The organism is Microbacterium sp. NPDC055903 (genome assembly GCF_053615555.1).
Window position 1 is genome coordinate 890,796 of sequence record NZ_JBSHCA010000001.1, and the last position, 56,915, is coordinate 947,710.

General features: G+C 69.5%; 49 protein-coding genes (2 of these 49 cut by a window edge). 19 read left to right on the forward strand and 30 right to left on the reverse strand.

Going from position 1 to position 56,915, the window contains the following annotated elements; translation table 11 throughout:
* Window positions 1–289, forward strand: the final stretch of a protein-coding gene (ald, locus tag ACWGJP_RS04055) for an alanine dehydrogenase (protein ID WP_452328467.1). Its footprint begins 800 nt before the window's first position; the window shows 289 of its 1,089 coding nt (coding positions 801–1,089); its start codon lies beyond the left edge, outside the window; the stop codon is at window positions 287–289.
* A 163-nt stretch (window positions 290–452) separates the two neighbouring features.
* On the opposite strand, the gene ACWGJP_RS04060 is transcribed toward ald, so the two are convergent.
* Entirely contained in the window at window positions 453–2,483 is a 2,031-nt protein-coding gene (locus ACWGJP_RS04060; RefSeq protein WP_452328468.1) for a DEAD/DEAH box helicase, read from the reverse strand.
* Window positions 2,484–2,718: 235 nt separating this feature from the next.
* Here ACWGJP_RS04060 and ACWGJP_RS04065 point away from each other — a divergent pair, with 235 nt between their 5' ends.
* Window positions 2,719–3,615: an aldose 1-epimerase family protein gene (locus ACWGJP_RS04065; protein WP_452328469.1), complete on the forward strand. Its 897-nt coding sequence runs from the start codon at window positions 2,719–2,721 to the stop codon at window positions 3,613–3,615.
* Window positions 3,616–3,710: 95 nt separating this feature from the next.
* On the opposite strand, the gene ACWGJP_RS04070 is transcribed toward ACWGJP_RS04065, so the two are convergent.
* The 3 genes from ACWGJP_RS04070 to ACWGJP_RS04080 form a co-directional block, all read right to left on the reverse strand.
* Window positions 3,711–7,247 carry an efflux RND transporter permease subunit gene (locus ACWGJP_RS04070; RefSeq protein ID WP_452328470.1) on the reverse strand — a complete coding sequence of 1,179 codons (3,537 nt, stop codon included), beginning with the start codon at window positions 7,245–7,247 and terminating at the stop codon, window positions 3,711–3,713.
* Window positions 7,248–7,334: 87 nt separating this feature from the next.
* Window positions 7,335–7,694 (reverse strand): fluoride efflux transporter FluC, encoded by a 360-nt coding sequence (locus ACWGJP_RS04075; RefSeq protein WP_452328471.1) that lies wholly within the window; start codon window positions 7,692–7,694, stop codon window positions 7,335–7,337.
* A complete protein-coding gene (locus ACWGJP_RS04080; RefSeq protein WP_452328472.1) occupies window positions 7,691–8,125 on the reverse strand; it encodes a fluoride efflux transporter FluC in 435 nt (144 codons plus the stop codon). Before ACWGJP_RS04080 ends, ACWGJP_RS04075 begins: the two co-directional genes overlap by 4 nt.
* A gap of 121 nt (window positions 8,126–8,246) precedes the next feature.
* Between ACWGJP_RS04080 and ACWGJP_RS04085 the strand changes: the two genes are divergently transcribed.
* Window positions 8,247–9,758 (forward strand): FAD-dependent oxidoreductase, encoded by a 1,512-nt coding sequence (locus ACWGJP_RS04085; protein ID WP_452328473.1) that lies wholly within the window; start codon window positions 8,247–8,249, stop codon window positions 9,756–9,758.
* 1 nt (window position 9,759) lies between these two features.
* Here ACWGJP_RS04085 and ACWGJP_RS04090 read toward each other — a convergent pair whose 3' ends face one another.
* The 3 genes from ACWGJP_RS04090 to ACWGJP_RS04100 all read right to left on the reverse strand — a co-directional run bounded on the left by ACWGJP_RS04090 (window position 9,760) and on the right by ACWGJP_RS04100 (window position 11,878).
* Window positions 9,760–10,575, reverse strand: a complete 816-nt coding sequence (locus ACWGJP_RS04090) for a nitroreductase family protein (protein ID WP_452328474.1) — start codon at window positions 10,573–10,575, stop codon at window positions 9,760–9,762.
* Window positions 10,576–10,579: 4 nt separating this feature from the next.
* Window positions 10,580–10,945, reverse strand: a complete 366-nt coding sequence (locus ACWGJP_RS04095) for a hypothetical protein (protein WP_452328475.1) — start codon at window positions 10,943–10,945, stop codon at window positions 10,580–10,582.
* 141 nt (window positions 10,946–11,086) lie between these two features.
* Window positions 11,087–11,878, reverse strand: a complete 792-nt coding sequence (locus ACWGJP_RS04100) for a MerR family transcriptional regulator (protein WP_452328476.1) — start codon at window positions 11,876–11,878, stop codon at window positions 11,087–11,089.
* Between the two features lie 158 nt (window positions 11,879–12,036).
* Here ACWGJP_RS04100 and ACWGJP_RS04105 point away from each other — a divergent pair, with 158 nt between their 5' ends.
* Both ACWGJP_RS04105 and ACWGJP_RS04110 read left to right on the forward strand, forming a co-directional pair.
* Window positions 12,037–12,876, forward strand: a complete 840-nt coding sequence (locus tag ACWGJP_RS04105; protein ID WP_452328477.1) for a DUF4097 family beta strand repeat-containing protein — start codon at window positions 12,037–12,039, stop codon at window positions 12,874–12,876.
* A complete protein-coding gene (locus tag ACWGJP_RS04110) occupies window positions 12,873–13,490 on the forward strand; it encodes a PadR family transcriptional regulator (protein WP_452328478.1) in 618 nt (205 codons plus the stop codon). Before ACWGJP_RS04105 ends, ACWGJP_RS04110 begins: the two co-directional genes overlap by 4 nt.
* A 185-nt stretch (window positions 13,491–13,675) precedes the next feature.
* Here ACWGJP_RS04110 and ACWGJP_RS04115 read toward each other — a convergent pair whose 3' ends face one another.
* A complete protein-coding gene (locus ACWGJP_RS04115) occupies window positions 13,676–14,218 on the reverse strand; it encodes a universal stress protein (protein WP_452328479.1) in 543 nt (180 codons plus the stop codon).
* 145 nt (window positions 14,219–14,363) lie between these two features.
* Here ACWGJP_RS04115 and ACWGJP_RS04120 point away from each other — a divergent pair, with 145 nt between their 5' ends.
* A complete protein-coding gene (locus ACWGJP_RS04120) occupies window positions 14,364–14,552 on the forward strand; it encodes a DUF3073 domain-containing protein (protein WP_452329490.1) in 189 nt (62 codons plus the stop codon).
* Between the two features lie 158 nt (window positions 14,553–14,710).
* Here ACWGJP_RS04120 and yicI read toward each other — a convergent pair whose 3' ends face one another.
* The 11 genes from yicI to purM form a co-directional block, all read right to left on the reverse strand.
* Window positions 14,711–16,945, reverse strand: a complete 2,235-nt coding sequence (yicI, locus tag ACWGJP_RS04125) for an alpha-xylosidase (RefSeq protein ID WP_452328480.1) — start codon at window positions 16,943–16,945, stop codon at window positions 14,711–14,713.
* 125 nt (window positions 16,946–17,070) lie between these two features.
* Complete coding sequence (locus ACWGJP_RS04130; RefSeq protein ID WP_452328481.1) at window positions 17,071–18,213, reverse strand: ROK family transcriptional regulator; 1,143 nt, start codon at window positions 18,211–18,213, stop codon at window positions 17,071–17,073.
* Between the two features lie 22 nt (window positions 18,214–18,235).
* Entirely contained in the window at window positions 18,236–19,678 is a 1,443-nt protein-coding gene (locus tag ACWGJP_RS04135) for a sulfatase family protein (protein ID WP_452328482.1), read from the reverse strand.
* Window positions 19,678–21,714, reverse strand: a complete 2,037-nt coding sequence (locus ACWGJP_RS04140) for a beta-galactosidase (protein ID WP_452328483.1) — start codon at window positions 21,712–21,714, stop codon at window positions 19,678–19,680. The genes ACWGJP_RS04135 and ACWGJP_RS04140 overlap by 1 nt, the downstream gene beginning before the upstream one ends.
* Window positions 21,711–22,643, reverse strand: coding sequence for a carbohydrate ABC transporter permease (locus tag ACWGJP_RS04145; RefSeq protein WP_452328484.1), 933 nt, complete (start codon window positions 22,641–22,643; stop codon window positions 21,711–21,713). Before ACWGJP_RS04145 ends, ACWGJP_RS04140 begins: the two co-directional genes overlap by 4 nt.
* Window positions 22,643–23,581, reverse strand: a complete 939-nt coding sequence (locus tag ACWGJP_RS04150; RefSeq protein ID WP_452328485.1) for a carbohydrate ABC transporter permease — start codon at window positions 23,579–23,581, stop codon at window positions 22,643–22,645. The genes ACWGJP_RS04145 and ACWGJP_RS04150 overlap by 1 nt, the downstream gene beginning before the upstream one ends.
* 57 nt (window positions 23,582–23,638) lie before the next feature.
* Window positions 23,639–24,934: an ABC transporter substrate-binding protein gene (locus tag ACWGJP_RS04155; protein WP_452328486.1), complete on the reverse strand. Its 1,296-nt coding sequence runs from the start codon at window positions 24,932–24,934 to the stop codon at window positions 23,639–23,641.
* 144 nt (window positions 24,935–25,078) lie between these two features.
* Window positions 25,079–25,996 carry an aldo/keto reductase gene (locus ACWGJP_RS04160; RefSeq protein WP_452328487.1) on the reverse strand — a complete coding sequence of 306 codons (918 nt, stop codon included), beginning with the start codon at window positions 25,994–25,996 and terminating at the stop codon, window positions 25,079–25,081.
* 65 nt (window positions 25,997–26,061) lie between these two features.
* Window positions 26,062–27,342 carry an MFS transporter gene (locus ACWGJP_RS04165; protein WP_452328488.1) on the reverse strand — a complete coding sequence of 427 codons (1,281 nt, stop codon included), beginning with the start codon at window positions 27,340–27,342 and terminating at the stop codon, window positions 26,062–26,064.
* A gap of 2 nt (window positions 27,343–27,344) precedes the next feature.
* Window positions 27,345–28,817 (reverse strand): amidophosphoribosyltransferase, encoded by a 1,473-nt coding sequence (purF, locus tag ACWGJP_RS04170; protein ID WP_452328489.1) that lies wholly within the window; start codon window positions 28,815–28,817, stop codon window positions 27,345–27,347.
* Between the two features lie 6 nt (window positions 28,818–28,823).
* The gene (gene purM, locus ACWGJP_RS04175; RefSeq protein ID WP_452328490.1) at window positions 28,824–29,942 is read right to left on the reverse strand and encodes a phosphoribosylformylglycinamidine cyclo-ligase; all 1,119 of its coding nucleotides are present in this window, start codon (window positions 29,940–29,942) and stop codon (window positions 28,824–28,826) included.
* A gap of 84 nt (window positions 29,943–30,026) precedes the next feature.
* Here purM and ACWGJP_RS04180 point away from each other — a divergent pair, with 84 nt between their 5' ends.
* Complete coding sequence (locus ACWGJP_RS04180; protein ID WP_452328491.1) at window positions 30,027–30,632, forward strand: zinc-binding alcohol dehydrogenase; 606 nt, start codon at window positions 30,027–30,029, stop codon at window positions 30,630–30,632.
* Here ACWGJP_RS04180 and ACWGJP_RS04185 read toward each other — a convergent pair.
* Window positions 30,629–30,973: a potassium transporter Trk gene (locus ACWGJP_RS04185; protein WP_452328492.1), complete on the reverse strand. Its 345-nt coding sequence runs from the start codon at window positions 30,971–30,973 to the stop codon at window positions 30,629–30,631. The genes ACWGJP_RS04180 and ACWGJP_RS04185 overlap by 4 nt on opposite strands.
* Window positions 30,974–31,075: 102 nt before the next feature.
* Window positions 31,076–35,002 (reverse strand): HtaA domain-containing protein, encoded by a 3,927-nt coding sequence (locus ACWGJP_RS04190; protein ID WP_452328493.1) that lies wholly within the window; start codon window positions 35,000–35,002, stop codon window positions 31,076–31,078.
* 162 nt (window positions 35,003–35,164) lie between these two features.
* Between ACWGJP_RS04190 and ACWGJP_RS04195 the strand changes: the two genes are divergently transcribed.
* From ACWGJP_RS04195 to ACWGJP_RS04205, 3 genes are read left to right on the forward strand one after another with little or no spacing between them, the layout of a single operon-like run.
* Window positions 35,165–36,292: a heme/hemin ABC transporter substrate-binding protein gene (locus tag ACWGJP_RS04195; protein ID WP_452328494.1), complete on the forward strand. Its 1,128-nt coding sequence runs from the start codon at window positions 35,165–35,167 to the stop codon at window positions 36,290–36,292.
* A complete protein-coding gene (locus ACWGJP_RS04200; protein WP_452328495.1) occupies window positions 36,289–37,368 on the forward strand; it encodes a FecCD family ABC transporter permease in 1,080 nt (359 codons plus the stop codon). The genes ACWGJP_RS04195 and ACWGJP_RS04200 overlap by 4 nt, the downstream gene beginning before the upstream one ends.
* Window positions 37,365–38,141: a heme ABC transporter ATP-binding protein gene (locus tag ACWGJP_RS04205; RefSeq protein WP_452328496.1), complete on the forward strand. Its 777-nt coding sequence runs from the start codon at window positions 37,365–37,367 to the stop codon at window positions 38,139–38,141. Before ACWGJP_RS04200 ends, ACWGJP_RS04205 begins: the two co-directional genes overlap by 4 nt.
* Before the next feature lie 6 nt (window positions 38,142–38,147).
* Here the strand turns inward: ACWGJP_RS04205 and ACWGJP_RS04210 are convergent, their stop codons facing one another.
* Window positions 38,148–38,516: a sterol carrier family protein gene (locus ACWGJP_RS04210; protein ID WP_452328497.1), complete on the reverse strand. Its 369-nt coding sequence runs from the start codon at window positions 38,514–38,516 to the stop codon at window positions 38,148–38,150.
* 34 nt (window positions 38,517–38,550) lie between these two features.
* Window positions 38,551–40,257, reverse strand: a complete 1,707-nt coding sequence (locus ACWGJP_RS04215) for a hypothetical protein (protein ID WP_452328498.1) — start codon at window positions 40,255–40,257, stop codon at window positions 38,551–38,553.
* A gap of 82 nt (window positions 40,258–40,339) precedes the next feature.
* Here ACWGJP_RS04215 and ACWGJP_RS04220 point away from each other — a divergent pair, with 82 nt between their 5' ends.
* A complete protein-coding gene (locus ACWGJP_RS04220; protein ID WP_452328499.1) occupies window positions 40,340–41,014 on the forward strand; it encodes an NUDIX hydrolase in 675 nt (224 codons plus the stop codon).
* Window positions 41,015–41,047: 33 nt separating this feature from the next.
* On the forward strand, window positions 41,048–42,325 hold the full coding sequence (purD, locus tag ACWGJP_RS04225) for a phosphoribosylamine--glycine ligase (RefSeq protein ID WP_452328500.1): 1,278 nt from the start codon (window positions 41,048–41,050) through the stop codon (window positions 42,323–42,325).
* A 178-nt stretch (window positions 42,326–42,503) separates the two neighbouring features.
* Here the strand turns inward: purD and ACWGJP_RS04230 are convergent, their stop codons facing one another.
* The 3 genes from ACWGJP_RS04230 to ACWGJP_RS04240 form a co-directional block, all read right to left on the reverse strand.
* Window positions 42,504–43,682, reverse strand: coding sequence for an ROK family transcriptional regulator (locus ACWGJP_RS04230; protein ID WP_452328501.1), 1,179 nt, complete (start codon window positions 43,680–43,682; stop codon window positions 42,504–42,506).
* 97 nt (window positions 43,683–43,779) lie between these two features.
* The gene (locus ACWGJP_RS04235) at window positions 43,780–44,838 is read right to left on the reverse strand and encodes an ABC transporter permease (protein WP_452328502.1); all 1,059 of its coding nucleotides are present in this window, start codon (window positions 44,836–44,838) and stop codon (window positions 43,780–43,782) included.
* Window positions 44,835–46,319, reverse strand: a complete 1,485-nt coding sequence (locus ACWGJP_RS04240; protein ID WP_452329491.1) for a sugar ABC transporter ATP-binding protein — start codon at window positions 46,317–46,319, stop codon at window positions 44,835–44,837. Before ACWGJP_RS04240 ends, ACWGJP_RS04235 begins: the two co-directional genes overlap by 4 nt.
* Window positions 46,320–46,633: 314 nt before the next feature.
* On the opposite strand from ACWGJP_RS04240, the gene ACWGJP_RS04245 reads away from it, so the two are divergent.
* From ACWGJP_RS04245 to ACWGJP_RS04255, 3 genes are all read left to right on the forward strand, one after another.
* Entirely contained in the window at window positions 46,634–47,677 is a 1,044-nt protein-coding gene (locus ACWGJP_RS04245) for a substrate-binding domain-containing protein (protein ID WP_452329492.1), read from the forward strand.
* 55 nt (window positions 47,678–47,732) lie between these two features.
* Window positions 47,733–48,896, forward strand: coding sequence for a Gfo/Idh/MocA family protein (locus tag ACWGJP_RS04250; protein ID WP_452328503.1), 1,164 nt, complete (start codon window positions 47,733–47,735; stop codon window positions 48,894–48,896).
* Between the two features lie 61 nt (window positions 48,897–48,957).
* Window positions 48,958–49,962 carry a sugar phosphate isomerase/epimerase family protein gene (locus ACWGJP_RS04255; RefSeq protein WP_452329493.1) on the forward strand — a complete coding sequence of 335 codons (1,005 nt, stop codon included), beginning with the start codon at window positions 48,958–48,960 and terminating at the stop codon, window positions 49,960–49,962.
* A gap of 135 nt (window positions 49,963–50,097) precedes the next feature.
* Here the strand turns inward: ACWGJP_RS04255 and ACWGJP_RS04260 are convergent, their stop codons facing one another.
* The 3 genes from ACWGJP_RS04260 to ACWGJP_RS04270 are packed head-to-tail and all read right to left on the reverse strand — an operon-like array spanning window position 50,098 to window position 52,754.
* On the reverse strand, window positions 50,098–50,628 hold the full coding sequence (locus ACWGJP_RS04260) for a GNAT family N-acetyltransferase (protein WP_452328504.1): 531 nt from the start codon (window positions 50,626–50,628) through the stop codon (window positions 50,098–50,100).
* A gap of 12 nt (window positions 50,629–50,640) precedes the next feature.
* Window positions 50,641–52,146 (reverse strand): DHA2 family efflux MFS transporter permease subunit, encoded by a 1,506-nt coding sequence (locus tag ACWGJP_RS04265; protein WP_452328505.1) that lies wholly within the window; start codon window positions 52,144–52,146, stop codon window positions 50,641–50,643.
* Window positions 52,143–52,754: a PadR family transcriptional regulator gene (locus ACWGJP_RS04270; RefSeq protein WP_452328506.1), complete on the reverse strand. Its 612-nt coding sequence runs from the start codon at window positions 52,752–52,754 to the stop codon at window positions 52,143–52,145. The genes ACWGJP_RS04265 and ACWGJP_RS04270 overlap by 4 nt, the downstream gene beginning before the upstream one ends.
* A 37-nt stretch (window positions 52,755–52,791) precedes the next feature.
* Here ACWGJP_RS04270 and ACWGJP_RS04275 point away from each other — a divergent pair, with 37 nt between their 5' ends.
* The 4 genes from ACWGJP_RS04275 to ACWGJP_RS04290 all read left to right on the forward strand — a co-directional run bounded on the left by ACWGJP_RS04275 (window position 52,792) and on the right by ACWGJP_RS04290 (window position 56,384).
* A complete protein-coding gene (locus ACWGJP_RS04275) occupies window positions 52,792–53,706 on the forward strand; it encodes a phosphoribosylaminoimidazolesuccinocarboxamide synthase (RefSeq protein ID WP_452328507.1) in 915 nt (304 codons plus the stop codon).
* A gap of 89 nt (window positions 53,707–53,795) precedes the next feature.
* Window positions 53,796–55,136, forward strand: a complete 1,341-nt coding sequence (locus tag ACWGJP_RS04280) for a uracil-xanthine permease family protein (RefSeq protein WP_452328508.1) — start codon at window positions 53,796–53,798, stop codon at window positions 55,134–55,136.
* 43 nt (window positions 55,137–55,179) lie between these two features.
* A complete protein-coding gene (locus ACWGJP_RS04285; protein ID WP_452328509.1) occupies window positions 55,180–55,386 on the forward strand; it encodes a hypothetical protein in 207 nt (68 codons plus the stop codon).
* A gap of 149 nt (window positions 55,387–55,535) precedes the next feature.
* Entirely contained in the window at window positions 55,536–56,384 is an 849-nt protein-coding gene (locus ACWGJP_RS04290) for a VOC family protein (RefSeq protein WP_452328510.1), read from the forward strand.
* On the opposite strand, the gene ACWGJP_RS04295 is transcribed toward ACWGJP_RS04290, so the two are convergent.
* A protein-coding gene (locus ACWGJP_RS04295) for a TetR/AcrR family transcriptional regulator (RefSeq protein ID WP_452328511.1) crosses the window boundary here: on the reverse strand, window positions 56,385–56,915 show its 3' portion. 57 nt of this gene lie beyond the right edge of the window; 531 of the gene's 588 nt are visible here — the last part of the coding sequence; its start codon lies off the right edge, out of view; its stop codon occupies window positions 56,385–56,387. It lies immediately after the preceding gene.

Here is a 56,915-nt window from a genome sequence, read left to right on the forward strand (position 1 = left end):
CGACCAGGGCGGATGCTTCGAGGGCTCCCGCCCGACGACGCACGACGAGCCGACCTTCCCCGTCGAAGGCTCGCTGTACTACTGCGTGGCCAACATGCCGGGGGCCGTCCCGCGCACGTCGACCCAGGCGCTCACCAATGCGACGATCCCGTACGCGACGGCGCTCGCCGACCTCGGCACGGACGCGGCGTTCACCAGGCATCCCGAGCTCGCGGCCGGCCTGTCGACGCGTGGCGGCGAGTTGCGCTCCCGCGCGGTCGGGGATGCCCTGGGCATCCCCGCTTCCTGACCTCTGATCGGGCAGGCGGTCGGGCGGCTGCCCCGTACGGTCGCGTGCACGCCACTCCGGTACCCCCTCTCGCCGCCTCCCTATGCCACCGGTGCCCCATGTGGTCGCCTCCCCGGAGAGGAAGCGACCACATGGGGCACCGGATAAGAGCGGATGCTGCGGGTTACGCGGTGATCTCGTCCGCCGTCGGGACGCGACCGGCGATCTCCTCGATCAGCTCGTCGCCGGGGCGGACCTGCTCGAACGGCGCCTCGATCTCGGCACGATCCAGCAGCTCCGACATGCGGCGCTGGCGCTGACGGGTGATCAGCGTCACGACACGACCCGAACGGCCGGCGCGCCCCGTGCGACCGGAACGGTGCATGTACGTCTTGTACTCGTCGGGCGCGTCCGCCTGCACGACCAGGTCGATGTCGTCGACGTGGATGCCGCGGGCAGCGACGTCCGTGGCGACGAGTACCTGCGCCTTGCCGCTCGTGAGGCGGGCGAGGTTGCGGGTGCGCTTGGCCTGGTTGAGGTCGCCGTGCAGCGAGACCGCCGAGATGCCGGCATCCTCGAACTGCTCCGCGAGCATCTCGGCGTATGCACGGGTGCGCGCGAAGACGAGGGTCTGACCGTCGCGGTCGACGAGCGAGGTGAGCACATCGGCCTTGTCGCGGTGCTCGATCACGAGCACACGGTGCTCGATGGTCCCCGAGCTCTGGTCCTCGCCCGCGACCTCGAACACGGCCGGGTCCACGAGGAACTCGTCGACGAGCGCAGCGACCTCGCGGTCGAGCGTGGCAGAGAAGAGCAGCTTCTGGCTGCCCTCCTTCGTGTGACGGAGGATCCGCTGCACGGGCTCGACGAAGCCGAGCTCGCACATGTGGTCCGCCTCATCGAGGACGGCGATGCGGCAGTCCGAGAGGTCGAGCTTGCCCTGGTTGATGAGGTCCTCGATACGACCAGGCGTGCCGATGACGATGTCGACGCCCTTCTTGAGCGCGCCCACCTGGCGGGCCTGCGGCACACCGCCGTAGATCTGCGTGGTGAACAGGCCGACGCTGCGCGCGATCGGCTGGATCGTGCGGTCGATCTGCAGCGCCAGCTCGCGCGTCGGAGCGAGGATGATAGCGCGCGGCGAGCGGCCGAACTCCCGCTTCTTGCCTGCCTGCGACGTCAGGATGCTCTCCACGAGCGGCGCACCGAAGGCGATCGTCTTGCCGGAGCCGGTGCGTCCGCGGCCGAGGACGTCTCGTCCCTCGAGCACTGCGGGGATGCTCGCGGCCTGGATCGGGAACGGGGTCGCCGCGCCCATGTTGGCCAGCGTCTCCGTGATGTTGGAGCCGAGACCGAGGTCGGCGAAGGTCACATCGGCGACCTCGGTCGCCTGAACGGCCTTGGCCTCGAGCCGCTCGTGGACGACGTCCTCGGTGGGTTCGAAGGACGACGGCGCCTTCGCATTCCAGTTGTCACGGCCGGGACGGTGCTCGGTGCGACGGTCATCGCGACGGGGACGATCGTTGCCGAAGTCCCGACGCGGACGGTCGTTGCCGCGGTCGCTGTTGAAGTCCCGACGGGGACGGTCATCGTTGTACCGCGGACGGTCGCCGCCGAAGTCCCGACGCGGACGGTCGTTGCCGCGGTCACTGTTGAAGTCCCGACGGGGACGGTCATCGTTGTACCGCGGATGGTCGCCACCGAAGTCCCGACGCGGACGGTCGTCGTTGTAGCGGGGACGGTCGCCACCGCGGTCGTTGCCGAAGTCCCGACGCGGACGGTCATCGTTGTACCGCGGACGGTCGCCGCCGAAGTCCCGACGCGGACGATCGGACGTGAACCGGCGCTCACCGCCGTTGTAGCGGGCGCGCTCCGTCGATCCGCTGCGCTCATCGCGGTGGTGCGGGGCCTCACGACGGCCGGACTCGGCGCGGCCGCGGATGGCCCTGGCCTCGTCGCGTCCTGCGCGCTCCTGCGCGGTCCAGCGGCGCTTGGGCGCGCCGCCGTCAGCACCCTCGGCGGGGCGGTAGCCGCGATGGTTCGGGCTCTTGCTGCCCGGCCCGGACGGCCGGTACGAGGAGCGCTCGCCCTCGGCATCCGACCGTGAGGGACGACCGCCGTTGTTGTGGCGGTCGTGGAAGCTCGTCTTCTTCGCGTATCGCGGCTCGAAGTTCGCCGAGGGGCGACCGCCCTTGGGCTTGTGGTTCTTGGGCATGGGTGTGTCCTTCTGGTTCTCTGCACGAGAACAGCCGTCTGCGCGCGCAGACCGATCCGGACATCCGTCGGCCGGGGCCATTCATGTGATGGTTCATGCGCGTCGATCGACGCTCACCATCGGCCCCTGGACTCACACTTCACAACAAAAACGCCCGCGCCTGTGCGCGGCTGTCCGAAGCCGACCCCTCCAGGATACCCGCACACCCTGAGAGAGACCCCCGTACGATGTCGAGGTGACTTCTCTCTCCCCCACCGGCCATCAGATCCACCTGCAGCGCGGCGCCGTCTCGGCACAGATCGCGCAGGTCGGAGCATCGCTGCGCTCCCTCACCGTCGGCGGCGTCGGCCTCGTCCCCCCGTACCCGCTCTCCGAGCCGACGCCGTCGTGCTCCGGCGTGGTCCTCGCGCCCTGGCCGAACCGCGTCCGCGACGGGGAGTGGGACGACGACGGCACCTCTCGCACGCTCTCGATCACGGAGCCCAAGCTCAACAACGCCAGCCACGGTCTGCTGCGGTTCAGCGCCTACGAGGTCACCCAGACGGAGGCATCCGCGACGCTGCGCGCGACGATCGTCCCCCAGACCGGCTGGCCGTACGAGATCGCGACCTCGGTCACCTATACGCTCACCGACGGCGGCGTCGCCGTCGAGCACACCCTGGAGAACCGCACGGATGCTGCCGCTCCCGTCGCCCTCGGCACCCATCCCTTCGTCACGATCGACGATGTCGACCCGCGCGAGCTCGTCCTGACGATCCCGGCCGAGACGCAGTTCGAGACCGACGAGCGGATGCTTCCGACCGGCACGTCCGCGGCGCCCGCCGCGCTGCGTGCGGGCGTGCGGCTCGGCGACATCGTGCTGGACACGGGCTTCACCGACCTCGTCCGCGATGATGACGGCCGTATCCGGCACACGCTGTCCGCTCCGGATGGACGCACCGTGACGCTCTGGCAGGGCGAGGGCTTCGACTTCGTCCAGGTGTACACCACCCAGGGGTACCCCGGTCAGGAGCTCGCCGTCGCCATCGAGCCGATGACGGCACCGGCGGATGCTCTGAACAGCGGCCTCGGCATCCGCCGGCTGCTGCCCGGCGAGACGTGGACCCTGCACTGGGGCATCGAACTCGGCTGAGCATGCCGACGCAGGATCGGTTCTGCCCCTGAGCACGCTCGTTCCGGGGCAGAGCCGATCCCGAAAGCCCACACGCGCCAGCGGCGAGCCGGGCGTCAGTCGACGGGGTTCGCCGGCGGGAGACCCGCCTGGCGCTCACGAAGCTCCCTGCGGGTAAGGGCGTGCTCGTTCTGCTCCGCCACCATGGCGGTCGCGGCCGCCGCGGCGGCTGCAGCTGCCGCAGCAGCAGATGCAGCGGATGCCGCAACGGCGGCCAACGTCGCAGATGAAGTGCTCGGAGCCGGGATGTAGACGCCATCGGCCCGCACCGCTGTCGGCTCCGGCTCGCGCGGCGACTCTGCCGCTTGCGAGGCAGCGGCGTCCGCCGGAGCATCCGCGGCCTCCGAAGCGACGTCGGCCTGCGTCGCGGTTGCGGGCCCTGCTACCGCGGTCGGCGCGGATGCCACGGGCTCACCACCCGTCGCGGCAGCGCCGGCGCCCGCACCCACGGCGGCGAACGCGGCGGCACCGGTACCGGCCGGGGCATCGCCCTGCGGCGCGCCTCCGGTCGATCCGCCGTCAGAGCCGTCGCCCTCGTCGCGTGCGGCACGCCGTGCCGCGCGCCGCTCCTTCGCACCCTCGACGAGGTTGTACAGCGTCGGGAGCACGATGAGGGTGAGCACCGTCGAGGAGACGAGACCGCCGATGACCACGATCGCGAGCGGCTGCGAGATGAACCCGCCGTGACCGGTGATGCCCAGGGCCATCGGCGTGAGCGCGAGGATCGTCGCGAGCGCCGTCATGAGGATCGGGCGCAGACGCTTCTCACCACCGGTCATCACGGCCGCGGCGGTCGACAGCCCCTTCTCGCGGTACTGGTTCACCAGGTCGATGAGCACGATGGCGTTCGTCACGACGATGCCGATGAGCATCAGCACACCGATGAGGGAGGCCACACCGAGCGGCACGCCGGTCGCGACCTGCAGCAGGATCGCTCCCGTCGCGGCGAACGGCACCGAGACGAGCAGCAGCAGCGGCTGACGCAGCGACTTGAAGGTGGCCACCATCACGACATAGACGATGAGGATCGCGGCGAGCATCGCGAGACCCAGCTGCGAGAACGAGTCGGCCTGCTGCGAGGCGACACCGCCGACCTCAGCCGAGGCGCCGTCCGGCAGGTCGACGGCGTCCAGCGCCTCGGTCACCGATGCGGTCGCCGCGGTCAGATCGTCGGATGCCGGCGGCACCGTCACGGTGGCGGTGCGGCGTCCCTGCTCCGTGGTGATCGAGGTGGGGCCGTCGCGCTGCTCGACCTCGGCGATGTCCTGCAGCTCGATGATGCCGAGCGCGGTCGGGATCGCGAGCTCCTTGAGCTCCTGCACGGTCGCGGGAGAGCTCTCATCGGCGATGTACACGGTCAGCGCGGTGTCGTCGAGCTCGAGGCTGCCGGCCTGCTGAGGCTGCATCGCCGAGGAGACCATCGAGCCGACGGCGACCTCGCTGAGCCCGCGCTCTGCAGCGGCGGCCCTGTCCACCACGACGGCGATGTACGGCTGCGCCGCGGCGAGGTTGTCGCTCACCTCGGAGATGCCGTCTCGTCCGTCGAGCTCGGCGACGACGGCATCCGTCGCCTCCTGCAGAGCATCCGAGGACGGAGCCGAGACGGTGATCTCGATGTCGGTCGAGCCGAAGCCGGCCGCTCCGGACACGCTGATCTCGCCGACGTCCTCGAGCTCGTCGACGGCATCCTGCACGTCCGTGCGCAGAGTCTCCTGGTCGACGTCGTCCGAGGTCATGATCGAGTACGTGACGCCGGCGCCGCCGGAGAAGGCGTCACGCAGCGATGATCCGCTGGAGCCGATCGAGACCTGCACGTGCTCGATGCCGTCGATATCGGCGAGCACCTCCTCGACCTTCTGCGCGGCGGCGTCCTTGGTCTCCAGGCTCGCGGAGGAGCCGAGGTCCTGGGTGACGGTCATGGTGTTCTGCCCTGAGTCGCCGAGGAAGTTGATCTTCATCAGCGGTGCGGCGAGGCCCGTCAGGCCGAGCACGAGCACGGAGAGGAGCACCGTCACGACGGAGTGCTTGAGCGTCCAGCTGAGGATCGGGCGGTACGCGCGCTGGAGCCAGGTGGGAGGAGCATCCGGGTGCTCGGGGTCGATGACCGCGCCGTTCGCGTCGGTCAGCTCCTTGCCAGGACGCAGGAACCAGTACGCGAGCACCGGGACGATCGTCAGCGAGACGAGCAGCGATGCGGCCATGGCGATCGTCACGGTCATCGCGAACGGGCGGAACAGCTCACCGACCATGTCGCCGACGAAGACGATCGGCAGGAAGACGGCGACGGTGGTGATGGTGGATGCCGTGACGGCACCCGCCACCTCGCGCACCGCGAGCCGGATCGCTTCGCCCTTGTCGGCCCCGCCGACGTAGTGCCGCTTGATGTTCTCGATGACGACGATGGAGTCGTCGACGACGCGTCCGATGGCGATCGTGAGCGCGCCGAGGGTGAGGATGTTCAGCGAGTAGCCGAACGCCTGAAGACCGATGAAGGTCACCAGCACGCTGGTGGGGATCGAGATCGCCGTCACGAGGGTCGACCGAACGGACAGCAGGAACAGCAGGATGACGAGGACGGCGAAGGCGAGGCCGAGCAGCCCCTCCGTCGCGAGCGTCTCGATCGACTGCACGATGAACGGCGCCTGGTCGAAGACGACGGTGAAGGTGGCGTCCGGGAGCGCGTCCCTGATCTCGTCGAGCGCGGCGGTGACGCCGTCCGAGACCTCGACCGTGTTCGCGGACGGCAGCTTCGTGATGGACAGCGTGATGGCGTCCTCGCCGTCCACGCGCGAGATCGACGAGATCGGGTCGGCGGTCTGCGCGACGGTCGCGACGTCGCCGATGGTGAGGTCGGTGCCCACGAGTGGGAGCGCGGCGAGGTCGTCGACCGAGGAGAGCTTCACACCGGTCTGCACCGTGAGCGTGTCGCCGTTCTCGGTGATGTCGCCGCCGGGGAACAGCGTGCCGTTCTGCTCCAGGGCATCCGAGATGGCCTGCGTGCCGAGGCCTGCTGCCGCCAGCTCCTCGACATCGGGCGTGATCGTCACGCGCTGTCCGACGCCGCCGACGATCTCGGCGGCGTTGACGCCGTCGATGTCCTCCAGCTCCGGCACCGCGATGTTCTCCAGGTCGACCTGCGCCGCCTGGGCGTCGTCGAATCCGGTGACGGCCACCTGGATCACCGGCAGATCATCGAGCGACACCGAGAGCACCTGAGGCTCGACGGCGTCGGGGAGCTGGGAGGAGATCCGGTTGATCGCCTGCTGCATCTTCTGCTCTGCGGTCGCGAGGTTCTCGCCGTAGGCGAAGGTGGCCTGCACGATGGAGGCGTTGGTCGTGCTCGTCGCCGTCGTGCTCTCGAGGCCGGGAACGCCCTGGATGGCCGTCTCGATGGGCGTCGAGATGTCGTTCTCCACGACATCCGGCGAGGCGCCGGGGTAGCTCGACATGACGATGAGCGCCGGCAGTTCGAGCGTCGGGATGAGCTCCTGCTTGAGGTTCGTGAGCGCGAGCCCTCCGAACACGGCGGCCACGATCGTGACGAGGGCGATGAGCGCGCGATTGCGCAGACTGAGGATGGCGAGCTTCGACAAGAGCAAGACCTTCGGTGGGAAGTGCGCAAACAGGGATGCGAGGTCAGTATTCCACAGGGGGCATACAGGAACCTGTGAGCGTCCTCATCAGAAGACGGAGCCCACCGCGAGGCCCGCGAGCGCCGCCAAGGCCGAGGCGGCGAAGGTCCCGGCGAGATGCAGCAGCGCGGACGTGCGCCGCTCGGTCTGCCAGAGCCCGAGGCTGTCGAGCATCGCCGTGCTGAAGGTGGTGTACCCGCCGAGAAGCCCGGCCCCTAGCACGAACAGGGCATCCGGCAATGAGGCGGTGAGAACCCCGAGCGCGAAGGACCCTGTGACGTTCACCACCAGGATCCCCCAGGGGAATCTCTTGCCGAGCGCGTGCGTGACCCCGACGTCGACGAGATACCTCAGGGCGGCACCCGCCCCGCCGGCTACGGAGGCGAGCAGGAGGATCAGCGGGCTCATGCGCGCCTCCGCGGCACGGCCAGGCGCATGCCCGCGAAAGCGGCGAGGATGCCGAGGACGAGGCTCGCCGCCGCGAAGAGGACGGCGAGCAGCGGCATCCCGCTCCACAGCTGCACCGAGCCGACGGCGAAGGCGCTGTAGGTCGTGAACCCGCCGAGGACGCCGGTGCCGAGGAAGACGCGCAGGTCCTTCCCCCGCTCCCCGAGCAGGTCCTCCCCCCGCTCCCCGAGCCCGTCCTCCCCCCGCTCCCCGAGCCCGTCGAGGGGCAGCCTCCCCGCGAGCACACCGATGAGGAACGCCCCCACGACGTTCACGAGGAGGACCGAGGCAGGGATGCCCCCGACGTCAGGTATGAGGAGGGCCACCCCGAGTCTGGCCGCCGTGCCCAGCATCCCGCCGAGTGCGACGAGGAGCAGGCGGCGGAGGGTCACGCTCTCACCCTAGACCGGAGTTCGATAGCCGATCCCGGTGATGCGGTCGCCACGGCTCCTCGACCCCGGCACGGATGTCAAGGCCGTGGGCGGCCCAGGGCTCGTGTCGTTGACTGCGGTCATGACATCGCTATGGAGACTCCATGCCGCCTCGCCCCTCGGAACGCCGTTCGAGCCGGGTGCACGACACGAGGCGGTGGTCGTCGGGGCCGGGCTGACCGGGCTCTCCACGGCGCTGACGCTCGCCAGGGCCGGCATGGACGTCGCTGTCATCGACGCCGGCGAGCTGGGAGCGCTCGCCTCGGGCGGCAACACGGGCAAGCTCTCCCTGCTGCAGGGCGATCGGCTCGCAGCCATCCGCCGGCACCACCCCGCCGCCCTCGTGCGCGCCTACGTCGACGCGAACCGCGACGGCGCCGAATGGCTGACGGGGTTCGCCGACAGCGCCGGCATCCCGTACACGAGACGCACCGATCACGCCTACGCGCAGGGCGCCGGGGGCATCGACGCCGTGCACCGGCAGCACGCGGCCGCCAGAGAGGCCGGTCTTGCGACGAGGATGCCGGCGCCAGGAGCCCTGGACGTGCCCTTCCCTGTCGCCGCCGCCGTCGCCCTCGATCAGCAGGTCGCCATCGATCCGATGCAGGTCGTCTGTGCGCTGGCGGCCGCCGCGGTGGACGCGGGCGCGACGCTGCACACGGGCGTGCGCGCGCACGGCATCCGCTCCGCGCGCGATCCGCGTGTGGAGACCGCGCTCGGCCCGATCCACGGACGCCGGATCGTGCTGGCCACCGGAACGGCGATCGTGGATCGCGGTCTGACGTTCGCGAAGACGCGGGGGCTGCGCTCCTCGTGCATCGCCTTCCGCATCCCCGCCGATCCACCGAGGGGCATGTTCCTCTCCGTGGACGACCCGACCCGGTCGATCCGCCCCGTCTCGTACGGCGACGGCCCGGCTCAGGAGGCGGATCTCGTCGTCGGCGGCGCCGGTCATCCGGTCGGCCGCTCCTCCGGCGAGCGCGCCGGCCTCGACGAACTCGTCGCGTGGACCCGTCGGCACTTCCCGGATGCCGTCGAGGTGAGCCGCTGGTCGGCGCAGGACTACGAGTCGCACAACCTCATCCCCTTCGTCGGGGCGCTCCCCCGCGGGCTGGGGCGCATCCGCTTCGCCACCGGCTATGCGAAGTGGGGACTCTCGAACGCCCCCGCGGCAGCGCTCCGCCTGACGGCCGAGATCCTCGGCACGCCGCGCCGGAGCCGTCCGGGATGGATGGGCGCCATCGGAACCAGGATGACCCGCCCTGCCGATCTCGTCAGGGGCGCGGCCGAAGGGCTCCGCACGGCGCGGTGGATGGCCGTCGGCTGGGCCGGTGCCGAGGTGCGGCCGGTCCCCGTGCCGAGGCCCGCCGAAGGCCGTGGCGTGATCGCGAACCGGGCGGGCAGGGCGGTCGCGGTCTCGACCGTCGACGGCGTCACCACGGCGATCGATGGCCGGTGCAGCCACCTGGGCGGGGTGGTCTCCTGGAACGACGCCGAATGCACGTGGGACTGCCCTCTGCACGCATCCCGCTTCGCGCCGGACGGAACTCGCATCGAAGGCCCCGCGGTGCGGGATCTGGAGCGCCTCGCCTGATTCAGCGAGCCGTCGACCCGCCCAGCGGCTCGTCCCAGCCCGTCTGCGGGCTCTCGCAGGTCTCGCGGAACACGTACTGCGAGGTCAGCCGGCGCTGACTGCTCGTCCAGTCGATCGCCGGGCGGCGCTGCTCCGGCGGGAGGTATCCGAGCCGGTACACGGCCATGAGCTCGAGTTCGTCCGGAACGCGCAGGAGCCGGACGATCTCCTCCCATCGGCCGGGGACCTCCATCGGGAACGAGATGAACTGGATGCCCATCCCGAGCTCTCCCGTCGTCAGCCAGACGTTCTCCATGGCCGCCCCCATGCTGAACAGGGAGTAGAAGGACGAGAGCTGACCGGGCCGGTACTCGCTGCGATCGAGCATCACGCCGAGCAGGAGCGGCGAGCCGGCGACGAGCCGGCGGTTCTCCGCGCCGAGCGTCTTCGGCACCCCGAACGCGTTCATGAGGGCCTGGCCGCGCCGGGTGAACACCTGCCCGGTGAAGGGACGCAGCGGCGCGGGGAGCTTGTCGAAGAGCATCCCGCTGCGCTTCTCGTCCATCTCGGCCTGGCTGAATCGGAAGTAGGGCTTGTACCGCTCGAAGAAGGTGCCGTTGGACATCGCCTCGGTCATGCTCTCGCCGGAGATGCGAGCGATCTCCTCGATGGTGTCGCGGCTCTCGATCACGACGAAGCGCCATGGCTGGCTGTTCAGCTGCGACGGCGCTCTGCCCGCGGCCTCCAGCAGGATGCGCTGGTGCTCCTCGGAGACGGGGTCGGGCAGGAACGGCCCGTTGGTGGTCTTGCGGCGACGGATGGCGTCCAGCAGTTCCATGCGATCACTTCCGGTCGGTCGAGCGGTGGGAGAGGATCAGGGCGGCGACGACGAACGGCGCCGCGGCGAGGGCGATGAGCGGATGCCTGCGTCCCCGCGTCCCCGCGAACGGGATCACCGCGAGCGGCACAACGGCCGGGGCCAGCGCCAGCGCGGCGCGACGGTCGGTCGGATGCGATCGCCGGGCCCACCCGGCGACGAGGGCTGCGCCGACGAGCGTGCACGTGAGGATGTACAGCGCGTGATGCACCCAGCGGAAGCGTCGGGTGTCGATGAGGCGCAGAGCGACGGCGCCGCCGAGCGCGCAGTTCGCACCGTAGCCGGCCGCGGCGGCGGCGAACAGCGCAGAGGGGGAATCGCTCCGTCCCATGGGTCGACACTACGCCCCGGCATCCGGCATCCGGCATCCGCTGCGGAGGAGAACGCACGAACGGGAGGAGCCCGCACGGCCGGAGCCTCCTCCGTATCGTGCGTTCTCCTCCCGTTCGCGCTCTCGCTCACCCGTTCCGGGTCAGAGCTGCGCCTCTGCGTAGACGCGCAGCGCGTCGCGGACGAACTCCGCGCCGGCCGTTCCGCCGGCCGATGTCGCATAGTTCGCGCCGAAGCGCGGATCAGCGACGTACATCTCGCCGAGTCCGATCACGTAGCCCTTGGTGTCCCCGCCGGGCTGCGCGGCCGGCGTCCCCGGGATGCCGGTGAGCCACCGCACGTGACGCGCGGCGAGCTCCTGCGCCTTCTCGGACGCCGGATCGATGCCGCTCTCCGCGGCCGCGATCCAGTCGCGCCCGAGATCGGCGACGATCCGCTGCCAGTCGGATCGCTCCGCATCCGTCATCGACCGCCACCAGCGGTCTCCGTCGGCGTAGGCCTTGCGACCCCAGCGCTGCTCGACCTCCTCCCTGTGCTGGGTGTGGTCGAAGCCGTCGAACATCTTCTCTGCCATGATCTCCTCACCTCCTCTCAATGCTCTGATGGTGGATTCCACTGCCGCGACCTGCCGCGCGAGCCTCGTCTGCTCCTCGTGCAGCAGGGCGAGGTGCGTCTCGAGGGCGGATGCCTCTGCCGGCGGCCCTGCGTCCGCATCGCGCAGGAGTTCTGCGATCTGCGGAAGACCGAGACCGAGGCCGCGCAGCAGCAGGATGCGCTGCAGCCGCACGAGGGCGCGCTCGTCATAGTGGCGATAGCCGTTGCCCGCGATGCGGCTCGGCGCGAGCAGACCGATGTCGTCGTAATGACGAAGGGTCCGGCTCGTGGTTCCCGCCAGCCGCGCGATCTCCTGGATCGACCAGTCCGTCGCCGTCATGATGCGACCTCCTTCCTTGTGCTGTTCTCCACGGTAGAAGTTGACGCAACGTCAATGTCAAGCTGATTCTGCGAGAAAGTTCGTGACGATTCGAGATATATCGTGTTACTCTCGTCTCATCGCGATATATCTCGATATCGCCGAACCAGGAGAAGAACATGACGGAGAAGTGGCTCATCGCCCCCGGCGAGGAACGTGTCATCGACGTCGCCCAGGCGTCCAGGATCAAGATCGGCCTCGTCGGCGGACAGGTGGACGTCATCGCCCATGACGAGCCGGGCATCCGCGTCGAAGTGCACGGCGTGACCGTGAAGGATCTGCGCATCGAGTCCGATGGAACGCAGATCGAGATCGACCACCCGCAGCTGAGCTGGGACAACTTCCTCGAGGTGTTCCGCAACTTTGGCTCCGGCGGCCCCAAGGCCGAGATCAGCGTCGCCGTCCCGCGCGACATCGCCCTCACCCTCGGCGTCGTCAGCGCCGGCGCTCTCGTCTCCGGGCTCACGACCGATGCCAGGCTCAACACCGTGTCCGGCGACATCATCGTCGACACCCACACGGGCGATCTGTCCGTGAACGCCGTCTCCGGCGACGTGCAGATCCGCCAGCTCACCGGCTCCCTGACCGCCAACAGCGTCTCCGGAGACGTCGCCGCGACCGGCTCGCTGCGCAAGACGACCATCGACACGGTCTCCGGCGCCGTGTGGGTGGACGTCAGCGGCAACGCCAACACCATCAACCTCAACACGGTGTCGGGCAAGAGCACGATCCGCCTCGACGAGACCCTTCCCGCCAACTACGTCATGCGCTCGATGAGCGGCCGCGTGCAGATCGACGGCGTCGAGCGCGGATCCTCGGGGCCGACCTCGTACACCGGCTCCGCCGGCGAGCTCGCCGGCAGCTTCGTCGACGTCAGGGTCAACTCCGTCTCCGGAGGCATCACCGTGCTGCGCCAGCCGGTGCGGACGGTCGCCGACGACGAGGAGTGGGAAGCATGACCCCGGCCGTCTTCTCCCACGGCGACCTGCGCCTCTACCTTCTCTCGCTGCTCGCCGAGTCGCCCCAGCACGGCTACGGGATCATCCAGGCCCTGACCGATCGAACGGGCGGCACCTATACGCCGAGCGCCGGCACGATCTACCCGCGCCTCGCCAAGCTCGAGGAGGAGGGTCTGGTCACCAAGACCGCGGACGGCCGGACCACGATCTACGCGATCACAGATGCCGGCCGCGCCGAGCTCGCGAGCAGGGAGAACGACCTCGCCGGCATCGAGTCCGGTCTCACCGACTCGGTGCGGCTCATCGCCAACGAGGTGCGCCAGAGCGTGCAGGAGGCCATGAAGAGTCTCAGGGCCGATCTCGCCGCCGCGGCCAAGGAGGAGCGGTCCTCCGCATCCTCACGGCCTCGCACCGCGGAAGCGGACGACCGCGCGACGAGCCGCGAGGAGGTGCACAGGGCGGATGCCGTCATCAATGCGTTCCGCGCGAAGGTGCGCACCGACCTGCGCACGCATGTGGCCCTCGGGCGCACCCTGCCCGCCGGCGTCGTGAGCGAGCTCGAGGATGCCTTGAACGCGGCGGCCAAGGCCGTCACGCGGGCGCTGTCCGACTGAGGAGGGCGCGCTTCGACGGGCTCAGCGAGCTCGGTTCCCTGAGCCCGTCGTCTCAGTTCCCTGAGCCTGTCTGCTCAGTTCCCTGAGCCTGTCGTCTCAGTTCCCTGAGCCTGTCGAAGGGAATGCCTTGACGAAGCGCTTCGACAGGCTCAGCGAGCGAGGCCCTTCGAAGGGAGCGGCTGCGCTCACTCCACCCAGATCTCGGGCTGATCGTCCGGCACCGGCTCCTCCAGCGGGACGACGAGGATCGAGCGGTGCTGCCGGTGCGCGAGACGCGCGGCCACCGAGCCGGTGAAGAACTCCCTGATGGACTCGCCGATGCCCCGCTTGCGGGTTCCGATGACGATGAGCTGGGCGTCGAGCTTGCCGGCGAGCTGCTTGATCGCCAGTGCAGGGTCACCCACGAGCTGCCGGGCGGTCCAGGTGAGCCCGGTCGCCTCGAGCGCTGCGGAGGCATCCGCCTGCACCTTCTCGAACTCCGCGGCCCCCGCGTCGACGTTCATGTCGATCGGCGAGGAGTGCACGTAGCCGTCGGGGTCCTCGTACGTCACGAAACGCGTGACATCGACGTGCACGACGACGAGCGGAGCCCCGAGCAGCGTGGCGTAGCGGATCGCCTCCTGCAGGACCCGCGGGGACTGGTCGGGCTGCATCCCGACGATGACGGCGGAGAGCAGTTCGCTGTTCTGAACCGCTTCCTCGGATCGGCCTGCTGGTGCATCTGACATGTCGATCGCTCCCTTCATGGGGCCGGCGACGGCCTGTCGCTCTGGCCTCCGTGCTATCCTGAATGCTACTCTTACCGGCCGTCAGCCGGTGTCGTGAATGCGCGGGCTCGGCGCCCGCAGCTTAGATCGTGAGGGGGTCTCGCGCATGGGCCGTGGCCGTCAGAAGGCGAAGCACACAAAGATCGCCCGCGAACTCAAGTCCTACAGTCCGGACGTGAACTTCTCGTCGCTGCAGCGCGAGCTCGGGCACCCGGAGGAGTCTGAGGACGCCTACGTCGACAAGTGGGCCGACCAGTACGCGGATGAAGACGAGGACGAACTCGAAAAGGCCTGAGGCCCGAGTTCGCGCTTCTATGACCCCGCTGCTTCGGCAGCGGGGTCATCGTCGTACCGCCTGACCGCCCGCCGCGCGCACGGGAGACCACACCGGACGCGGATGCGCGGGCCCCGACGTGACCGTCGGACCCGCGCATCCCTGCTGAGCTCAGCGCCTCACTCGGTGACCGCGGCGCGGTCGACGGTATACGAGTGCGCCGTTCCGTCCGGCGTGGTGACCGTCAGCTCGGCGGTCCCCTCACCACCGGGGAAGACCCGCAGCGCGAGACCGTCGACGTAGTCGTAGTCCGGGCGGTCGGTGCGCGCCCCCCACGGCAGGACGGCGCCGGGGCGCACGTACAGCGGCAGGCTCGTGAATCCATGGGTCTCGCGCACCCAGCGCCCGCCCGTCACGTGCTCGCCGGTGATCAGGCTGGTCCAGGTGCCCTCCGGCAGGTAGAACTCGACCGTGCCGTCCGCCGAGAGCACGGGGGCGACGAGCAGGTCGGGGCCGAGCATGTACTGCCGATCCAGGTGCGCCGCCGCCGGGTCCTCCGGGAACTCCAGGAGCATCGGGCGCATGAGCGGAACGCCCGTGCGCGCGGCGTCCACACCGACCTGGAAGAGGTAGGGCATCAGACGCATCTTCAGGTGGGTGAAGACACGGGTGACCTCGACCGCCTCCTCATCGAACGCCCACGGCACGCGATACGACTGCGAGCCGTGGAACCGCGAGTGGCTGCCGAGCAGACCGAACGCCGTCCATCGCTTGTACACCGCGGGATCGGGCGTGCCCTCGAAGCCGCCGATGTCATGACTCCAGAACGCGAAACCGGACATCGCGAGCGAGAGGCCGCCGCGGAGCGTCTCCGCCATCGACGGGAACGTCGAGGTCGAGTCGCCGCCCCAGTGCACGGGCATCGACTGCCCTCCCGCAGTCGCCGACCGCGCGAAGAGCACGGCGTCGCCCTCGCCGCGCTTCTCGACGAGGACGTCGTGGACTGCACGGTTGAACAGGTGGGTGTACAGGTTGTGCATGCGCGACGGGTCGGATCCGTCGAAGTACTCCACCTCGAGGGGGATCCGCTCGCCGAAGTCGGTCTTGAAGCAGTCCACGCCCTGATCGATCAGGCGTCGCAGGTGGCCCTGGTACCACTCCACGGCGGCGGGGTTGGTGAAGTCGACGAGACCCATGCCCGCCTGCCACATGTCCCACTGCCAGACCGAGCCGTCCGGGCGCTTGACGAGGTAGCCGTTCTCAGCGGCCTCGGCGAACAGACGCGAGCGCTGGCCAATGTACGGGTTGATCCACACGCAGATGCGCAGGTCCTTGGCGTGCAGGCGCTCCAGCATCCCGTCCGGGTCGGGGAACGTGCGCGGATCCCACTCGAAGTCGCACCAGTTGAACTCGCGCATCCAGAAGCAGTCGAAGTGGAAGACCGAGACGGGGAGCTCACGGGCAGCCATCTCATCGACGAAGGAGTTGACCGTCTCCTCGTCGTAGTCGGTGGTGAAGCTCGTGGACAGCCAGAGGCCGTACGACCAGGCCGGCACGATCGGCGGTCGACCGGTCAGCGCCGTGTACCGGGAGACGACGTCCTTGGGCGTCGGCCCGGCGATCACGAAGTACTCCAGCACCTCACCGGTCACCGAGAACTGCACGCGCTCGACCGACTCCGAGCCGACCTCGAACGAGACATGACCCGAGTCGTTCACGAGCACGCCGTAGCCGCGGTTGGAGAGGTAGAACGGCACGTTCTTGTACGCCTGCTCGCTGGAGGTGCCTCCATCGGCGTTCCAGACGTCGATGGTCTGGCCGTTCTTGGTCAGCGGGCCGAAGCGCTCACCGAGCCCGTAGATGAGCTCGCCGACACCGAGATCCAGCTGCTCGTGGACGAAGGTGTCAGCGCGCGGCGCGCGGACGCCGGCCGGTGCCGGGTTGACGATGCCGGGGTCGACCTGCGCGTCCCCGTCGAGCCGCACGTATCCCTGGGCCTTCCGTCCGCTGCCGGTGACCCGCCGCCCGTCGACCTCGAAGGAGAGGTCCCACGGCGCACCCGGCGCGATGCGCGCCGTCAGCCCGCCGGTGACGAGACTGCCGCCCTCTGCGGTCACGGTGGCCGCACCGGCGCCCCCCTCGGTGCCCTCCACGGCGAAGCCGCCGTGCCAGGGGCCGCCTTCGTGATGGGCGACGCGCACGCGCACGACGCCCTCCAGCGGCGAGGACAGCGTCACCGTGAAGACCGCACGGTTCAAGGTGTCCCCTCGGCGGCCGATCACCGCCGTCGGCGCGGTGACGACCAGCGCCTCCCCGTCGATCGAGTCGTCGACCCTTTCGATGTCGTACGCCTCCTGCGCATACAGCGTCGATACGCCTGGCCGCAGCTGCCAGAACCCGTCGGTGAACTTCATCACACTCCTGTCCGCCGGCGCGGACCGCTGAGCGGCACCGTCACCATTTTGTCAACTCATGAAACAATATACAGACGAGGATGCTCCGACGCGAGCCGAACCCGCGATCCGGGCGCGGAAACGCGTCAGGCGAGCAGCCTCCGCATGGCGGCCACCGCCGCACCGCGGGCGTAGAGCCCGAACTCGAACGGCGGACGCTGGAGCTCGATGTTCTCCGGATCGCCCTCTTCGAGGTACTCCGCCAACGACCCGCGCAGCGACTCGGGCGCGATGTCGAACATGTCGGCGCCTTCGCCCATCACCGCGACGACCTCAGGGTCGAACGCGTTCACGGCATCCGCCACGGCTGCGCCCAGCGCGCGTGCCGCGTCGGAGAAGGCTGCAACCGCCGTCGGCTCTCCGGACTGCGCCCGCTCGAGGAGGTCGGGATAGGCGTCGAGGGCCACCCCGGCGTTGTGAGTGATGGCGGGCATCGTGACGAAGCTGTGCACGCAGTCGACGTGCCCGTTGCCGCACCGGAGACCCTGGCCCCCCACGCGCGTGTGTCCTACCCGGCCGGCGCGCCCCTGCGCTCCGAGATACAGCTCGCCGCCGACGACCACTCCTGAGCCGATGCCGGCTCCGACGCCGAAGACCACGAGGGAGCGATGTCTGGCACCCGTACCGAACCAGTGATGGGCACCGGCCAGCGCGTGCATGTCGTTCACGATCGCTGCGGGCAGTCCCGTCGCCGCCGTGACCAGGTCGGCGAGCCGCACGCTCGCCCACCCGAGGAAGGGCGATTCGCGGACGAGGACGCCCTCCGGCTCATCGGTCACGTCACCGGCGAGCGCGACGCCGATGCCGACGATGCCCTTCACCTCGCCGGTCGGGATGGAATCGGCGATGAGGGAGACGACATCGCCCACGTCACGGCTCGGCAGAGGGCGCTCGGCGCGTGCGACCACGCGCGCGCCGAGATCGGTGACGACGAGGTACATCATGTCCGCCGTCAGCTTCACGCCGACGAAGTGCGCGGCGTCCGGACGCAGATGCAGCATCTCCGCAGGGCGCCCGCGCGCACCGGAGATGCGCAGGGCGCCCTCGATGATGAGGCCCGCGTCGATGAGCCCGCGGGTGATGCGCGTCAGACTCGTCCTGGAAAGACCCAGTCGCTCGGCGATGTCCACCCTCGACTGCTCGCCGCGGAGAAGAAGCTCACGCAGCACCCTGCGCTCGGTGTCCGGCACACCAGGCCAGGGACCTGACACCGGCGACGAGACGGACACCCCCACAGCCTATGGCCTTTCCTCAGGACGCCCTGGCAGGCGCGACCGCATCGGCCACCCGCTCGGCGTGCCTGGCGATGAGGTCGTCGCGCCCCACCTCGCGCAGCCATCCCGCATGCAGATCCCAGAGTCGGCGCGCGTCATCGATGCGATCTGCCAGGAGATCGTGCTCCTCCCCCGGGTCTGCGCGCACGTCGAAGAGCTGCACCCCGTCACCGGGGTCGGTGTGCTCGACGACGCGGATGCCCTCGGCGGACGGATCCTCGCCGTGCGTCACCCTGAGCTTGAGGTCTCCGCTGCGCACGGCCGCCTGGAAGCCGCATTCCCAATGCAGCTCATCGCGCGCAGGGACGGCCGAGCGCAGCTGCGCACCCTGATCCACACCGTCGATCCCCAGCGCCGACACGTCGTACCCTGCGGCGGCGAGCAGCGTCGGGTAGAGGTCCATCGAGCTGACGATCCCCTCGCGCACCCCGCCGCCGGCCCACTGCCCGCTCGGCCAGCGCACGAGGAAGGGCACTCTGACCCCGCCCTCGGCGAGGGTGTACTTCGTCCCGCTGAGCGGGGCGTTGCTGCCGTAGTTGCACGTGGATCCGCCGTTGTCGGTGAGATACACGACGATGGTGTCATCGGCGATGCCGAGGGTCTCGAGCCGGTCGAGCAGGGCACCGATCTCGCGGTCCATGAGCTCGAGCTGCGCGAGGTAGTACTCGCGCCCGTGGTCGAGGTTCGGGGCGATCGCGCCGTCGTACCACTGGGCGTAGGGGGCGTCGCCGGACTCGTCCCAGTCCGCGTGCACGGGAAGACCCCGGCGCTCCAGCTCGTCGGCGGGAAGCTGCCAGCAGAAGTTGTGCACGGCGTTGAAGGCGAGCATGGCGAAGAACGGCTGCTCGTCGTCCGCCTGGATGAAGGAGCGGGTGCGTCGACCGAGCTCCTCGGTGAGAAAGCCCTCCAGCTCGACCTCCTCCCGCCCGTCGAACATCGGCTGCACCGCCATGCGCCAGTTGCCCTCCGGCCCGTACTCGCGCACGGCGTCCTCGGTGTGGCTGAGGTAGTGCAGTCGACCCTGCTGGCGCCCCGCGAGGCCGTAGTACGAGACGTCGAAGCCGTGCTCCGGCGGGCAGGCGCGGTCGCCCGGCTCATCCTGCCCGTAGTGCACCTTCCCGAAGTAGCCGGTGCGGTAGCCGTGCTCGCGGAAGCGCTCGGCGAGCGTGATCCGCTCGTCCGGGAACCGGGTGTCCAGGAACCACGTCGATCCCCACCGCGCCGGATGGTCGCCGCTGATGAGCGCCGCCCTCGACGGGTTGCAGATCGGGGCGGCGACGTAGGCATCCGTGCAGGTCAGACCCTCGCGTGCGAGACGGTCGAGGGCCGGGGTTCGCACGGCAGGGTCGTGAGCGAGGATGCCGCGGTCGGCGTACCCGTGGTCGTCGGAGACGATCAGCAGGACGTTCGGCCTCGTCATCAGCGCTCCGCAGGAGCGATCGAGATCGTCCGATCCGCCCGCTGACGGACGACGGCCCAGCCGCCCGGCTCGATCACCAGGCCGTCCGCGACGTCGGTCCCCGAGATCGCATCCGTCCCGGCGCCGACGACCCGCACCGGATCCGGGCCGTGGTGGAGCAGGAAGAGGTGGTCGCCGTCCGCGCCGCGCCGCCGCACAGCTTCGACGCCGAGGGCGGATGCTCCGGCCAGGGTCGGCTCGATGCCGGCCAGTGCCGCCTGATCCGCCAAGAAGGCGTCGCGAGAGGTCTGCTGCAGTCGGGCGGAGACGTAGACGGCTCGCCCTTCGCCCACGATGTTCTCCGTGATCGCGGCGAGGCCGGCGAGCGCGCCCTCCTCGTGCCGGTGGAGCACCGTCGCGCCCTCCGTCTCGAGGCGCTCCGTCCACTCCTCGGCGGAGAGACCGCCACTGAGCGCGACCGAGGCGTCCGGAGCGAGCGGGAGGATCTCCTGCGCGCGGACCCCGAGCAGATCGGCGATGGCACCGGGGTACCCGCCCCCGATGATGCGCTGGTTCTCGTCGGCGACGCCGGTGAGGTAGGTGACGACGAGCCGGCCGCCGGCGTCCACGTACTCACGCAGCCACGCGGCGATCTCCGGGCGCATCGCATAGAGAGTGGGGACGACGAGAAGCCGGTAGGACGAGACGTCGGCACCGGGCCGGACGAAGTCCGTCGCGATGCCCGCCCGCCAGAACGAGCGGTGGGTGGCGCGCACCTCGTCGGAGTAACTCATCGCATCGTTCGGCAGGTGCGGGGTCTCCAGCGCCCACCATCCGTCGGCGTGCCAGACGATTCCGACGGATGCCTCCACGATGACGCCGTCCGCCGGAGGGGCCGTCACCTCGGAGATCGTCTCCAGGATGCCGCCGAGCTCAACCACCGCATCGAACGCGGCGTTCGCCCCACCGTGCGGCACGAGCGCGCCGTGCCACTGCTCCGAACCGCCTGCCGCCGCACGCCACTGGAAGAACAGCGAACTCTGCGAACCGCGGGCGATGTAGCCCAGCGAGTTGCGGATCATCCGATCCGCCGGCTTGGCGTAGGTGCGGTCGCCGACACGGATGCCGGTGGCGTTCTGCTCCATGAGCACCCACGGCCCGCCTGCCCACGACCGGGTGAGATCCGATCCGTAGGCGACGTGCGCCTCGGCATCCGGCCCTGTCGTGTCGAGGTAGTGATCGATCGAGACGATGTCCTGGGCATCGCTCCACGACCACTGCTCGAGGTGGTTCCAGGTCGGCAGCATGAAGTTCGTCGTGACGGGGACGGTGGATCCGGTCGCCCTGATCTCCTGCTTCTGCTCCTCGAACGCGGCGAGCATCTCGTCGGAGGAGAAGCGGCGGAAGTCCACCACCTGCGTGGGGTTGTGCAGATACTGCGCCTCGGCCGGCGTCTCGATCTCGTCCCAGGATCCGTAGCGCTGGGACCAGAACGCGGTGTACCAGGCGGCGTTCAGCGCATCGAGCGAACCGTAGCGCTCCTGCAGCCAGCGCCGGAACGCCGCTGCCGCATGCGGACCGTGGTCGAGCGTGCCGTATTCGTTGTGCACGTGCCAGCCGCGCAGCCGCGGGTGCGCGCCGTAGCGCTCGGCGAGCATCCTGGCGATGCGCCGGGACGCCTCGCGATATGCCGGCGCGCTCACCGCGTAGGTGTCGCGCGAACCGTGGCGCAGGCGGACGCCGTCCGCGCGGACGGGCAGCGCATCGGGGTGCGCGAGGCTGAACCACGGCGGCGGAGACGCAGTGGGCGTCGCGAGGAAGAAGCCGATCCCCGCCTCGTCGAGCAGAGCGATGACCTCGTCGAGCCACCCGGTCTCGTACTCGCCCTCTCTGGGTTCGAGCATCGCCCAGGAGAACACCCCGATCGTGACGGTGTTGACCCTGGCCTCGCGCATCAGCCTGATGTCCTCGACCCAGACCTCCCGCGACCACTGCTCGGGGTTGTAGTCGCCGCCGAAGAGCAGGGCGGGGGGCGCGTACACGTCGTTCACGGTCATCCCTTCAGACCTCCGCTGACCAGGTCCAGCCGCCAGTAGCGCTGGAGCACGAGCATCATGATGATCAGCGGGATGATCGACACCGCGGCGCCGATGATCGCCAGGCTGTACAGCGAAGGCGTCCCGGACCCCTTCGAGAGCAGCGTGTAAAGGCCGACCGTCAGGGGGTACATCCGCTCGTCGGAGAGCATGATGAACGGGAGCAGGAAGTTGTTCCAGATCCCGACGAACTGCAGCAGGAACACCGTCACCATGCCGGGGATCATCATCGGCATCGCGATGGAGGCGAAGATCCGGAAGTCGCCGGCTCCGTCGATCCGCGCGGCCTCGATGGTGTCGGATGGCACGGCGGATGCCGCGTACACCCGCGCGAGGAAGATACCGAACGGCGAGATCAGCGAGGGCAGCAGCACCGACCAGTAGGTCCCTGCCAGGTTCACCTGCGACATCAGCAGGTACTGCGGGATAGCGAGGGTGATGCCGGGCAGGAGCACCCCGGCGAGGATGGCGTAGAACCAGACCTGCCGGCCCGGGAACTCGTACTTCGCCAGCGCGTAGCCCGCCATGGTCGAGACGAGCGTGGAGAGCACCGCGCCACCCAGCGCGTAGATCACGCTGTTCATCGCCCACATCCCGAACTGACCGCCGCCGTAGCTGAACAGGTCGCCGAGGTTGTCGAACAGGCTCGTGCCGGGGAGGAACGTGAAGGTCGTGAACAGCTCGGTGTTCGACTTCGTCGAGGCGATGACGACCCAGAGCACGGGCACCAGGCAGTACAGCGCACCGAGGATGAGCACGGCGCTCGCGACGACGGGGCGCTGCTTCGCGCCGCGTCGGCTGAGGCGGGAGTCTGGTGCGATCGGCGCGCGCCCTGCCGCGCCGGTCTTCGCGCCGGAAGCGCGCTTCGGAGAGGTCGTGGTGGTGTTCATCAGTTCTCTCCGAGTGCTCGGCGCTGCGTCACCCGCAGCAGGATCACCGACACCACGAGGGTGCCGAGGGCGAGGACGACCGAGGACGCCGCGGCCAGCGACAGGTCGTCGCGCATGAAGGCGTCCCGGTAGATCTTCATGAGAGGCACCCAGGTCTGCGAGATCTCGTTCGTCATCGGGCGCAGGGTGGTCGGCTCACCGTAGACCTGCAGGGTTCCGATCAGCGAGAACAGACCGGTCAGCACGAGGGCCGGCGCGACGAGCGGGATCTTGATCCGCCAGGCGATGTTCCATTCGGTCGCCCCGTCGATCCTGGCGGCCTCGTAGATCTCCGAGGGGATGCCGCGCAGCGAGGTGTAGATGATGATCATGTTGAATCCCACGCCGCCCCAGATCGCGATGTTCGCGACGGAGGGATACAGTGCGCCTCCGGAGAGGACGATGACATCCGGCAGACCGAACTGGTTGAGGATCCAGTTCAGCGGGCTGGTGGAGGGCAGGTAGAGGAAGCCCCAGAGCAGGGAGGCGATGACGCCGGGCACGGCGTACGGCAGGAAGATCGCCGTACGGGAGAACTTCGCGGCCCGCACGCGCGGCAGATCCAGCAGCAGCGCGAAGAGCAGGGCGAGTCCGAGCGTCAGCGGCACGGCGATGAGGCCGTAGATCGCCAGACGGCCGAAGCCGGCGAGGAACTCGGCATCCGTGAATGTGCGGATGTAGTTCTCGAAGCCGACCCAGGTCTCCTCACGAACGCCGAAGGGGCCGCTGCCTGTCACGCGCATGCCGCGGAAGCTGAGGAAGATCGCGTAGCCGATCGGGATCGCCAGGAAGGCGAGGAACAGCAGTCCTGCGGGAAGCAGGAAGGTGTACGGGACGAGCCATCTCGACCGGTGCGCCTTGCGGCGCGCGGGCGAGGGGGCCTCAGCGGTTGCACTCATTTTCGGGCTCCTTCGGGACGGGAGCGCCGGCGACGGGGCCGCCGGCGCTCCCGGTGATCACTCTGCGACGACGGTGAAGCCCGACGTCTCCATGTCCTCGACGACGACCTTCTCGGTCTCCGTGAGGGCGCCGGACAGCGGCGTGCCGTTCGTCACGGCGGCCGACATCGCGTCCTGGAACGCGCTCGAGGCGACGTTCACGTTCGGGCCCCAGCTGATCTCGGGGATCGTGTTCGCGGCGATCTCCGCGGCGATCTCCCAGTAGTCGTCCTGCTGCGGCATGAGCGCCGGCGCGTCCGCGTCGAGCGTGAGCTCCTGGCCCGTGAACGAGGCGGGGTACTGGCCCTCCTCGATCTGGATCTGGGCGGCCTCCTCCGAGGTGCCGATCCACGCGGCGAACTCCGCCGCCGCCTCCGCGTGCTTGGAGGAGGTGGTGACGATCGCGGCCGAACCGCCCTGGAACGCCACGGCGCTGTCGCCCTCGGTCCACTGTGGAAGCGGGGCCATGGCCCACTGCCCTGCCATCTCGGAGGCCACGCCGTTGATGACGCCGGCGGCCCAGAGGCCGGCCGGCCAGGAGAGCACGTTGCCCTCGTTCAGGCGGGCGTTCCACTCGGGGGTGAGCAGCGGCTCGGCGAGCACGAGGTCGCGGTCGATGAGGTCCTGCCAGTAGTCGGCGACGGCCACGGAGGCCTCGTCGTCGAAGTCGACGGTCCACTCGTCGCCGTCGACGGTCCACCACTCGGCGCCCGCCTGCTGCGCGAGGCCGGCGAAGCCGCCGAACTCGGCGGGGGCGAAGGTCGTGATGTACGCATCCGGGTCGGCGGCGCGCACCTGCTCGGCCGCCACGGCGAACTCCGCCCACGTGGTCGGCACCTCGATGCCGAGCTCCTCGAAGCGGGCCTGGTTGTAGGTCAGCGCCTGGGGGCCGGCATCCTGGGGCACGCCGTAGCTGACGCCGTCGAAGGTGGCCTGGCTCCAGACGCCGGGTGCGTACTCCTCTTCGAGGTCGCCGGTGTACTCGCTGATGTCGGAGGCGACACCGGCGACGATCATGGCGGGGAGGGTGTTGTACTCCACAAGGGCGACGTCGGGGGCGTTGTCCGCGCGCTGGGCGGTGACGAGCTTCGCGGAGGAGTCCGTACCGCCGCCGGCATCGGTGTGCTTCACCTGGATGTCGGGGTGGCTGGCGTTCCATGCGTCCACGAGCGGCTTCTGGGTGGTGCCCCAGGCCCAGTACTCGAGCGTGATCGGTCCGTCCGTCGCCTCGTCCGACCCGGCTGCACAGCCGGAGAGGGCCAGCGCGGCAACGGCGATGACAGCCGAAGCACCGATGAATTTGCTGCGTTGCATCTTCTGAATCTCCCTTGATGTGTTCGCCGGTCGCGCGTCTTCCGCGTCGAGCAGCGAGCCGCTCCAGCGACTTCGGCCATTATGTACCGCTGTGGAACAAATAGTCAATCCGGAGCGGCCCGCCACCGGGAGATGCAGGGAGATTCAGGCGTAGCGGCTGTCGTCCACCGGCGATGGCGCGGGGCCGAGCGCTGCGAGATCGTCCCAGAGCTCGTCCGGCACCGGCGTCGCGAGCAGCGCATCCGACTGCGCCCTTCGTCCTGCGCGTGCGACGCCCACCACGGTCGAGTCCACCAGGGGCGAGCGCACCGAGAACTGCAGGGCGGCCGCGGCCAGCGGAACGCCGTGGGACGCGCAGACCGCCTCGAACCGTGTCACCCAGTCCGCCAGCTCAGCCGATACCGGGCGATAGTCGTAGCGGGCCCCCTCGGTCGCACCCGTGACGAGCACACCCGAGCCGAAGGGCGCGGCGTTGAACACGCTCATCCCGCGAGTGCGGGCATCCTCGAAGACGCGGGCCGCCGACTGGTCGACGGCGGTGAAGCGGTTGTGGATCAGCACGGCGTCGAAGACACCGGTGCCGACATAGCGCGCCATGAGCGGCACGGGGGCGGCCGCGACGCCGATGGCGCCGACCCTGCCCGACTCGCGCAGCTCGATCAGACCCTCGACCGCACCGCCCGCGCCCATCGCCTCCTCGAACGAGACCGTATACGGGTCATGCAGATGCAGCAGCGGGAGCCGGTCCACGCCGAGTCTGGCCGTGGTCTCCTCGAAGGAGCGCAGCACCCGATCCCTGTCGAAGGCTCCGGTGACCGGGTCGCAGTCGACCTTGGAGATGACCTTCTCTCCGGCCTTGGCGCCCAGACGCGCGATGGCGAGGCCGAGCACCGCCTCCGAACGCCCTTCGGCGTAGTTGTTCGACGTGTCGACGTAGTGATGGTCGCTGGTGAGCAGATCCACCACGACGAGCACGGCTGCTTCCTCCTCAGGCGAACCGGGCGCCGTGTCGCGTCCGAGGCCGGAGGTGCCGAGGGTGAGCGGGCTGAGTGCGAGCGTCATGATGTCCAATCCGGGTGGGGGGGTCCGAATCGGCACACTACCAACCCGCGAGCGGCACGGTGTCGTCACCAGGCTCCGTGCCGACGCTCCCATTCGTCCTCGACCGTCCGAGGCCGGCCGGCGATGAGCCCGAAGGGCAGCGAGATCAGCACCACGGCGCCGAGCACCAGGATCGGCACCGTCCACGACCCGGTCGCGTCGTGCACGACGCCGATGAGGTACGGGAATGCGGCGGCGGCGAGGTAGCCGACGCTCTGCACGAAGCTGCTGAGGCCCACCGCGCTCTCCGGCGTGCGTGCACGGATGCTGATGAGCACCAGCGCCAGCGGGAACATCACCGGGACGATGCCGAAGAGCGTGATCCAGATCCACACGGTGACGGGGTTCGCGAACAGCAGCAGCCCGCCGAGGCCGATCACTCCTCCCGCGACGGCGACGAGGAACACCGCCTTGGTGGCCTGCAGGCGCACGACGAGCACGGGGACGAGCAGCGATGCGGGAAGACCCATGAAGGCGAACAGCGACAGCAGCCGGCCGCCGGTCACGGCATCCACTCCCGCCACGTCCATGACGATCGACGGCAGCCAGGCGAAGGATGCGTAGGCCATGATCGACGAGGTTCCGAACACCACGGCGATCGACCACGCCAGCGGGAGCCGGGCGAGTCTGGCGAACACCCTCGCACCGGTCGGCGCGATCTGGATCGGACCGGTCGCAAGGGCCACGGGCTCGGTGATCGGGGCGCCCCCGTCGGCGCGCGGCTCGGGGGCACGCGGGACGCGGTCCGCCGCCAGCAGGAGGATCCACGGGATCAGCCCGGCGAGCGCGAACACGGCCCAGACGGCCAGAGAGAAGCGCCAGCCGGCCGCATCGGCCACCGGCACCGCGACGAGCGGCGGGATGAACGTCGACAGCGACATGGCCGTCGTGTACAGCGTCATCATGAGCCCGAGCCGGTCGGGGAAGTACTTCTTCACGAGCGGCGGGACGAGGATGTTGCCCATGCCGACGCCGGCGAAGATGAGGGACGTGGCGAGCATCAGGGTGATCGCGTCGACGGCGAATCCGCGCAGCACGAGGCCGGCGGAGATCGCGATCAGGGCGATGATCACCACCCGCTCGAGCCCCAGACGACGCTCCATCAGCGGCGTCGTCAGCCCGAAGATCGCGAAGCACACCGGAGGCGCGGTGCCGATGAGACCCACCACGGTCGACGACAACGGGAAGTCCGCTGCGATGTGGTCGATGAGCGGAGACAGCGAAGCGACCGCGGAGCGCAACGAGAACGCGCAGAGCAGGATTCCGAGGACGGCCAGAGCCCTCCCCCGCCACAGGGGCTGCGTCATGCTCAAGACGACTGGGTGCTCTCCACCCACGCCAGGTACTCCTCGGACACCGTGCCGGTGACGTAGTCGCCGTCGAAGGGGCTGAGGTCGAGATCGGTGAGCGCGGATCCCTCGATGATCGCGGCCTTGAGGTCGTCGACCTCCTGATAGACGAGGTGGTCGCAGCCCAGCGCCTCGGCGATCTCGGGGATGGTGCGGCCGTAGGCGACCAGCTCATGACGCGAGGGCATGTTGATGCCGTAGACGTGCGGATGCCGGATGGGCGGCGCCGCCGAGGCGAAGGTGACCGAGAGCGCACCGGCATCCCTGGCCATCTGGATGATCTGCTGGCTGGTCGTGCCGCGGACGATCGAGTCGTCGATGAGCAGGACGTTCTTGCCCTGGAACTCGGTCGACATCGCATTCAGCTTCTGGCGCACGCTCTTCTTGCGCACCGCCTGACCCGGCATGATGAACGTTCGTCCGACGTAGCGGTTCTTGTAGAAGCCCTCGCGATACTCGATGCCGAGCTTGCGGGCGACCTCCATGGCCGCGGGCCGCGAGGAGTCGGGGATCGGCATGACGACGTCGATCTTCTCCAGCGGCACGTGCTTGGCGATGGTGTCGGCGAGCCGGTCGCCCATGCGCAGCCGGGACTCGTAGACGGAGATGCCGTTCATCACCGAGTCCGGGCGGGCGAGGTACACGTACTCGAAGGCGCAGGGCGCGAGCTTCGTGACCGGCGCGCACTGACGCGAGAAGAGCTCGCCCTCGTCGGTGATGAAGACGGCCTCGCCCGGTTCGACGTCGCGGACGATCTCGTAGTCGCCGTTCTCCAGCACGAGCGACTCGCTCGCCACGACCCATTCGTCGCGCCCCTCACGGCCCTCGACGGTCGACGGCCGGCGACCGAGGATGAGCGGGCGGATGCCGAAGGGATCGCGGAAGGCGAGCAGGCCGTAGCCCGCCAGCACGGCGATGACCGCGTAGGCGCCCTCGATCCGCTCGTGGGTGCGGGAGACCGCCTCGAAGATGCGCTCAGGGTCGAGATCGACCGGCGAGGTGGTCTCCTGCAGCTCGCCGGCGAGGACGTTGAGCAGCAGCTCGGTGTCGCTGGACGAGTTCAGGTGGCGGCGGTAGCGGTGCGCCATGTCGGCGGTGAGCTCACGGGTGTTGGTGAGGTTGCCGTTGTGGATGAGGATGATGCCGTACGGCGCGTTCACGTAGAACGGCTGGGCCTCTTCCTCGCTGGACGCCGTGCCCTTGGTCGCGTAGCGGACGTGGCCGAGGCCGACGTTGCCGAGCAGCGACCGCATGTCTCGGGTGCGGAATGCCTCGCGCACCATGCCCTGCGCCTTCGCCATGTGCATGACGCCGTTGGGCTCCGCGGTCGCGATGCCGGTGGCGTCCTGACCGCGGTGCTGGAGAAGCAGCAGAGCGTCGTAGATGTCCTGATTGACCGGGGCGTTCCCGACGATTCCGACAATGCCGCACATGGGGTGTTACTTCGCTCCGTCCGCGTACGCGCCGACCAGGCGCACCGCTCCACCGTCGACGCCCTTGGCGCCCTGTTCGTATTCGCCGGCCGGCCTGGCGCCCGTGGACACCGTCGCGACCTGCCACGCGGGGATGCCCTCTGCGGCCAGCGCCGCGATGGCGGCCTCCTTCGCGCGCGCGTCGATGACGGCGAGGAAGCCGATGCCGAGGTTCCAGGTGCCTTCGGCGGACTCCAGTGTGGATCCGGCGATGTCGCTGAGCACCCGGAAGACGGGGCTCGGCGACCACGTGGCGCGGTCGACGTCGGCCCAGCTCCCCTGCGGGAGCACGCGTGCGAGGTTCGCCGCGATGCCGCCTCCGGTCACGTGGCTGAGGGAGTGCACGGCGCCGTCGTCGAGAGTCTCGAGCAGGCGCAGGAGCGGCAGGGTGTACAGGCGCGTGGGTTCCAGCAGCACCTCTCCCCACGTCGTGCCGAAGTCGGCGGCGTTGTCGCCGTAGCCGATGCCGGCCCTGGCGATGATGTGGCGCACGAGCGAGTAGCCGTTGGAGTGCAGCCCGCTCGATCCGAGGGCGAGCACGACGTCGCCGTCCTGCACCCGCTCGGCGCCGAGCACGGCATCCGCCTCGACGATGCCGGTGGCGGCGCCTGCGACGTCGTAGTCGCGGGGGCCGAGGAGCCCCGGGTGCTCGGCGGTCTCGCCGCCGACGAGGGCCGTGCCCGTGGCCTTGGCGCCGTCGGCGATGCCGCGGACGATGTCGGCGATGCGCTCGGGGAACACCTTGCCGCAGGCGATGTAGTCGGTCATGAAGAGCGGCTTCGCCCCCACGACGACGATGTCGTCGACGACCATGCCGACGAGGTCCTGACCGATCGTGTCGTGCTTGTCGATGGCCTGCGCGATCGCGACCTTCGTGCCGACGCCGTCGGTGCTCGTCGCGAGCAGCGGGCGGCGGTACGACAGCAGGGCGCTCGCGTCGAAGAGGCCGGCGAAGCCGCCGACGCCGCCGAGCACTTCGGGGCCGTGCGTCGCGCGCACGGACGACTTCATCAGTTCGACGGCGAGATCACCGGCAGCGGTGTCGACGCCGGCTTCGGAATAGGGATTGGTGGAGGAGGCAGCCACCCCTCAAGACTACCGCCCCGGATCATCCCTCTCCGCCGGTGCCGTCCTGGTGCCACGGGGGCGCTCTGCTCCTACGATGGGGCTATGTCCGATAAGCCCCAGTGGCTGATCCGCGAGGATGCGAGCGTGCCGGTGCTGCTCGCGCTCGCGCTGCGCCAGGCGCTCGGCGTGCGCGCACCGGACGAACTGCCGGCCCTGCGCGATCTCGGCGTCAGGATGCCGGATGCCGAGGACGCGACGGCCGCACTGGAGACCCAGTGGCGGGAGTACTGGGACATGACGGTCGAGCCGAGGGCGCACAGGGCATCCGGCCCTCTCGAGCTCGTGGAAGGGTTCGACACGCTGGTGGCGCTGCCGCAGTCCGGCGCCGAGCAGTTGCGCGATGCGATCCGTCCGCTCGCCGAGCCCTCGCTGCGGTACGCCAGGGCCGAGCACCGGCGGTACTCGGACTCGATGCGCTCGACGACAGGGGGCGGCGCCTACCGCGCGTATGCCTCGGCGATCGCGGAGTTCGAGCGGGATATCGGCAGGCGCGCGCACTCCTTCGAGCTGAACGTGCAGGTGCTGCCGTTCACTCAGCGCGGCATCTGGTGGATCGGCGATCTTTCCGTCGCCGTGACGGACGGTCTGCGGCGCGACGTCGTCGCCTTCGACGCGGCGATCAGGCCGGTGATCGCGGAGCTCGCCTAGGAGGCGCTGTCCTCGGCATCCGGCTCGGCGCTCGCGGCGACCACCGTCTCGCGGTCGACGCGCACGACGCGGTCGTGCCGTCGGGCGAGGCGCTCGAAGACGAGACCGACGACACCGCCGAGGGCGAGACCCGCAGGCGCGGTCCACAGCAGGAGGAAGCCGAACACCTGGCCTGCCGGGTAGACGACATCGAGCGCCTCGGACTTCTCGAAACTCCCCGTGTAGGTGAGGATCACCGCCACGATGATGCCGACGACGACACCGATCCCCATGAAGACACCGAAGCGCGGCACGCGACGGACGGTCGCTTCGACGGTGTGGTGGGTCTCGGGGCTGGCCATGTCTCCATTGTCCCACTCGCCGGCTGTGTCCGCGCCGCGTCCCCGCGGCCATACGGCGCAGGGGCCCGATCCGAAGACCGGGCCCCTGCGCGTCCTGCGGGATCAGAGCGTGTCGGATGCCTCCGTGGCCGCCGCCGCTGCGCGGCGGCGGACGATCAGCACGGTGCCGGCGATCGCGAGGGCCACCAGGAGCGCCCCACCGGCGATCCACGGCCACGCGAGCGGGGTCGTGTCGACGCCGATCGCCTCGTCCGTGAGCGCGGCGACCGGGGCTTCCGCCTCGGCCTCCGGCTCCTCGACAGGGGCAACGCCGCAGTCCGCGGCGACCGGGATGACCGCGCTCAGAGCATCGAGCGGGTCGCCTGCCGGGTAGGTGCCGAAGGCGGCGGCCCCTGCGTCGGTCAGCGTCGTCGGCAGCGCATCGAGGGAGATGACCCCGTCGACGGCTGTGAGCCCGTCCAGAGCGAACTCCGCGAAACGGACGCCCTGCTGCTCGACGGCATCGCCGCCCTGGGTCGTGCCAGTGACGTCGAACACGACGTAGCCCTTGTCGCCGGCGAACTCCAGGCGGGCGTTCGCGAGCGTGGTGTCGAGCGCGCCCTCGTGACCGGTGAAGCGGATGGATCCGCCGTAGGTCACAAGGCCCGTGGCCGTCGCGGGGTCGACCGCTCCCGTTCCGCTCTGCCAGACGTAGTCGGGGTAGCGGTACTCGACGCCGGTGAGCTCCCAGCCGCCGGCCGCGATGCCCTCGATGTAGCTGCGGAACGACTCCTTGAAGCCCCAGTTCAGCGTTGCCCCCTCGACGACGCACTGTCCGGCGGCGACAGCGGCTGCGGCGCGTGCGAGCGTGAACTCGAGCCCATGGCTGACCGAACCCTGCAGCGTCAGGGTGTGCGCGCCGTCGGCGAGCGTGGCAGGAAGGGTTCCCGTCCAGGTCGCGACGCCGTCGGCATCCGCCGTCACGGTGTCCAGCAGCACGGGCGTCGAATACACGACGACCTTGATGCCCTCTTCGTTCGGCTGGAATCCACTGCCGGACACCGTCGCCTGCTGGCCGGCCTGCAATGCGGCGAGGTTCGCCTCGTCGATCTGGAGCCCGCCGGTCGCCGGAGGCGTCTCGGGGAGCTCCTCCTTCTCCTTCTCCGGAGCGCTCGCCACCGTGCCGGTCTGGCCCGCCGGAGCCGCAGCAGCGGCGCCGATCGTGAAGGTCACGGCGTCGAGGTTCGTGTCGTAGCCGCTGAGGACCCTCGCTCGACCCTCGCTCGTGAGCGATGCCGGCGCCGCCGTGTAGGTCACGGCTCCGCCCGACGTGGTCTTGCGCGCCGAGCTGAGATCCAGCGTCGCGAACGCCACCGAGGCGCCGCCGTGGGTCACGTACAGCGTCGCCGTGCTCGCGGACGAGATGCGGATGCGCGGGTTCGACACCGTGACATCCAGGATGCCGTCGTGTCCGGTGAACCGCACCGAACCGCCGTAGGTGACGCTGCCGAGGCCCGTCGAGGCGACGTAGCTGCTGGAGGTCTGGCCGAACTGGAACTGGCTTCCCGACCGGGTCGCACCGTTCGAGACGGTGATCGCGCCGTGCGCGATCGGGCCCGTGACGTAGTTCGCGAACGACGACGAGATCGACCAGAGCAGCGAGCCGCCCTTGACCGGGGTGGTCGGCTTCGTCGGAGTGGTCGGGGTCGTCCCCGGTTCCTCCGGCTCCTCCGGCGTGACCGGTCCTTCGGCGTCGGCGAAGGAGATCGCGACGGAGCGCTCGGCATCCGCCTGCACGACACCGCCGGCACCGACGGTGAAGACCGCGAACGTCCCGCCGGAGCCCGCCTTCGCAGCGAGCGCCGACTTCGTCACCTCGACGGTCCAGGTCGCATCGGCCGTGCCGTCGCCGTTGTCTGTCCACTTCGTCGGCGCCGCGAAGTTCGCCGCATCCGCCACCCAGGTGGCCTCCGCGTAGCCGCGAGCATCCGATGCCGCGCCCTCGGAGGGACGCCAGGTGTCGGCGATCCAGCCGACCTGGATGTAGAAACCGGCCTTGCCCGAGGTGTACTTGGATGCCGCGGTCGCCGGGTAGTTCTTCGCCGTGATCGTCAGCGTCTCACCCTCAGGATCGAGATCCGTGGTCTTCGAGACTGTGAGCGAAGACGCCTCCGGCTCTGGCTCTGGCTGGGCGAACGTGATCGCGACAGCATGCTCGGCATCCGCCTGCACGACACCGCCTGCGCCGACCGTGAACACGGCGTAGGAGCCGCCTCCCGCGGGCAGCGGTGCGGCCTCGAGTGCCGCCTCACTGACCTCGATCGTCCACGTCACATCCGCGGTGCCATCGCCGTTGTCTGTCCACTTCGTCGGCGCCGCGAAGTTCGCCGCATCCGCCACCCACGTCGAGACCGCGCTCTTGCGCGCCGTAGACGCCGCACCCTCCGACGGACGCCACGTCTCAGCGATCGTGCCGACCTGGATGTAGAAACCAGCCTTGCCCGAACCGTGCTTCGACGCCTCGGTCGCGGGGTAGTTCTCCGCCGTGATCGTCAGCGTCTCACCCTCAGGATCGAGATCCGTGGTCTTCGAGACTGTGAGCGAAGACGCCTCCGGCTCTGGCTCTGGCTGGGCGAACGTGATCGCGACAGCATGCTCGGCATCCGCCTGCACCACACCGCCTGCGCCGACCGTGAACACCGCATAGGAGCCGCCTCCCGCGGGCAGCGGTGCGGCCTCGAGTGCCGCCTCACTGACCTCGATCCTCCACGTCACATCCGCGGTGCCATCGCCGTTGTCGGTCCACTTCGTCGGCGCGAGCACGTTCGCCGCATCCGCCACCCACGTCGAGACCGCGCTCTTGCGCGCCGTAGACGCCGCACCCTCCGACGGACGCCACGTCTCAGCGATCGTGCCGACCTGGATGTAGAAACCAGCCTTGCCCGAACCGTGCTTCGACGCCTCGGTCGCGGGGTAGTTCTTCGCCGTGATCGTCAGCGTCTCACCCTCAGGATTCAGGTCGGTCGTCTTCGAAACCGTCAGCGAAGACGGCTCTGGCTCTGGCTCCGGCTCCGGCTCCGGCTCCGGCTCCGCGAAGGAGATCGCCACAGCATGCTCGGCATCCGCCTGCACGACACCGCCGGCACCGACCGTGAACACGGCGAGGCTCCCGCCACCTGCGGCCAGCGGCTTGGCGAGCAGCGCCGCCTCGCTCACATCGACCGTCCACGTCACGTCCGCCGTGCCGTCGCCGTTGTCCGTCCACTTCGTCGTCGCGAGCGTGTTCGCCGCATCTGCGACCCACGCGGAGTAGGCGTTCGTCCGCGCCGAGCTGGCGGCGCCCTCGGAGGGACGCCACGAGTCGGCGATCCAGCCGACCTGGATGTAGAAACCGGCCTTGCCCGAACCGTGCTTCGACGCCTCGGTCGCGGGGTAGTTCTCCGCCGTGATCGTCAGCGTCTCACCGGACGGGTCGAGCTCCGTCGTCTGCGACACCGTGAGGGAGGAGGCCGCCGGCTGAGGCTCGGGCTCGGGCTCCGGCTCCGGCTCCGGCTCCGGCTCCGGCTCGGGCTCCGGCGCGGGCGGGAAGACGGCATCCCACTGCGCGGAGGAGATGCTCACGGTCGAGCGGCCGTACTCCGTCGCGGCGGTGTACCCGCTGTGCTGCTTCCAGATCACGACCTCGTAGTTCTTCGTGCGGTCGAGATCCGCGGCCTCCGCCGTGAGGGTGAACGAGGTCGAACCCGCGCTCACGGAGGGGAAGGGCAGCGCGAACGCGATGTACGACATCCCGTTGAGGGCCTCGTATTGCCCCTCTTCGATGAGGGCGGCGTAGGCTCCAGCGACGCCCTCGGGAAGCCCGGAGGCGTCGACCCGGATGCTGAGCCCCGACTCGTCCGCCGAGGCGACCGTCGTGTTCACGACTCCGGTCGCCGCCGACGCCGGCTGACTGGTCAGGACGCCGGCCATGGCCAGCAGGAAGGACAGCAGGGCGGCCAGCAGCACGTGTGTGCGGCTGGGCCCCGACTCGGTATGCGCTGTGATGTTCACGAGGTCTCCCGGCGCTCTGCGAGCGTGCGCGAGCACACGCTCCGGGTGCCGCTATGCAATCGGGTGAAGGGTGAGAGTTTGGTTAGGATAGGCTAAGCAAGCTCGATTCCGAGCGTAGTGCGCCCCTTCCTCGGGCGTCAACTTTTAGGAAAGCCTCACCTAATGCAACGCCCCGTGATCTCCCTTGCGGCTGCGGCCGTGCTGCTGCTCTCCCTCTCCGCATGCGCGGCCCCCACTCCCCCCGCGAGCAGCGAGCCGAGCCCGGCCGAGACCTGCGTCGGCGCGGACCAGCTGCTCTCCGACCTCGACCTCGTCGATGACGTGCGCACCGCCGAGGGGGTCTCGACCGCGTGCCTCCCTTCTCACGCCGTGTCCGTCGTCGATGACGACACCGCGCCAGCGCTCCCCGCGACGGTGACCGACAGCGAGGGCCGCGAGATCGAGATCACCTCGGTCGACCGCATCCTCCCGATCGACATCTCGGGCACCATCGCCTCGACGGTCTTCGCCCTCGGAATGGGCGACCAGGTGGTCGGCCGCGATGCATCCACCGACTTCGCCGGCACCGAGGAGCTGCCCGTCGTCACCGCGACCGGGCACACGCTCAACGCCGAGGCGATCCTCGAGCTCGCACCGACCGTCATCCTCACGGACACGACGATCGGCCCCAAGGAAGTGCGCCAGCAGCTGCGCGACGCGGGCATCGCGGTGGTCGTGATCTCCAGCGAGCGGCGCCTCGACACCGCGGACGACCTGGTGACCGAGATCGCCGCCGCGCTCGGCATCCCCTCGCGCGGAGACGCCCTCATCGCGCAGCAGGACGCCGCCCTCGACGCCGCTCTCGACGAGATCGCCGCCGTCATCCCAGATGACGCGGAGGATCGGGCGCGGATGCTCTTCCTCTACGTGCGCGGCACCGCGAACGTCTACTACATCTTCGGCGCCGACTCCGGGGCGGACTCCCTCATCGAATCGATCGGAGGCGTCGACGTCGCGAGTGAGATCGGCTGGGAGGGGATGAAGCCGATGACCGCCGAGGCTCTCGTGGCCGCGCAGCCCGATGTGCTCGTCATGATGACCGACGGGCTGGAGTCCGTGGGAGGCGTCGACGGTCTCATCGAGCGCGTGCCGGCTGTCGCCGAGACACCGGCCGGCGCGAATCGCCGCGTGATCGACATGGCCGACAGCGAGATCCTCAGCTTCGGCCCCCGGTCGGCGGAGATCATCCGGGCCCTGGCTCGTGCGCTGTACGCGCCGGATTCGTCTCCGGCATCCGGAACCGCCGGATGACCGTCGAGACTCCGGCTCCCGCCCGCCGCACGCCAGCGCGCAGCAGGAGCAGATTCGCGCTGATCGTCGCCGGACTCCTCGTCGCACTCGTCGTCACCGCGATCGCCGCGCTCACCAATGGGCAGTACTCCCTTTCCCCCACCGGAGTCGTCGGCGTGCTGCTTCAGGCGATCGGCATCGACACGCCTTGGGCCCCGACGGACACGACGGATGCCGGGGTGATCCTCAACCTGCGGCTGCCCCGGCTCGTGCTCGGCCTGCTGGTGGGCGCCGCACTGGCCGTCTCCGGCGTGCTCATGCAGGCCGTGTTCGGGAACCCGCTCGCCGACGCGAGCGTCGTCGGCGTCTCCTCCGGCGCGGCGCTCGGCGCCGCCGCGAGCATCACGTTCGGCCTCGCCACCTTCGGGATGTGGACGACGCCCGCGTTCGCGTTCCTCGGCGGCCTGGTCGCCGTCTTCTCGGTGTACTTCATCAGCCGATCCGGCGGGAGGACGGAGGTGGTGACCCTGCTGCTCACGGGCATCGCCATCAACGCGATCGGCGGTGCAGGGATGGCGTTCTTCACCTTCCTCGGAACCACCTCGACGCGCGAGGAGATCGTGTTCTGGCAGCTCGGCTCGCTCAACGGCGCCCTCTGGCCGAACATCGCCCTCGTCGCCCCGCTCGTCGCGATCGGCATCGCCGTCGCGCTCATCGTGTCGCACCAGCTCGACCTCTTCTCGCTCGGCGAGCGCACCGCACGCCATCTGGGTGTGCGCGTCGAGCTGCTCCGGATGATCGTGATCGTGACGGTCGCCCTGCTCGTGTGCGCCGCGGTCGCGTTCGCCGGGACGATCGGCTTCGTCGGTCTCGTCGTCCCCCACCTCATGCGGATGGCGATCGGCCCCGCGCACCTGCCCCTGGTGATCTCCTCCGCCATCGGGGGCGCCCTGCTCATCAGCCTCGCCGACCTCCTCGCCCGCACCCTCGTGCCGCTCTCCGACATGCCGATCGGCATGATCACCTCGCTCGTCGGAGGCCCCTTCTTCCTCTGGCTGCTGGTGCGCACGCGCCGGAGATCGGGAGGCTGGGCATGACCGCGCTGCTCAGCGCCGACGGGGTCACGGTGCGCCCCTCGCCGGGCGGGAAGACGATCCTCGAGAACGCATCCATCGAGATCCGGCCCGGGCAGATCCACGCGCTCATCGGTCCGAACGGCGCCGGCAAGTCGACGCTCTTCGGCGTCCTCGCCGGAGACGTCGCCGCCGAGCGCGGCACCGTGCTGCTCGACGGGCGCCCGATCTCGGAGATCCCTGCGAAGGAGCTCGCCCGCCGTCGCGCCGTGCTGCTGCAGGAGAACGCCGTCTCGTTCCCGTTCGCCGTGGAGCAGGTCGTCCGGATGGGCAGGGCGCCGTGGGCACGCACGGAGGCCGAGGACGCCGATGACGAGGTCGTGGCCGCCGCGATGGCCGCGACCGACGTCCTCCCGCTCTCCGCACGATCGGTGTCCTCGCTCTCGGGCGGAGAGCGGGCACGGGTCGCACTGTCCCGCGTCCTCGCGCAGACCACCCCCGTCCTGCTCCTCGACGAGCCGACGGCCGCCCTCGATCTGAGACACCACGAGGACGTCATGCGCCTGATCAGGGAGCGCGCAGACGCCGGCGTCGCCGTCGCCGTCGTGCTGCACGACCTCAACGCCGCTCTCGCCCACGCCGACCGGATCACGCTCCTCTCGCACGGCAGGGTGGCCGCCTCCGGCGATCCGGCCGACGTGCTCACCCCTGAACGCGTCGAGGAGGTCTACGGTCAGGCCGTCGACGTCTTCCCGCATCCGCGCACCGGCGTTCCGCTCGTGGTCGCCCGGCGCTGAGCGTGGTCAGGGCCGCAGCGGCAGCAGGTCGCTGAGGTCGGCGCGGATGCCGGAGGCGTGCACACGCCCCGCATCCACCGCCGTCTGCCACGGCTCCGCGCCTGTGGCGAGGGCGATCCAGGTCGCGGCGTCCATCTCGATGACGTTCGGCGGCGTCCCGCGGGTGTGGCGCGGTCCCTGCACGACCTGCACGGCGCCGAACGGCGGCACACGCACCTCGACGCTGTTGCCTGGCGCCTTCTCGTCGAGCAGCTGCAGGAGATAGCGCACGGCCGTGGCGGTTGCCGTGCGTGCGGGCTTCTCCCCCGCCGCACGCGCGGCTTCGACCACGGCGAGCGCGGCGCGCCCCGCGGCGGTGTCGATCGAGCGGGCCATGGTCCCAGCCTATGCACGCAGGACGCGTCGGATGCTACGCCGCAGGCGCCTCGAGCCGGACGAGGCGGACGAAACGCACCACCAGATCGTCTGCGCCCTCGGCGAGCGCGATCCGCAGACGCGTCGCCTCCTCCGCCACCGCACCGTCCGGAAGGGCGATCGTCGCGGTGCGCCACGTGCCGCTGCCGGCGCGCGCGACCTCCGCCGATGAACCGCCCGCCGTCTCGACCGTGAACGAGCCCGATCCGGAATCGAGGAACGTCACCTTGAGGACCGAGCCGCCGGAGGTGGATGCCGCGAAGGCGTCGTCGACCTCCAGCACGAAGCCGGTGTCCCCCTCTGACACGTCCGTCGACAGCCCCTCATAGGCCGTCCCGTTCACCGCTTCGACCTCGCCGACGTGGGCGTCGACCTCGGTGCGATGCGCCACCGACCCCGTCTCATCCACCTGCACGAGCCAGCGCTCGAGGTTGCGCACCCACGGCCTGGTGCTCCACTCCCGCGGGAACTCCTCGTCGATCCAGAAGGTGTCCTCGGCGTCGCGGAAGGCCGCCCAGGCGTCCGGCGCGGTGGCGGCGGTGTGACCCAGCTCGAGACGCACCCAGTCCCAGTGCTCGGGGTACTCGGCCATGTACGAGTCCTCCGGAACGACGTACATCCAGTTCATCCGCAGCTGCAGCGCCTTCAGATTGGCCTGACGGACGGCGTAGGAAGGATCGCCCGTCTCGTATCCGCAGTCCGTGAAGCACTCGTTCTCGGTGGCGACGACGAACTCCCCCGAGTGGATCGGCAACGACTCGTCGACGATCATGTGACCGTCCGGCTGGATCGTCGATCCGTACGAAGGCGCCTCGCTGAGGTGGAAGTTGCTCGGCTCTGTGATGCCGGTGCGGATGCCCATCCCGGCATCCACCGCCTGCTGCGCGAGCAGGTCGTCGGCCGCGCCGAAGGGTCCGAACGGATAGTCCTCGCCGGTGAAGACGAGCTTGTGCGCATCCGCGCCGAAGATGTCGACGAGGTCGGTCCAGGCGTGGTCGTACCAGGAGAGGTAGGCGTCCTCATCGAGATCGCCCGCGTCGATCGCCTCTCCGATGATGTCGTAGTCGTACTCGGCCCAGCTGAAGGCGCCGGGGACGTACACGAACCGCAGCCGCTCGTCCGCGGCGAGGCCGAGATCGACGAACACGGCGCGGTAGCTGTCCATGAGGTGACCCCACACGCATTCGTCCCAGATCGGGAGATGACGTTCGCCGTCCGCGTCCGGACCGTAACTGCTCACCCCGCAGTCCTCAGCGACCCATTCCGGCGCCCAGCTCTCGCCGCTGGCGAACAGCCGCATCCAGAAGTCGCCGTCCTCCGCGAGCTGCGCGTCGAGGCCGTCCAGTTCCATCCCCTGCGCGGAGCCGGATGCCTCCCGATCGATCGATCCGCCCTGTCCGGGCTGGATCTGCCGCCAGGTCACGTCGACGGAACGGAGGCCGACGAGGTGCTCCTCGGATGCCTCCTCCGAGAAGAAGCCCGAGTTCGCGGCAGGGCGCACCCACGACGGCAGCGTCCAGTCCTCGCCGTCCGCGAGGACGACGCCGTCCCCCGCATCCACGAATCCGGCGGTCGGCCCGCGGTCGAGGTCGACATCGAGCTCGTCGCCGGTGGGGAGCTGCGGCTGCTCCGCCGTGCATCCGCCCAGCGCCGCGAGCACGACGACAGCGGCGATCGCGCGCACGACGACGGAGCCCCTCATGCCCGCGAGCCTAGCCCGGACCGGTCCTTCCCGTTCAGCACCGGACAGGCCACCACCCGCCTGCCCGGCGTACGCTCGAAGCATGCCCCCGCACTCCGAAGGCGCCCGCGCGCAGCTGCTCGCCGCATCGGCGGCGGCCGCGTGGGCGGGGCCGTTCCCGCCGCTCGCGGATGCGTCGGCAGCCCGCCGCGCCGCCGTGCTCATCCTCTTCGGCGTCCTCGACAGCATCCCCGCCCCTGTCGCCGACGCCGCCGTCGCGCGCGATCTCGACGTGCTGCTGCAGCGCCGCGCGCCCACGCTGTCCGCGCACCCCGGTCAGGTCTCGTTCCCCGGCGGCGGCTGGGAGCCCGGCGATGCGGATGCCGCGGCCACGGCGCTCCGGGAGGCCGAGGAGGAGACCGGGCTCGACCCTGCAGGAGTGGAGATCCTCGCCACCCTGCCCGAGCTGCCCCTGGCCGCCAGCAATCACAGGGTCGCACTGGTGCTGGGCTGGTGGCGGCATCCGTCCCGCGTCGTCGCGGTCGATCACGCCGAGACCGTCGAGGTCTTCCGCGTGCCCGTGGCGCAGCTGCTCGACCCTGCAACACGCTTCACCTCGGTGATCGAGCGCTCCGGTCGCCGCTTCAGCGGCCCCGCCTTCGACGTCGACGGCACCATCGTGTGGGGCTTCACCGCCATGGTGCTCGACGGCCTCTTCGAGGCGGCCGGATGGAACACGCCCTGGGATCGGAGCGACGAGCGCCCCGTCGCGCTCTGAGCCTCCTCTCCCCCGTCTCGGTAGGCTAAGGGGGTGAAGATCCTCGTCCTCGGTTCCGGTGCCCGTGAGCACGCGATCATCCTCGCCCTGCGAGCGGAGGACGCGGAGCACGACGTCTACGCCGCTCCCGGCAACGCGGGCATCGCGCAGGATGCCGTGCTCGTCGGCGTCGACCCGCTCGATGGCGCGGCCGTCACCGCCTTCGCGAACGAGCACGCCATCGACCTCGTCGTGATCGGCCCCGAGGCGCCCCTCGTCGCCGGTGTGGCCGATGTGCTGCGCGAGCGGGGCATTCCGGTGTTCGGCCCCGGCAAGGCGGCGGCGCAGCTCGAGGGATCCAAGGCGTTCGCGAAGCGGATCATGGATGCCGCCGGCGTGCCCACCGGTCGCGCGGCGAGGGCGGCGACCCTCGCCGAAGTGGAGGCCGCCTTCGACGAACTCGGCGCACCGCACGTCGTCAAGGCCGACGGCCTGGCCGCGGGCAAGGGCGTCATCGTGACCTCCGACCGCGCCGAGGCGCTCGCGCACGCGGAGCACTACCTGCCGTCGGGCCCCGTGCTGGTCGAGGAGTTCCTCTCCGGCCCCGAGGTCTCGCTGTTCTTCCTCTCCGACGGCGACACCGTCCGCGCCCTCAGCCCCGCGCAGGACTTCAAGCGCGCCTTCGACGGCGACGAAGGCCCGAACACGGGCGGCATGGGAGCGTACTCGCCGCTGCCGTGGCTCGCCGAGCAGTTCGGCAGCGTCGATGCCTTCGTCGAGGAGGTCACCCGCGATGTGGCGCTCCCCGTGATCCGTCAGCTGGACGCCGAGGGCACCCCGTTCATCGGGCTCCTCTACGCCGGGCTGATCCTCACGGAATCCGGCGTGCGCGTCATCGAGTTCAACGCCCGCTTCGGCGATCCCGAGACGCAGGTCGTGCTGCCGCGGCTCGTCACCCCGCTCTCCGAGCTGCTCTTCGCGGCAGCATCCGGAACCCTCGAGGACCAGCCGCAGCCGGCTTTCACCGACGACGTGGCGATCACGGTGGTACTCGCCAGCGAGGGCTACCCCGAGGCCCCGCAGACCGGGCGCCCGATCGCCGGCCTGGCCGACGCGGCGGCTGTCGAGGGCGTGCGGCTCATTCACGCGGCGACCGCGGGCCCGGATGCTCCCGGCGGCGACCTCCTGGCGACCGGCGGTCGCGTGCTGAACGTCGTGGCGACGGCATCCGACTTCGCGACCGCGCGTGCGCGCGCCTACGACGCGATGGGCAGGATCACGCTCGACGGCGCGCACTACCGCCGCGACATCGCCGCCCGCGTCGCGGAGTAAGTCGCGCCGCAGCATCCGCGCACCCGGAGCCTCGGACGGATGCGGGATCAGAAACACACCCCGGCGCCCTCGCACGGGTGCGTTTTCGATCCCGCGTCGCGGCGGATGCGGTCGCCCGGTACGTTTTCGATCCCGCGTCTCGCGACGGTCGGTGTCGCCGGACAGCGCGATCCGACGCTCACGCCTCCAGGGCGAGGCTGTACGGCAGGATCTCCGGCGACAGCACGTGCTCGACGGCGAGGATGCTCGCTCCGCGCACCGCGGCTTGACTGGCCGCGACGGACTGCACGATCGCGAGATGCTCAGTCGCGAGCGGCATCGATCGCGTGTAGACGACTTCACGAACGCCGGCGATCAGATGCTCGCCGACGCGCGCCATCGCCCCTCCGATCGAGATCACCGAGGGGTTCAGCAGGCTCACCGACGCGGTGAGGACCTCTCCCAGATCGCGACCGGCTTGGCGCACCGCCTGGATGGCTTCGAGATTGCCGGCCTTGACCAGCTCGACGACGTCGTCGCCGTCCTGCGCTGCGATCCCGCGCGCAGTGAGGGTGCGGGCGATCGCCGGCCCGGAGGCCAGGGCCTCCAGGCATCCGGTGTTGCCGCAGTGGCACGGCACATCACCCCCGCGCGCGACGCGCACGTGTCCGAGGTCGCCCGCGATCCCCTGCGCACCACGCAGCAGACGCCCGTCTGAGATGACACCGGCGCCGATGCCGGTCGCGACCTTGACGAACAGCATGTGATCCGTGCCCGGCCAGGCGACAGCGCGCTCGCCGATCGCCGAGATGTTCACATCGTTGTCGACGAGCACCGGCACCTCGAGGTGCTGCTGCACCCACCCCGGCACGTCGAAGCCATCCCAGCCCGGCATGATGGGCGGCTTGGCCGGTCGCCCGGTGGAGTGCTCCACCGGGCCGGGAACTCCGACTCCGACTGCGGCGACACGGTCGTGGGAGACGCCCGCCTCCGCCACGAGCTCGCCGACGGTGTCGACCATCCAGGAGAGAACCGCCTCCGGGCCGAGGGAGACCGCGATGCGCCCGCTGCGCTCCGCGAGGACGTCACCGGCGAGATCGGTCACCGCGACGGTGGTGTGCGACGCTCCGATGTCCACGGCGATGACGACCTTCGCCGCGGGGTTCAGCGCGAACTGCGAAGAGGGTCTGCCTCCCGTCGAGACGGCGTCGGAGACGGGCGTGATCAGGCCGAGCCGCATGAGCTCGTCGACGCGGGCCGCTACCGTCGACCGGGCGAGGCCCGAGGACTTGGCCAGTTCGGCGCGGGTGCGCGGCACGCCGTCCCGGAGCAGCTGGAAGAGCTGACCGACTGCGACGGAGTTGGGATTGATTGCCATTCTTCCCCTGTGCGTGTCCTGGTGGGCGTTGCGATGACGCACGTGTGATGCGCGTTCTCGTCGCTGCGCCCAAGATCGAAAGTCTACGCGCGGAGGGTCAGGCCCCCGCGTTCGTGACCTGCGATTGCGGTGCGCGCAGTGGTCGCCGGATCCGGCCTGCGGCGAATCGCTGCTGCAGCAGGACGGCCACCACGATGATCACGCCCTTCGCGACGGCCTGAGCAGACGACGGCAGGTTGTTCTGGACGAACACATTGGAGAGGGTCGCGAAGATCAGCACGCCGAACACCGTCCCCGTGATCGTGCCTCGGCCTCCGACCAGCAGCGTGCCGCCGACCACGACGGCTGCGATCACATCGAGCTCGAGGAGGGTGCCGTGGGTGGACGTGCCGGCGGTGGTTCGGCCGAGGTACATGACGGCGGCGATGCCTGCGGTGAGGCCGACGATCGCGTACAGCCACATCGTGTGCCGCTTCACCTTGATGCCGGCGAGGCGGGCGGCCTCCGGGTTGCCGCCGATCGCGACCGTGCGCCGACCGAACGTCGTACGGTTGAGCAGGAACCAGCCTGCGACGGCGACGACGACGAAGATCCAGATCAGGAGATCCACGCCGAGCAGGTCGACGTTCATCGCACGGACGAAGTCGCGGTCGGAGATCACGAGGGTGCGATTGTTCGCAAGGATCTCGGCGAGCCCTCTGGCGCCGACCATCATGGCCAGCGTCGCCATGAAGGCGGCGACCTTTCCGTAGGCGATGACGACACCGTTGATGAGACCGGCCCCGAGCCCGACGGCGAGCGCGACGATCGCGGTCACGATCCAGTGGCTCGAGCCGGCGATGTCCTGGATCGCCGCCAGGGAGGCCACGACGGAGGCGAGCGCGAGGACGGCGCCGACGGAGAGGTCGATGCCGCCGGCGATGATCACGAAGGTCATGCCGATGGCGACGACGCCGGTGATCGAGGCCTGACGGAGGATGACGAGGGCGTTGTCGAAGTTCGCGAAGTTCGACGACGTCGCCGCGCCGACGACGACGATCGCCAGCAGCGCGACGACGAGCCCGAGGTTGCGTCCGACGGATCCGGACATCAGCCGCCGGAGGGCCGAGTCCTCCTGCGCGCTCGCGGGCGGGGTGGGTGTGGTCTGCACGCTCACGCGGCGACTCCTTTCATGACGAGGTCGAGCACACCGTGCTCGTCGATCTCCGATGCGGGAAGCGAGGCGAGCACGCGGCCGTCGCCGATGACGAGGACGTCGTCCGCGAGGCCGAGGACCTCTTCGATCTCGCTCGAGACGATGACGATGGCGTGCCCTTCGGATGCGAGGCGGCGGATGAGCGCATAGATCTCCGACCGGGCCCCGATGTCGACGCCGCGGGTCGGCTCGTCCAGCAGCAGCACGCGACTTCCGTGAACGAGCCAGCGCGCGAGCAGGATCTTCTGCTGATTCCCGCCGGAGAGCGTCGCGGCCGGCCTGTCCGGATCGGCGGGGCGCAGCTCGAGCGCAGTGATCTGATCGTCGGCGATGCGGCGCTCGCGGCGCTCGTCCAGCAGGGATGCCTTCGCGAACCGCGCGAACGACGACAGCGTGATGTTCTTGAAGATCGGCTCCCCGAGGACGAGCCCCTGGGACTTGCGCTCCTCCGGGCTGAGCCCGATACCGGCTTCGACCGCGGCCACCACGGATCCCCGTCGCAGCGCCGCCCCCTCGACGCGGACCGTGCCGGACGTGGCCCGGCGCGCGCCGTAGATCGTCTCGAGGATCTCACTGCGACCGGAGCCGACGAGGCCCGCGAGCCCGATGATCTCGCCGGCGCGCACCGAGAACGAGACGTCTTCGAAGACTCCGGCCAGACCGAGGCCGTCGACGGAGAGCAGCACCGCGGCGTCCTCGGCGACGGGTTCGGCCGGCGGGAACACGTTCTGCACCGTGCGACCGGTCATGTATCGGATGAGCTCGGCGGTCGGCGTCTCCGAGACGGGGAGATCGCGCGCCACGGTCGATCCGTCCTTGAGGACGGTGATGCGATCGCCGATCTCACGGATCTCCTCGAGACGGTGGGTGATGTACACCACTGCGATCCCCTGAGCGGTCAGCTCGCGGACGACCGCGAAGAGGTTCTTCACCTCTTCGGAGTCGAGGACGGCGGACGGCTCATCCATGATGATCAGTCGCGTGTCGTGGGACAGCGCCCTCGTCATGCTGACGATCTGCTTCTCCGCCGCGCTCAGCGTGCCGACCTCTGCGTTCGGGGACAGGTTCCCGTGACCCAGCCGTTGGAGCAGGCGCCTGGTCTCCTGGAGCAGTCGACGCCGATCGGTGAAGCCGAGCCTGTCGAACTCGTGGCCGAGGAACACGTTCTCGGCCACCGTCAGCCCGTCGACCACGTCGAGCTCCTGGTACATGGTCGAGATGCCGAGCGAGATCGCCGCCTGCGGGTCGCTGATCTCGACGACCTCGTCGCGCCACAGGATCTCTCCGGCGTCGGGGGTGTGGACGCCCGCGAGGGTCTTGATCAGTGTCGACTTGCCGGCGCCGTTCTGCCCGAGGAGGCAATGCACCTCGCCCGCACGGACGTTCAGATCGACGCCGCGCAGCGCGCGGACGCCGACGAAGCTCTTCTCCACCGCGCGCATCTCGAGCAGCGGTGAGGTCTGGTCATCTTTGATCACACGAGGAACATAACATGCCTGCTCAAAGGAATCGAGAGGGGATTCTGCGGCGAAAGGACGAGGCTTCACGAAGATCGGGAGGAGGACGAGCGCCTGACTTCCTTGATATTCCAGGGCAGACGTACTTATGACCAAGATCAGACAAAAGCTGGCGGATATGTTCGTTCTTCTGTTACGTTGACCTCACCGTGCCGTGCACCGTCCGATCGGGCACTCGCCCACCGGCCCCGCACCGCACGCATCTGCATCACATTTCAAGGAGGAAAGACATGCACCGCATGCGTACCCGCGGGCTCCGCCCGCTGATGGCAGGAGCCGCCGCCGTGTTCGCCATCACCCTGATGGCCGGCTGCACCAGTGACGGCACCGAAGGCGACGAAGGCGCAGAGAACCAGGGCACGACGAGCGAGGAGAACGAGGCGTCCGGCGACACGGTCGTCATCGGATGGTCGGGACCCGAGGCCGACCACGGCTGGCTCGGGGCGATCAACTCCGGCGCGATCAATGCCGCAGAGGGCTTCGACGACGTCGAGCTCCGCCAGGCGGAGGGCACCAACGACGCCAATCAGCAGATCGCGGCGGTCGAGCAGTTCATCAACGAGGGCGTGGATGCGATCGTGCTCCTGCCCACCGACGGCGCCGCCCTCACCGAGGTGGCGATGAAGGCGATGGATGCCGGCATCCCGGTGATCAACGTCGACCGCGAGTTCTCCAATCCGTTCGCGTCGCGGATCACGATCCTCGGCGACAACTACGGCATGGGCGTGAGCGCGGGCACCTACATCTGCGAGCAGCTGGACGGACAGACCGACGCCGTCGTGGCCGAGATCGCCGGCATCGACTCGCTCCCGCTGACGCAGGACCGTTCGCAGGGCTTCCAGGATGCCCTCGACGGCTGCGGACTCGAGGTCTCCGCCAGGGTCGCCGCGGACTTCACCGTCGCGGGCGGGGAGAGCGCAGCATCCCAGCTGCTCTCCGCGAACCCTGAGATCGACGCGATCTGGAACCACGACGACGACCAGGGCGTCGGGGTCCTCGCCGCCATCGAGTCGGCGGGGCGCGACGAGTTCTTCCTCGTCGGCGGCGCAGGCAGCGTCAACATGATGGATCGCATCGAAGCCGATGACAGCGTCATCAAGGCGACCGTCATCTACCCGTCCACGCAGGCCGCGGACGGCATCGCCATGGCTCGCCTGATCGCGCAGGACAAGACGATGAGCGACCTGATCACACCCAGCGTGCCCTACCGGATCGTGCTGGACGCGCCCGTCGTGACGAAGGACAACGTCGCCGAGTTCATCAAGCTCGCGTTCGAGTCCTGACCACACGGTGGGGCGGGCGCTCGTGCACCGCCCCACCCCTCCCCGGGGAGCAGACATGACAACCGACCTGCGCGTGGCGATGATCGGCCACGGATTCATGGGAGCCGCCCACTCCGTCGGCTGGCGTCAGGCACCCGCCGCGTTCGACCTCCCGCGCACGCCGCGGATGACCGTTCTCGCCGGACGCGATGCGGACAAGACCGCCGCATCCGCGCGACGTTGGGGGTGGCAGGAGAGCAGCGACGACTGGCGACGCGTCATCGAGCGCGACGACATCGACCTCGTCGACATCGTGACCCCTGGGGATTCGCACGCGGAGATCGCGATCGCCGCGCTCGCCGCCGGCAAGCACGTGCTGTGCGAGAAGCCTCTGGCGAACTCCGTCGCCGAGGCCGAGGCCATGGCTGAGGCCGCGACGAAGGCGGCCGCACACGGGGTGCGCGCGATGGTCGGGTTCACCTATCGCCGCGTCCCGGCCGTCACGCTCATGCACGACCTGATCGCCCGAGGACAGATCGGCACGGTGCGTCAGGTGCGCGCGAGCTACCGGCAGGACTGGCTCGCCGACCCCGAGGCGCCGATGACCTGGCGACTGGACAAGCAGCTCGCCGGGTCCGGCGCGCTCGGCGACATCGGGGCCCACGTCATCGACATGGTGCAGTTCGTCACGGACCAGTACCTGGGCGAGGTGTCAGGCATCCTCGAGACACTCGTCGACGAGCGCCCCCTGCTCGGCGACAGCGTCGGCCTGGGCGGCACCGCCGGTGCGGGACGCGGCAGGGTCACCGTCGACGACCTCGCCCTGTTCACGGGAAGACTCGCCTCCGGCGTGCTCGCCTCCTTCGAGGCGAGCCGGTTCGCGACGGGACGCAAGAACGCGCTCGATCTGGAGATCTCCGGCGACGCCGGTGCGCTGCACTGGAACCTGGAGGATCTCAACGTCCTGGACTTCTACGACGCCACGGCCGGCGTCGCCACGCAGGGCTTCACCCGCATCCTCGTGACCGAGCCAGAGCATCCCTACGTCTCCGGCTGGTGGCCGAGCGGACACATGCTCGGCTACGAGCACGGCTTCTCGCACCAGGTGAAGGACCTCGTCGAGGCGATCGCGGAGGGCGTGGATCCGAAGCCTGGCTTCGACGATGGACTCCGCGTTCAGCGCGTGCTCGATGCGGTCGAACGCAGCGCTGCGAACCGTTCCGCCTGGACCGGAGTCTGACAGGGGCTCCCGCTGCCATCACCACGCGCGGCACAATGATCTCGACGAGAAGAGGACGATGATGTCACGACCGATCACGCTGTTCACCGGCCAGTGGGCCGATCTCCCGTTCGAAGAGGTGTGCCGCCTTGCCGGAGAGTGGGGATACGACGGCCTCGAGATCGCCTGTTGGGGCGACCATCTCGACCCCTGGCGCTGGGATGACGACGCCTACGTCCAGAACAGGCTCGACATTCTGGAGCGTCACGGGCTGAAGGTCTGGACGATCGCCAACCACCTCAAGGGCCAAGCCGTATGCGATGACCCGATCGATGAGCGCCACCACAACATGCTGTCCGAGCACGTCTGGGGCGACGGCGACGCGGAGGGCGTGCGCCAGCGCGCCGCGGAGGAGCTCAAGAACACCGCTCGCATCGCGGCGAAGCTGGGCGTGCGGACGGTCACGGGATTCACCGGTTCATCCATCTGGAAGTACGTCGCGATGTTCCCACCGGCGACGGAGGAGATGGTCGAGGCCGGCTACCGCGATTTCGCCGATCGATGGAATCCGATCCTCGATGTCTTCGACGAGGTGGGTGTGCGTTTCGCGCATGAGGTCCACCCGTCAGAGATCGCCTACGACTACTGGACGACCCATCGCGCCCTCGAGGCGATCGGGCACCGCGAGGCGTTCGGTCTGAACTGGGACCCGTCGCACATGGTGTGGCAGGACATCGATCCGGTCGCCTTCCTCTGGGACTTCCAGGACCGGATCCTCCACGTGCACTGCAAGGACACCAAGCGCCGACTCGGCAACGGGCGCAACGGACGACTGTCTTCGCACCTGCCCTGGGCGGACCCGCGCCGGGGATGGGATTTCATCTCCACCGGCCACGGCGATGTTCCGTGGGAGGACGCGTTCCGGATGCTGACCGCGATCGGATACGAGGGTCCGTTGTCGGTCGAGTGGGAGGATGCCGGGATGGACCGGCTCGTCGGCGCCCCCGAGGCGCTCGCATTCGTGCGGAGGCTCTCGTCGTTCCGCCCGGCGGATGCCGCGTTCGACTCCGCGTTCTCGACCCGCTGACCCCTCACCCACCCGGACTCGGGTGCATGCGGGATCGAAAACGCACCCCAGCCGCCCGGCTCCGGTGCGTTTTCGATCTCGCATCGCGGCGGGCGCGGCCTGCGGGGGCGTTCTCGATCCCGCGCCGCGGCGTTCCTACAGCTCGATCCAGTAGCGGCGCAGGCGCGGGTGGCCCTCCTCCGGTGCCTCGATGACGTCCTCGAGCACGCCGCCGGCGCCCTCGATGGTGCGGGCGGACCCTATGTTGTCGTCGTCGCAGGTCAGCATCACGCGCTCGAGACCGATCTCGCGCGCACGCTGCAGCGCGAGGCGCAGCCCGGCCGACGCATGGCCCTGCCTGCGGCGCGATGCGCGCACGGAGTAGCCGATGTGGCCGCCGAACCGGCGCAGCCAGTCGTTCAGCTCGTGCCGGAACGACACGAACCCGATGACCTCGTCATCCTCCGCGATCCAGTACAGGTCGTTGTGGACGAAGCCGTCCTCGGGCGGGATGCTCGTGTCGGCGATGCGTGCCGCCTTCTCGATCAGAGCATCCAGCGTCGCGCGATCCGGCGTCACCGGCGCCTGGAGCCCCGAGCCGTCGATGTGCACATCTCCGAACTCGGCGACGGCCGCGGCCCAGCTTTCGAAGAGGCGTGCGGTGGGACGGATCAGCGCGATGGTCATCCCGTCAGGACATCACACTTTCGCGCGACCGCGCAGGAACAGCACCGACACGACGCCGAGCAGGATGAACGCGGCGGGCAGCAGCATGGTCTGCGCCATCGCCGCGGCGAAGGGGCCGGCGACGGCATCCGGCAGCGCGCCAGAGGCGAAGCCGCCGCTGGTGGCGTCGCCTGCACCGGGCAGCTCAGCCTCGATCCGGCTCTGCATGAACACGGCGACCGCCGCCGCTCCCAGCACCGAACCGATCGTGCGCGTGGTGTTGTAGATGCCCGCACCGGCACCGGCCTGTCGCGGCGGGAGATTGCGCGTCGCCGTGGTGGCCAGCGGCCCCCACATCCCGGCGTTGCCCGCACCGAGGATGGCGGAGGGGATGAGCATCCAGAGGACGTCGATGTCGGTGTTCATCATCATCGCGTAGAGGAACAGCGAGATCGACACGAGCAGCAGACCAGGCACGAGCATGAGCCGCGGATCGATGCGGTCGAGCAGCTTCCCGGCGAGCGGTGAGAGGACACCGGCCATGACGGCGACGGGGATCAGCAGCAGCGCGGACTCGGTCGGGGTGAGCCCGCGAGCCAGCTGCAGGAAGAACATCAGCGGGAGCGACTGCGCGGTGACGGTGAACCCGACGGTGACGATGGCGATGTTCGACCAGGAGAAGTTGCGGTCGCGGAACAGCTCCATCGGCACGAGCGGCTCGTTCTTCGTCCGCGCCTGGTACCAGATGAACAGCGCGAGCACCACGACGCCGGCGATGATGAGGCTCCACACCGAGATCGGGCCCCAGATGACACCCCAGTCGTAGGTCTCGCCCTCCTGCAGTCCGAAGACGATGAGGAACAGGGCGATGGCGCTGAGGAAGACGCCGGGGATGTCGAAACGGTGCGAGCTCGTCTCCAGACGGGGGACGAGGATCGACGCCAGCACGAAGCCGATGATGCCGACCGGGACGTTGATGAAGAAGATCCACTCCCAGCCGAGGCCGTCGACGAGGAAGCCTCCGGCGAGCGGACCGACGAGCATCGCGACGCCGGAGGTGCCGCCCCAGAGCCCCATGGCGGCGCCGCGCCGCTCCGGCGGGAAGGTGCGCGTGATCACGGCCATGGTCTGCGGGGTCATGAATGCCGCGCCGAGTCCCTGAACGGCGCGGGCGGCGATGAGCATCCCCAGCGAGTCGGAGAGACCGCACCACAGCGAGGAGAGCGTGAACACCGTCAGACCGATGAGGTACATGTTCTTCGGCCCGAAGCGGTCGCCGAGCCGGCCCGTGATGAGCAGCGGCACCGCGTAGGCGAGCAGGTAGGCGCTGGTCACCCAGACGACGTTGTCGAGGTTGTTCGTGTCGGGGTCGAGCGCCGCCTTGATAGCCGGGTTGGCGACCGAGACGATCGTCGTGTCGACGAGGATCATGAAGAAGCCGACGACCAGCGCCCACAGGGCCGGCCACGGGCTGCGGGGATGCGCGAAGGATCCGGTGTTCGTCGTCACCGATTCGGCCTCAGGGGTCTTTTCCGTCATTGTCTCGCGGCCTTTCGCTGAGCGTCGTAGTCGTCGGATCGGTCGGGCCTGTCCGTGCCCCACGGGATCTCGGATGCTTTGAGTCGATCGAGCAGGACATCCTGCCAGACGAGCTCGGCGGCGAGCAGGGCCTCCTGCCGCTCGAACTCGACGAGGAACTGCACGGGCACCCGGCGTTCCGCCGCCGCGGCGAGGCCCTCCCGGTGCTGCGCGTGCTCGGCGAACAGTGCGTCCCTGCGTTCCCCGAGCAGCCGTACGACTTCGTCGAGCGCGAGGTTGTGCGACTCGGCGAGCGCGATGCGGAACGCGGCGTCTCTGTCCACCCGAGGCAGTTCGCGTCGAACCCATTCGCGCAGGGCCGTGCGGCCCTCCTCGGCGAGCGCGTAGGTGGTCCGTTCGGGACGGTTGCCCTCGCGATCGACGCCCACCTCGGAGATGAGACCGGCCTGCAGCAGGCGGGCGACGGTGTGGTAGAGCGTGCCGTTGGTGATCGTGAGGAGTCGGTCGTCCCGGCGCATCCGCATCAGCCGCACCATCTCGTACGGATGCATGTCGCCCTCGTCGAGCAGCGCGAGCACCATCACCCCCATCGGGGTGAGTGCGCTCACGGCATCCTTCACAAGTGCTCCATCCGAAATAGTCCAGATGGAATATACCAGGCGCATCCGCGCTCCTGTCGTCTGGGATGATGGGCACGTGAGCGAAGCGACGACGATCCCCGGCTGGCGACACCTCTACTCCGGCAAGGTCCGAGACCTGTACGCCTCGGAGGATGCGGACGACCCGAGGATCCTCGTCGTCGCGAGCGACAGGGTCAGCGCCTTCGATTTCGTGCTCTCCCCCGGCATCCCCGACAAGGGCGCACTGCTCACCGAGTTGAGCCGGTGGTGGTTCGCGCAGCTCGCGGAGTTCCCGAACCACCTCGCCGAGGGCGAGATCCCGGATGCCGTCGCCGACCGCGCCATGCTCGCGCAGTCGCTCGAGATGCTGCCCATCGAGTGCGTTGTCCGCGGCTACATCACCGGTTCCGGCTGGATCGAGTACCAGGAGAGCGGCACGGTGTGCGGCATCCCCCTGCCCGCCGGCCTGGAGAACGGCGACCGGCTCCCCGAGCCGCTTTTCACTCCCGCGTACAAGGCTCCGATGGGCGAGCACGACGAGAACATCACGTTCGCCCAGACCGCCGAGCTCGTCGGAGCGGAGCGGGCGGCCGAGCTGCGCGACACCTCGATCGCGATCTACACCCGTGCCGCCGCGCTCGCGGAGTCGAAGGGCCTCATCCTCGCCGACACGAAGTTCGAGTTCGGCACGGATGCCTCAGGCACCCTGCGCCTGGCGGATGAGGTGCTCACCAGCGACTCGTCCCGGTACTGGGACGCCGAGGCCTGGGAGACCGGCACGACGCCCGCCGCACGGATGGCGAGCTTCGACAAGCAGATCGTCCGTGACTGGCTGGCGTCGAACTGGGACAAGCAGGGCGAGCCGCCAGCGCTCCCCGACGACATCGTGCAGCGCACGGCGGACCGTTACCGCGAGCTCATCGACCGCCTCAGCGCCTGATCCGCACGCAGCCGCGCTCCCAGGGAACACCCAGGGATCGGTAGGGTTTTCAGAGCACTCCCGATACCCCGACCCTGAGGAGCACGCGCATGGCGCTGTGGAAGATTCACGGAGACGGCCGCACCGTCGAACCAGGACAGGTCGTCAAGCCCGATGAGCGGCTGAGCTGGCCGGCGACGATCGCGATCGGCGCCCAGCACGTCGTCGCCATGTTCGGCGCCACCTTCCTCGTCCCGATCCTCACCGGGTTCCCGGTCACGACGACGCTCCTGTTCTCGGGCATCGGCACCCTGTTGTTCCTGCTCCTCACCCGCAATCGCCTGCCCAGTTATCTGGGCTCGTCGTTCGCCTTCATCGCGCCGATCACCGCCCTCAACGCGGGGAAGGCGCTGGAGACCTCGGAGCAGATCACCCAGGCGCTCCTCGGCGTGGCTGCAGCGGGCATCCTGCTCGCGGCCGTCGGCTTCGTCGTCCAGGCAGTCGGAACGGGCTGGATCGAGAAGCTCATGCCGCCCGTGGTTGCGGGCTCCATCGTCGCGCTCATCGGCTTCAACCTCGCGCCGGCCGCCTGGAACAACTTCACACTCCAGCCGGAGCTCGCCACCGTGACGCTCACCGCAGTCGTGCTCTTCAGCGTGCTGTTCCGCGGCTTCCTCGGCCGCATCTCGATCTTCCTCGGCGTGATCGTCGGCTACATCGTCGCCGCGGTCACCGGCCAGTTGACCTTCACCGGCATCGATGACGTCCCGTGGTTCGGCCTGCCGGACTTCCACCTCGCCGCGGTCACCGACCCCGCCGCCTGGGCGCTCGTTCCGATGTTCCTGCCCGTCGTACTGGTGCTCATCGCGGAGAACGTCGGCCACGTGCGCGGCGTCGCGACCATGACAGAAGACCCGTCGATCAACAAGCACACCGGCCGCGCGCTCGTCGCCGACGGTCTCGCCACCACGATCGCCGGCGGCTTCGGCGGCTCGGGCACCACGACCTACGGCGAGAACATCGGCGTGATGGCCGCGACGCGCGTCTACTCCACCGCCGCGTACTGGGTCGCGGGCATCGTCGCGATCCTGCTGGCTTTCTCGCCCAAGGTCGGATTCGTCTTCAACACCATCCCGGCCGGCGTGCTCGGCGGTGTGACCACCGCACTGTACGGGCTCATCGGCGTCATCGGCATCAAGATCTGGGTCGACAACCGTGTCGACTTCTCACGCCCGGTCAACCAGTACACCGTGGCGGTGTCGTTCGTCATCGCGATCGCAGGATTCGCGATGAGCTGGGGCAGCTTCCAGCTCGGCGCCATCGTCCTCGGCACGGTCGCCGCTCTGCTCATCTACCACCTCGGCAACCTCATCGCCCGCTGGCGCAAGACCGGCGCGGACGACGGCGGCCCGATCCCCGCGGTGGGCCCGCTCGGCGGCGACCCGCAGTAGGCACTCCGCTACGCTGACCGGAACCGACGGGAAGGGAGCCCTCATGAGCGAACCGACATCCTCCTCTGAGGAGGCGCGGACGAGGTCCGAGACGCTGTGGCGGGTCGTCATCATCGCCATCTTCGTGATCGGCGTGATCGTGGCGATCGCATTCCCTGTGCTGAACGGCAACTGGCGGTCGGCCTTCAGCGCGGTCCCCGTGTTCGCGTTCGGCATCCTCATCGCGGCGATCCGCTCCATCCGCCCCTAGCCGACCGCACCCGACACTGACATATCGGTCGGAGGGGGTTGCACCTGCGGGAAGTTCTGACCGAATCCCTCCTGCATCCGCACCCCCCTCCGACGGGTGCGAGCGAGGATGCCGGGAATACCCGCCTCACCCCGACGGTTCCATCGAGCATGATCGAAAAACTTGCCGCGGCAACATCCATGGGCGCCGTCACGCTCCTGGTCGGCGATCTCGACGCCATGACCGCGTTCTATCGCGACGTCGTGACGCTCGAGGTGCTGCGCGAAGCGGAGTCCGAGACAGCGCTCGGCAGGGCGGGCCGTGAGCTCGTCCTCCTCCGCCACGAGCCGTCTCTGCGCCACGCGGCGAGCGGATCGGCAGGCCTCTTCCACACGGCAATCCTCTTCGAGTCCCAGGCCTCCCTGGCATCCGCGCTGCTGTCTGTCGCGCAGCGCGCACCGCAGACCTTCACCGGCAGCGCCGACCACCTCGTCAGCCAGGCCTTCTACCTGACGGACCCTGAGGGCAACGGCATCGAGCTGTACTGGGACCGCGCACGCAGCGACTGGTCGTGGACGCACGGACAGGTCGAGATGGACACGCTCTACCTCGACCCGAACACGTTCCTGCGCGAGCACTTCGCTGCGGACACGCCCGCTGATTCCGCCGCACAGATCGGCCACGTGCACCTCTCGGTCGGCGATGTCGCCACCGCGCGCGCCTTCTACGTCGACCGGCTGGGATTCGACACCACCGCGGAGCTCGGCAACCAAGCCCTCTTCGTCAGCGCGGGCGGTTACCACCACCACATGGCGATGAACGTGTGGAACTCACGCGGCGCCGGACCGCGGATGCCGGCATTGGGACTCGGCCGCATCGATCTGGCGCTTCCGGACGCCGATGCACTGGGAGCACTGCACGAGCGGCTGACCCACTACGGCACGCAGGTGGCCGATGACGGCAGGACCCTCAGCTTCGACGACCCGTGGAACAACGCGCTGCACGCCTCGGTCGTCTGATCAGTCGTCGCTGAGCCCGTAGCGATCGAGCACCCAGAGGCGGGCCTGCGCCAGCGGGTAGACGTCTCCGGCGATCGCAGACTTCAGCACGATCCCCTCGAGCGTCGTGCGCAGCATGACTTCCTCGAGCGCGGGATCGACGGCACCCCGGTCTGCGAAGATCTGCCGCACAGCTCCCTCTGCGACCGCCCCCGCCTCGGCGTTGCGCGCGGCGGACTCGGCGAAGAAGCGCTGCTGCGCCGGGTCCTGCTGCATGGCGATCACAGCCTTGTGCAGGATCATCTCCTCCGGCGTCGCGGCGAGCGATGCGTCGATGATGCCGCGCAGCCGGGCATCCGCGTCGCCGTCCGCCACAGCGGGGAACGCGATCAGCGTGCGGAACCATCGATCCACGATCTCGGCGACGAGCTGCTCCTTGCCCCCGAAGTGATAGCTCAGCAGCCCCTGGGCGACACCCGCCCGTCCAGTGATGTCCGCGACGGTCGCACCGTGCACGCCGCGCTCCGCGAACAGCGCGATGGCGGCGGAGAG

Bases quoted from the DNA above. Each gene is read 5' to 3' on its own strand.
- ACWGJP_RS04060 (WP_452328468.1), bottom strand. From the start codon at position 2,483: ATGCCCAAGAACCACAAGCCCAAGGGCGGTCGCCCCTCGGCGAACTTC.
- ACWGJP_RS04075 (WP_452328471.1), bottom strand. From the start codon at position 7,694: ATGAGCCCGCTGATCCTCCTGCTCGCCTCCGTAGCCGGCGGGGCGGGT.
- ACWGJP_RS04085 (WP_452328473.1), top strand. From the start codon at position 8,247: ATGACATCGCTATGGAGACTCCATGCCGCCTCGCCCCTCGGAACGCCG.
- ACWGJP_RS04090 (WP_452328474.1), bottom strand. From the start codon at position 10,575: ATGGAACTGCTGGACGCCATCCGTCGCCGCAAGACCACCAACGGGCCG.
- ACWGJP_RS04095 (WP_452328475.1), bottom strand. From the start codon at position 10,945: ATGGGACGGAGCGATTCCCCCTCTGCGCTGTTCGCCGCCGCCGCGGCC.
- ACWGJP_RS04100 (WP_452328476.1), bottom strand. From the start codon at position 11,878: ATGACGGCGACGGACTGGTCGATCCAGGAGATCGCGCGGCTGGCGGGA.
- ACWGJP_RS04105 (WP_452328477.1), top strand. From the start codon at position 12,037: ATGACGGAGAAGTGGCTCATCGCCCCCGGCGAGGAACGTGTCATCGAC.
- ACWGJP_RS04110 (WP_452328478.1), top strand. From the start codon at position 12,873: ATGACCCCGGCCGTCTTCTCCCACGGCGACCTGCGCCTCTACCTTCTC.
- ACWGJP_RS04115 (WP_452328479.1), bottom strand. From the start codon at position 14,218: ATGTCAGATGCACCAGCAGGCCGATCCGAGGAAGCGGTTCAGAACAGC.
- ACWGJP_RS04120 (WP_452329490.1), top strand. From the start codon at position 14,364: ATGGGCCGTGGCCGTCAGAAGGCGAAGCACACAAAGATCGCCCGCGAA.
- yicI (WP_452328480.1), bottom strand. From the start codon at position 16,945: ATGAAGTTCACCGACGGGTTCTGGCAGCTGCGGCCAGGCGTATCGACG.
- ACWGJP_RS04135 (WP_452328482.1), bottom strand. From the start codon at position 19,678: ATGACGAGGCCGAACGTCCTGCTGATCGTCTCCGACGACCACGGGTAC.
- ACWGJP_RS04140 (WP_452328483.1), bottom strand. From the start codon at position 21,714: ATGACCGTGAACGACGTGTACGCGCCCCCCGCCCTGCTCTTCGGCGGC.
- ACWGJP_RS04145 (WP_452328484.1), bottom strand. From the start codon at position 22,643: ATGAACACCACCACGACCTCTCCGAAGCGCGCTTCCGGCGCGAAGACC.
- ACWGJP_RS04150 (WP_452328485.1), bottom strand. From the start codon at position 23,581: ATGAGTGCAACCGCTGAGGCCCCCTCGCCCGCGCGCCGCAAGGCGCAC.
- ACWGJP_RS04155 (WP_452328486.1), bottom strand. From the start codon at position 24,934: ATGCAACGCAGCAAATTCATCGGTGCTTCGGCTGTCATCGCCGTTGCC.
- ACWGJP_RS04160 (WP_452328487.1), bottom strand. From the start codon at position 25,996: ATGACGCTCGCACTCAGCCCGCTCACCCTCGGCACCTCCGGCCTCGGA.
- ACWGJP_RS04165 (WP_452328488.1), bottom strand. From the start codon at position 27,342: ATGACGCAGCCCCTGTGGCGGGGGAGGGCTCTGGCCGTCCTCGGAATC.
- purF (WP_452328489.1), bottom strand. From the start codon at position 28,817: ATGTGCGGCATTGTCGGAATCGTCGGGAACGCCCCGGTCAATCAGGAC.
- ACWGJP_RS04180 (WP_452328491.1), top strand. From the start codon at position 30,027: ATGTCCGATAAGCCCCAGTGGCTGATCCGCGAGGATGCGAGCGTGCCG.
- ACWGJP_RS04185 (WP_452328492.1), bottom strand. From the start codon at position 30,973: ATGGCCAGCCCCGAGACCCACCACACCGTCGAAGCGACCGTCCGTCGC.
- ACWGJP_RS04195 (WP_452328494.1), top strand. From the start codon at position 35,165: ATGCAACGCCCCGTGATCTCCCTTGCGGCTGCGGCCGTGCTGCTGCTC.
- ACWGJP_RS04200 (WP_452328495.1), top strand. From the start codon at position 36,289: ATGACCGTCGAGACTCCGGCTCCCGCCCGCCGCACGCCAGCGCGCAGC.
- ACWGJP_RS04205 (WP_452328496.1), top strand. From the start codon at position 37,365: ATGACCGCGCTGCTCAGCGCCGACGGGGTCACGGTGCGCCCCTCGCCG.
- ACWGJP_RS04210 (WP_452328497.1), bottom strand. From the start codon at position 38,516: ATGGCCCGCTCGATCGACACCGCCGCGGGGCGCGCCGCGCTCGCCGTG.
- ACWGJP_RS04215 (WP_452328498.1), bottom strand. From the start codon at position 40,257: ATGAGGGGCTCCGTCGTCGTGCGCGCGATCGCCGCTGTCGTCGTGCTC.
- ACWGJP_RS04220 (WP_452328499.1), top strand. From the start codon at position 40,340: ATGCCCCCGCACTCCGAAGGCGCCCGCGCGCAGCTGCTCGCCGCATCG.
- ACWGJP_RS04230 (WP_452328501.1), bottom strand. From the start codon at position 43,682: ATGGCAATCAATCCCAACTCCGTCGCAGTCGGTCAGCTCTTCCAGCTG.
- ACWGJP_RS04240 (WP_452329491.1), bottom strand. From the start codon at position 46,319: ATGCGCGCGGTGGAGAAGAGCTTCGTCGGCGTCCGCGCGCTGCGCGGC.
- ACWGJP_RS04245 (WP_452329492.1), top strand. From the start codon at position 46,634: ATGCGTACCCGCGGGCTCCGCCCGCTGATGGCAGGAGCCGCCGCCGTG.
- ACWGJP_RS04250 (WP_452328503.1), top strand. From the start codon at position 47,733: ATGACAACCGACCTGCGCGTGGCGATGATCGGCCACGGATTCATGGGA.
- ACWGJP_RS04255 (WP_452329493.1), top strand. From the start codon at position 48,958: ATGTCACGACCGATCACGCTGTTCACCGGCCAGTGGGCCGATCTCCCG.
- ACWGJP_RS04260 (WP_452328504.1), bottom strand. From the start codon at position 50,628: ATGACCATCGCGCTGATCCGTCCCACCGCACGCCTCTTCGAAAGCTGG.
- ACWGJP_RS04265 (WP_452328505.1), bottom strand. From the start codon at position 52,146: ATGACGGAAAAGACCCCTGAGGCCGAATCGGTGACGACGAACACCGGA.
- ACWGJP_RS04275 (WP_452328507.1), top strand. From the start codon at position 52,792: ATGGAATATACCAGGCGCATCCGCGCTCCTGTCGTCTGGGATGATGGG.
- ACWGJP_RS04280 (WP_452328508.1), top strand. From the start codon at position 53,796: ATGGCGCTGTGGAAGATTCACGGAGACGGCCGCACCGTCGAACCAGGA.
- ACWGJP_RS04285 (WP_452328509.1), top strand. From the start codon at position 55,180: ATGAGCGAACCGACATCCTCCTCTGAGGAGGCGCGGACGAGGTCCGAG.
- ACWGJP_RS04290 (WP_452328510.1), top strand. From the start codon at position 55,536: ATGATCGAAAAACTTGCCGCGGCAACATCCATGGGCGCCGTCACGCTC.